Below are 55,861 nucleotides of genomic sequence, written 5' to 3' on the forward strand. Positions count from 1 at the left end.
CGGCGGCCGCGAGGCCTATCCCTGGCTGCAGCGGATCCTGGTCGTGGACGTGCCGGTCGCGACGCAACAGGCGCGGGTCATGCAGCGCGACCGCATCGACGCCGAGCTGGCCCAGCGCATGATCGCCGCCCAGGCCACGCGCGAGGCGCGCCTGGCGATCGCCGACGACGTGATCGTCAACGACGGCCCGCTGGACGCGCTACAGGCCCAGGTCGAAGCCCTGGACCGGCGCTACCGCGCCCTCGCCGCAGACGCCTGAGCAGGAGGCGGGCTCAGCCCGCCGGCCACAGCGAACGGATCGCGGCGATGCCCTGGGCGCCATGGCGCCGCGCCTGGATCAGATCGTCCGGCGCCAGGCCGCCGATGGCATAGATCGGCAGAGACACCGACTCGCGCAGGCGCGCGAACGACTCCCAGCCCATGCCCAGTCGGCCCGGATGGCTGGGGGTCTCGTGTATCGAACCGAGCACGGCGAAGTCGCAGCCCAGGGCCTGGGCCGCGCGCAGTTCGTCGGCATCGTGGCAGGACGCCGCCAACGGCAAGCCGTCGGCGAGCGGCCGACGGTCGAATTCGCGCAACTGCGCCGCACGCAGATGCAGGCCGGCGCCGAGCGCGGCCGCCAACGCGGCGTCGCCGCCGATCAGCGCCTCGGCCTTGGCCGCGCGGCAACGCTGCACCGCCGCGCCCGCCAGGCGCTGCCAGCGCGCGCCATCGAGCCCGGGCGCGCGCAAGTGCACGCGCTTGACTCCGCCCGCCAGGGCGCGGCTCAGCGCGTCCAGCCAGGCGCCGTCGTCGTCGCCGGGGGTCGGCGTGACCAGATAGGCCGGCGCCTGCTGCAAGGCCGCCACCACCGGCCGATCGGCCGGCGGCATCGGATAACTGGCCAGCTTGTGCGGCGGCGCCCAGACCAGGGCCTGGCCCTCGCGGCCGCGCGCCGCACCGCGCCAGGCGCGGATCTCGCGCACGTCCAGCACCAGTCGCTTGTCGGGATAGGCCTGCGGCACCCGGATCAGCTCGGCGCCGGGTTCGACCTCGATGCCGAGCTCTTCATGCAGCTCGCGGACCAGGGCCGCCTCCGGCGTCTCGCCGGCCTCGCGCTTGCCGCCCGGAAACTCCCATAACCCGGCCAGGTCCCGGCCCTCGGTGCGGCGGGTCAGCAACACCCGCCCGCGCGCGTCGCGGATCACTCCGGCGACGACGTCCACCACGCGGGACTCGGGACTGGGGATTCGGGACTCGGAAATATCGGAAACCGCCCTTGTTGCGGCTGAATCGGAACTCGCGGCCGAATCGGCTGTACGAATCCCGAATCCCGGATCCCGAGTCCCGCTACTTTCAGGCCAACTGCCCATGGCAGTGCTTGTACTTCTTGCCGCTGCCGCAGGGGCAGGGATCGTTGCGGCCGACGTTGGCGAAGGCTTCCTCGGACACCTGCGCGGCCTCTTCGTCGGCGCCGAAGCCGCCGGCGGAGGCGTGCTGGAACTGCATCTGCCGCGCCTGCGCCTCGGCCTGGGCGCGCTCGGCAGCCTCCAGCTCGGCGATTTCCTGCTCGCTCTGGATCCGCACGCGGGCCAGGATGGTCACCACTTCGCGCTTGACCTTGTCGAGCATCTCCGAGAACAGCTCGAAGGCTTCCTTCTTGTACTCCTGCTTGGGCTGCTTCTGCGCGTAGCCGCGCAGGTGGATGCCCTGGCGCAGGTAGTCCATGCGCGCCAGATGCTCCTTCCAGTTCTGATCGAGCACGTTGAGCATGATGTGCTTCTCGAGCATGCGCATGGTCTCGCTGCCGAGCTGCTGCTCGCGCGCGGAGAAATGCGCGGCCACCGCGTCCTGGACCTGCTGGGCGACGGTCTCGGCGTCCAGTTCCTCGGCCTTGCGCGCGGTCTCGACCAACGGCACCTGCACGTTGAGCTCCTGCGCCAGCGACGCTTCCAGGCCCGGCAGGTCCCACTGGTCGTCGACCGAGTTGGCCGGGACGTGGCGCTGGACCAGGTCGGCGACCACATCAAAGCGGATGCCGTCGACGTTGTCCTGCACGCTGTCGGCTTCCAGCAGCTCGTCGCGCTGGCCGTAGATGACCTTGCGCTGGTCGTTGTTGACGTCGTCGAAGTCGAGCAGGTTCTTGCGGATGTCGAAGTTATGCGCTTCGACCTTGCGCTGCGCGTTGGCGATCTGCTTGGTCACCAGCGGGCTTTCGATGATGTCGTCTTCCTTCAGGCCCATCCGCGCCATCACCTTCTGCACCCAGTCGGCGGCGAAGATGCGCATCAGGTTGTCTTCCAGCGACAGGTAGAAGCGCGACGAGCCCGGGTCGCCCTGGCGGCCGGCGCGGCCGCGCAGCTGGTTGTCGATGCGGCGCGACTCGTGGCGTTCGGTGCCGATGATGTGCAGGCCGCCGGCGGCCTTGACCTGATCGTGGCGCTCCTGCCAGGCGGCCTTGAGCCGCTGGTGGCTGACTTCGTCGACGGCCTGGCCGCCGTTCTGCGCGGCCAGGTCGGCCAGTTCGGCTTCCAGCGAACCGCCGAGCACGATGTCGGTGCCGCGGCCGGCCATGTTGGTGGCGATGGTGATCGCGCCCGGACGGCCGGCCTGGGCGATGATGTTGGCTTCGCGTTCGTGCTGCTTGGCGTTGAGCACTTCGTGCTTCACGCCGGCTTCGGTCAGCTGCTGGCTCAGCATCTCGGAGACCTCGATCGAGGTCGTACCGACCAGGACCGGCTGGCCGCGCTCGTGCGCCGCCTTGATCTCGTTGAGCACCGCCCTGTACTTGCCGTTGCGGTTGAGGAACACCTGGTCGGAGTGATCCTTGCGCTGCGCCGGCCGGTTGGTCGGAATCACGATCACTTCCAGGCCGTAGATGCTCTGGAATTCGTAGGCTTCGGTGTCCGCCGTACCGGTCATGCCGGCCAGCTTCTTGTACATGCGGAACAGGTTCTGGAAGGTGATCGAGGCCAGCGTCTGGTTCTCGCGCTGGACCGGCACGCCTTCCTTCGCTTCCACCGCCTGGTGCAGGCCGTCCGACCAGCGTCGGCCCGGCAGGGTGCGGCCGGTGAATTCGTCGACGATCACCACTTCGCCGTCGCGAACGATGTAGTCGACGTCGCGCTGGTAGATCGCGTGCGCGCGCAACGCGGCGTTGAGGTGATGGACCACGCTGATGTTCTGGCCGGCGTACAGCGAGTCTTCGTCGCCGATGATGCCGGCCTTGCGCAGCAGCTCTTCGGCGTGCTCCTGGCCGGCTTCGGACAGGTGCACCTGCTTGCCCTTCTCGTCCACCCAGTAATCGCCCTCGCCGTCCTCGGCGGTCTGCCGGGTCAGGGTCGGAACGATGCGGTTGACTTTGATGTACAGCTCCGGCGACTCGTCGGCCGGACCGGAAATGATCAGCGGCGTGCGCGCCTCGTCGATCAGGATCGAGTCGACTTCGTCGACGATCGCGTAATGCAGGCCGCGCTGGAAGCGGTCGTCCTTCGACAGCGCCATGTTGTCGCGCAGGTAGTCGAAGCCGAACTCGTTGTTGGTGCCGTAGGTGATGTCGCTTGCGTAAGCGGCGTGCTTGTCGCTGTGCGGCATGCCCGGATAGACCACGCCCACGCTCAGGCCGAGCCAGTTGTACAGCTTGCCCATCCACGCCGAGTCGCGCCGCGCCAGGTAGTCGTTGACCGTGACCACGTGGGTGCCCTTGCCTTCCAGGGCGTTGAGGTAGACCGGCAGCGTGCCGACCAGGGTCTTGCCCTCGCCGGTGCGCATTTCCGCGATCTTGCCCAGGTGCAGGACCATGCCGCCGATCAGCTGCACGTCGTAGTGGCGCATGCCGAGCACGCGCTTGGACGCCTCGCGGCAGACCGCGAACGCTTCCGGCAGCAGCTTGTCCAGCGCTTCGCCTTCGGCGATGCGCTTTTGGAATTCCGGCGTCTTGGCCTGCAGCTGGGCGTCGGAGAGCTTTTCCATCTCCGCTTCGAGCGCATTGATCTTGACGACGGAGCGTTGCAGTTGGCGCAGCAGGCGGTCGTTGCGGCTGCCGAAAACGCGGGTAAGCAAGCTGTTGAGCATGAACGGGTCCGTGTAAAGCGAACGGGGTTGCGCAGGCGGGACGATCTAAGAGCGCGCCGCCGGCGGCAAGTTCCCCAGGAATCCAGGACGACCGGCCCTCCCGACCGTCTCGGTGTCGCCGAAACGCGATCGGGGGCGCCGTGCGCCCCCGATCGGATCGAGCCTGGTCTTTGGCCACACCCATTCTAGCGTGGGGGGCGACCTGAACGGTATCAAGGGGGTTGGATGCCGCTGAATCGCGGAACTTTGCCGAATGCCGCGGTTCGCGACGGGAATCGCTGAATTGGGGGCCGGGGTGTGTCGGCCGATCGCCTGCAGCCGGCCCCGCTGGTCGAGGGCGCGGGCGTGACGCTTTGCGCGAGCTCGGAGTCGAGGCTTGGGGCGGCGGCTTTCGCCGGGGCGGTCGCGCGTCGGGCCCGCCGCAGCGCGGCGGGCGCTCGCCCTTGCTTTACTGCTTGATCTTCAGGCTCGCCTGAAGCGGGGACTGCTGGCTGAGGAACTGCTTCGGGTTCACCACCCGGCCGTTCTCCCACACCTCGAAGTGCACGTGGGCGCCGGTCGAGCGGCCGCTGGAGCCGGCCTTGGCCACTTCCTGGCCGGCGCGGACCAGCTCGCCGACCTTGAGCAGCAGGCGCGAGTTGTGCGCGTAGCGGGTCGTGTAGCCGTTGCCGTGGTCGATCTCGACCACGTTGCCGTAGCCCGAACGCACGCCGGAATAGCTGATCACGCCGTCGGCCACGGCCAGCACCGGGTCGCCGACGTCGGCTTCGAAGTCGATGCCCTTGTGGAACGCGGCGCCGCCGTTGAACGGATCGGCGCGGCCGCCGAAGCCGGAGGTGATGTAGCTGTTGGCGATCGGCGCGCGCGACGGCACGGCGTTCATGTCCAGCTGCCGGTTGAACAGCAGCGATTCCAGCACCGACAGTTGCTCGCCGGAGGCCTTGAACTGCTGCTGCAGCAGGTCCATGCCGGCGTCGAGCTCGGGCTTGGCCATGTCGCGCACCGGGCCGGCGCCGCCGACGCCGACCGGCTTTTCGAAGTCGAATTCGCCGTCCTGCAGCTGACCGATGCGGGTCAGGCGCTCGCCGAGAGCGTTGAGGCGGTTGGCCTCGGCCTGCAGTTCGCCCATGCGCGCGGCCAGGGCGTTGATCTCGCGTTGCGCGTCGCGGCGGGTGGCCGCGATTTCCGCCTGCTGCTGCGACAATTGCGCGCGTAGCATGCGGTTGTCGGCGATGCCGGCGCCGGCGCCGATGCTCAGGCCGGTGCCGAGCAGCAGGGCCATGGCGAGCGCCGGTCGGCGGGCGCCGAGGCGGCCGGCGTGCTGGAACCAATCGCCCAGCCGGGCTCGCGTGTTGTTTACGATGGATTGATAGGTCATGTGTCCGATGTCTGATTCCAAGCCCAAGCGGCCGGCCCGCGGTCCGTCGAACGCGCGCATCGCACTGGATGCGTTGCTCGAGGATCCGGCCGGCAACCCGATCCGCCGAGCTTTGTGGCTCGACGAAGTGGACCGTCGGTTACGCCCCTACCTGCCGCCTTCGCTCGCCGCGCACGCGCGGCTGGCCAACATCGAACGCGGCAGGCTCGTATACGTCGTCGATGCCCCGGTGTGGCGCGCCAAACTGCGGCTCGCGGCTCCGGAACTGCTCGACGCAGCCCGATCCATCGGACTGGAAGCGGCCGAATTCGTCGTCAAGACGACGATCCCGCCGCCGGCGGCAGCGCCGGTGCGGAAGGCCAAACCCATGTCGGCCACGACGCAGAAAGCGTTGCAGGCCGCGCTGGCGTCGCTGAAGAAGCCCGATCCGTCGGGTTCCAGCGACGCCGGCTGACATTCGGACGGGCCGCGTACCGACGCGGCCGGCGGGGGGTCCAAATGCCGGGTCGGGGCATCCTACTGACCCCAACCCGCAGGAATGTTAAAGGGAAGGAAGCATTCCGGAAAAGTTTCGTTAGAAAATCGTTAAGCCGTCACGTGCCGTTCACGACTGTGATCAGGTTAACGTTCCTGACTTTCCCGGCCCGCGATCGGCTCGCGGGTGCGACGCGCGTCGCAGCCCCGGACGGGGCGGACGGCTGCAGCGGCTCAGGCGAAGGCCGGTTCGGGCGAGCCGTAGGCGACCGGAGTGGGCTCCGAGCCGGTGTAGCTGACCAGCTCCCAGGCCGAGCGTTCGGCCAGCAGGGCCCGGACCAGCTTGTTGTTGAGGGCATGACCGGACTTGTAGCCCTCGTAGGCGCCGATCACGGCATGGCCGGCCAGGTACAGGTCGCCGACCGCGTCGAGGATCTTGTGGCGCACGAACTCGTCGGCGTAGCGCAGGCCGTCGTCATTGAGCACGCGGAACTCGTCCAGGACGATGGCGTTGTCCATCGAGCCGCCCAGGCCGAGGTTGCGCTCGCGCATGTACTCCAGGTCGCGCATGAAGCCGAAGGTGCGGGCGCGGCTAACTTCGCGGATGTAGTTCTCGGTCGAGAACTCGACTTCGGCCCGCGACTGCGAGGCCGGGATCGCCGGATGGTCGAACACCACGGTGAAACCGAGACGGAAGCCCTCGTACGGCTCGAAACGGGCGACCTTGTCGCCGTCGCGGACCTCGACCTTGTGCTTGATGCGGATGAAACGCTTGGGCGCGTCCTGCTCGGCGATGCCGGCGGACTGCAGCAGGAACACGAAGGGGCCGGCCGAGCCGTCCATGATCGGCACTTCCGGCGCCGACAGCTCGACGTAGCAGTTGTCGATGCCCAGCCCGGCCATCGCCGACAGCAAATGCTCGACCGTCATGACCTTGCCGGCGCCGTAGGTCAGGCCGGTGCACAGCGTGGTCTCGGTGACCAGGTCGGCGCGTGCCGGCATCTCGACCGCCGGGTCGAGATCGACGCGCCGAAACACGATGCCGGTGTCCACCGGGGCCGGACGCAGGGTGAGAAACACCTTCTCGCCGCTGTGCAGGCCCACGCCGGTGGCGCGGATCACGTTCTTCAAAGTGCGTTGGCGCAGCATGGTCGTGGGGACTTCCGCGATGGAGGGCGGCCGGCGCCCGGCGGGGCGCGACGGCCCGAAGGGGGCGACGGACCAAATGGGGGCGTCACGAAACCGCGCAAGATTAGCACGCGGGTCCCTGAACCTGAACGGAAAAGACACACTGTCCTGCCCTTGTCAACAGCGGCGGACAAAGTGGCCGGTCGACCTGCCCTCGCGGACGGGCCGACCGGCCCAAACGCCCCGGGCGCCTGAGCGCCGGGGCAAGGTGCCCTGCGGGCCGGGGACGAGTCCGGCCCGGGTGTGAGGCAGAAGTGAGCGCAGAGAAGTGAGGAGTGAGCGGAACCGCGCTTGCTCGCTACTCGCTCCTCCCCGCTATCTCCTGGCCCTTAGTCCGCCTGCCGGCGCAGGAACGCCGGGATGTCCAGGTAGCTGTTGTCGCTGCCGAAGTCGGCCACCGCCGGACCGGTCGGCTCCTGGCGGGCGCTGCCGCGCAGGCTGCCGCCGAAGCTCGGCATCGGCGCATGGCCGACATCGTCCATGCCGAACTCGGCCTGGCCGGTGGTGGCGTTGCGCACCAGTTGGATCGGCGCGCGCTGCGCTTCGCGTTCGTAAGCGTGGCCATGGCCGCGCACCGACTGCTTGGCGGCGACGCGGTTGAGGCCGGTGGCCACCACGGTGACCTTGACCTCGTCCTGCATGTCCGGGTCGAGCACGGTGCCGATGACCACGGTCGCGTCTTCGGAAGCGAAGTTCTCGATCGTGCGGCCGACTTCGTCGAACTCGGCCATGGTGAAGTCCGGGCCGGCGGTGATGTTGACCAGGATGCCGTTGGCGCCGGCCAGGTTGACGTCGTCCAGCAGCGGATTCTGGATCGCCGCTTCGGCCGCGGCCTGGGCGCGATCGTCGCCGCGCGCGGCGCCGGTGCCCATCATCGCCAGGCCCATCTCGCTCATCACCGTGCGCACGTCGGCGAAGTCGACGTTGATCAGGCCGGGGCGCACGATCAGGTCGGCGATGCCCTGGACCGCGCCGAGCAGCACGTCGTTGGCGGCGCGGAAGGCCTGGATCATGGTCGCGTTGCGGCCGAGCACGGTGATCAGCTTCTCGTTCGGGATCGTGATCAGCGAGTCGCAGTGGTGCGACAGCTCCTCGATGCCCTTGAGCGCCACCTGCATGCGGCGGCGGCCCTCGAACGGGAACGGCTTGGTGACCACGGCGACGGTCAGGATGCCCATCTCCTTGGCCAGTTGCGCGACCACCGGCGCCGCGCCGGTGCCGGTGCCGCCGCCCATGCCGGCGGTGATGAACACCATGTCGGCGCCGGTCAGCGCGTCCATGATGCGCTCGCGGTCTTCCAGCGCGGCCTGACGGCCGACTTCCGGATTGGCGCCCGCGCCCAGGCCCTTGGTGACGTTGCTGCCGAGCTGCAGCTGCAGCTTGGCGCCGCAGTTCTTGATCGCCTGCGCGTCGGTGTTGGCGGTGATGAATTCCACGCCATCGACGTTGCCGCTGACCATGTGCGCCACGGCGTTGCCGCCGCCGCCGCCCACGCCGACAACCTTGATGACCGCGTTCGGGGCCATTTTTTCAACCAGTTCGAAATGTGCCATGTCCTCGTCCTCTTGTGGGCCGGGGTTCGGGACTCGGGACTCGGGACTCGCAGAGCCCGGTTCCGCACCTTCACCGCCGACGTTTTGTTTTTCTAATGTGAACAACTCGCTCGACCTGCTGCTGCGCTACCGCCTTCCTTGCCGCCCTGTTCCGCTCTTCGCTTCTGCGAATTCCGAGTCCCGAGTCCCAAGTCCCGAGTCCCGTCCGCGGCGCTCAAAACTCGCCGCGATACCAGTTCTTGATCCGGTTGAAGAAACTGCCGGCGCGGCCGGTGGAGATCACCGGACGACGCGGGTTCTCGATCTGGCTGCCCATCAGCAGCAGGCCGACGCCGGTGGCGTGGACCGGGTTGCCGACCACCTCGCCCAGGCCGGTGACGTGCTGGGGAATGCCCACCCGCACCGGCATCTGCAGCATCTCCTCGGCCAGCTCGACCACGCCTTCCATCTTGGCCGCGCCGCCGGTCAGGACCATGCCGGCGCGGACGTGATGCTCGAAGCCCGAGCGGCGCAGCTCGGCCTGGATCATTTCGAAGATTTCCTCGTAGCGCGCCTGCACCGCCTGCGCCAGCGAATGGCGCGGCATGCGCCGCGGCGGCCGGTCGCCGACGCTGGGCACCTGGATCGACTCCTCGGCGGTGGCCATCTGCGCCAGCGCGCAGGCGTAGCGCACCTTGATCTGCTCCGCTTCCGGGGTCGGCGTGCGCAGCATGTGGGCGATGTCCTCGGTGACCTTGTCGCCGGCGATCGGCAGGCTGGCGCTGTGGGCGATCGCGCCCTGCACGAACACCGCGATGTCGGTGGTGCCGGCGCCGATGTCGACCAGGACCACGCCGAGCTCGCGCTCGTCGCTGGTCAGCACCGCGTTGCTCGAGGCCAACACGCCCAGGATCAGATCGTCGACCTGCAGGCCGCAGCGCTGCACGCACTTGCTGATGTTGGCCGCGGCCGACTGCGCGCACACCACCAGGTGCGCGTGCACCTCCAGGCGCACGCCGGTCATGCCGACCGGGTTGCGGATGCCTTCCTGCGAATCGTCCAGCACGTAGTCGCGCGGGATCGCGTGCAGGATCTTCTGGTCGGCCGGGATGGCCACGGCCTTGGCCGCTTCCAGCACACGGTCCAGGTCGCCGTAGGTGACCTCGCCGTCGCGGATCGGGGCGATGCCCTGCGAATTGCGGCACTGGATGTGGTTGCCCGAAATCGAGGCGTAGACCGAGCGGATCTCGCAGCCGGCCATCAGCTCGGCTTCCTCGATCGCGCGCTGGATCGACTGTACGGTCGACTCGATGTCGACCACCACGCCGCGCTTGAGTCCTCGCGATTCGTGCGAACCGATGCCGATGACTTCGATCGGGTTGCCCGGCCGGCCGTCGGAAGGCGAATACTCGCCCACCAGCGCCACCACCTTGGAGGTGCCGATGTCGAGGCCCACGATCAGCGACTTGTCGCCTTTGCGATTCATGACTGTCCTTGCTGCTGTTGCGGTGCCGCCCCGGTCGCCTGCACCGGCGCCCAAGACAGCGAAAAACCATTGGTGTAGCGAAGATCGGCGCGCGCCAGCACCTGCGCGCGCTGGGTCAGCAGCTGCGGCAGCAGGCGCACGAAACGGCTCAGCCGCGCCCGCGCCTCGCTGCGCCCGACCACGACCTGGGCGCCGTTGCCCAGGGCCAGGGTCCAGCTGCCGCGCTGGTCGACCTCGACCCGGCGCACGTCCATCCCGACCGGCGCGAACAGTTCGCGCGATTCGTTGTACAACGCGACCACGTCGGCGACCCGCGCCTCGGGGCCGTCGAACTGCGGCAGGCCGTCGGGCACCTGGATGCCGGCGACCGGGAACAGGCGGCCGTGCTCGGACAGCAACCGGTCCTCGCCCCAGCGCGCGAACGGCTTGTGCTCGACCACGCGCACCTCCAGCACGTCCGGCCAGCGCTTGCGCACCTCGGCGCGCTCGACCCACGGCAGCCTGGCCACCGCGTCCTGCGCCGCCGGCAAATCGACCGCGAAGAAGCCGCGCTGCGCGTACGGCAGCAGGGTCTTGCGCAGTTGCGTCGCGTCCACCCGCTCGAACTCGCCGGTCACGCGCAGGCGCTTGAGCGGCCACTGGTCCGCGCCGATCCAGCCGTTGAGCACGGCGACGACCGGCAGCGCGACCAGGGCCAGCGCGAGCAACCAACCGACCAGGCGAAGCATGGCGTTCACGCCGCGGCACCTCCTCGCACCGTCGCTTCCAGCACGCGCCAGCACAGCTCGTCGTACTCGATTCCGACCTGGCGCGCCGCCTTGGGCACCAGCGAATGGCTGGTCATGCCCGGCGCGGTGTTGACCTCGATCAGGTACAGCTGGCCGCTGTCGCGGTCGCGCATCACGTCGACCCGGCCCCAGCCCTTGCAGCCGGCGGCGACGAAGGCTTCCATCGCCAGGCGGCGGATCTCGTCCTCGGCCGCGCCGTCCAGGCCCGGGCACAGGTATTGGGTGTCGTCGGCGATGTACTTGGCGTGGTAGTCGTACCACTCGCCCTTGGGCACGATCCGGATCGACGGCAGGGCGGTGTACGCCTCGCCGTTGACCAGCACGGCCACGGTCAGCTCGTCGCCGATCACCATCTGCTCCATCAGCATCTCGCCGGGGTAGCGCGCGGCCAGCGCGACCGCCTCGTCGATGTCGGCGTCCTTCAGCACCCGCGACACGCCGACGCTGGAACCCTCGCAAGACGGCTTGATGATCACCGGCAGGCCGATCTCGCGCGCCGCCGCATGGACGTCGTCGCCCTTGGCGATGCGCTTGTAGCGCGGGGTCGGCAGGCCGGCGCCCATCCACACCTGCTTGGTGCGGATCTTGTCCATCGCCAGCGCCGAGCCGAGCACGTCGGAGCCGGTGTAGGGCACGCCGAAGGCTTCCAGCACGCCTTGCAGCACGCCGTCTTCGCCGCCGCCCTTGTTGCCGTGCAGGATGTTGAACACCCGGTCGACGCCGCCGCCGCGGATCGCATCGATTAGCGCCGGAATGCCGTCGACCGCGAACGCGTCGACCCCGCGCGAGCGCAGCGCCTCGAGCACGCCGCGGCCGGAATCCAGCGACACTTCGCGCTCGGCGCTGGTGCCGCCCATGAGCACGGCGACGCGGCCGAACACGGCCGGGTCGGTCACGCGCAGCGGTGCGAACTGCAGACTCACTTCGATTCTCCCTGGAAACCATTGGACGCCAGCTGCTGCGCGGCGGCGCCGATGTCGCCGGCGCCCATCAGCAGCAACAGGTCGCCGTCGTTCAGAACGTCCGGCAGCACGCCGGCCAGATCCGCGGCGCCGCCGACCACCACCGGGTCGATGCGGCCGCGGGCGCGGATCGCGCGCGCCAGCGACTTGGCGTCGGCGCCGGCGATCGGCGCTTCGCCGGCCGGGTAGACCTCGGTCAGGACCAACGCGTCGACCGAGGACAGCACCGCGGCGAAATCGTCGAACAGGTCGCGGGTGCGGCTGTAGCGGTGCGGCTGGAACGCCACCACCAGGCGCTTGTCCGGCCAGCCGCCGCGTGCCGCGGCGAACACCGCCTCCAACTCCTTGGGGTGATGGCCGTAGTCGTCGACCAGTTGCACGGTCGCGCCCTTCTCGGTCTTGAGCTGGGCCAGCAGGTTGAAGCGGCGGCCGATGCCGGCAAACTTCTCCAGCGCGCGCGCGATCGCGTCGCTGGCGACGCCGAGCTGCCAGGCCACCGAGGCCGCGGCCAGCGCGTTGAGCACGTTGTGCCGGCCCGGCAGGGCCAGGGTCACCGCGGTCCGGCTGGCGTCGGGCAGGCACAGGGTGAAGCGCATCGCCCCGCCCTGCTGGCTGACCTCCTCGGCGCGCACGTCGGCTTCCTCGCTGAAACCGTAGGTCATGACATGGCGCGGGGTTTCGGCGGCGAGCCGGGCGACGTTGGCGTCGTCGATGCACAGTACCGCCAGGCCGTAGAACGGCAGCCGGTGCAGGAATTCCTCGAACGCGGCCTGGACTTTGGCGAAATCGCCGCCGTAGTTCTCCAGATGGTCGGCGTCGATGTTGGTGACGATGGCGATCTGCGGATTCAGGCGCAGGAAGCTGCCGTCGCTCTCGTCGGCCTCGGCGACCAGCCACTGGCCGCCGCCGAGGCCGGCGTTGGCGCCGGCGGCGAGCAGCTTGCCGCCGATCACGAAGGTCGGGTCGATTCCGCCCTCGGCCAGCACGCTGGCGGTCAGCGAGGTGGTGGTGGTCTTGCCGTGGGTGCCGGCCACCGCGATGCCGCGGCGGAAGCGCATCAGCTCGGCCAGCATTTCCGCGCGCGGCACCACCGGAATCCGCTGGGCGCGGGCTTCCATCAGTTCCGGGTTGTCGCGCTTGATCGCGCTGGACACCACCACGCAGTCGGCGCCGAGCACGTTGGCCGCGGCATGGCCGCGGTGCACGGTCGCGCCCATCGCCGCCAGGCGCCGGGTCACCGCGTTGTCGGCCATGTCCGATCCGGACACCTGATAGCCCAGCGTGCACATGACTTCGGCGATGCCGCTCATGCCGGTGCCGCCGATGCCGACGAAATGCACGCGCGGAAACGCCTTGGCCAGGTCGCCGGTGTGCTGCAGGCGGCGGCGCAATGCAGTGCTCATGCTGCGCTCCTCGGCGGCACTCGGGACTCGGGATTCGGGATTCGGGACTCGCGAATGCGTGCAAACGACCGTGCTGTTGCCACTACTGCTCCTGTTTCGAACCAATACAACGAGCCTCGGCTTCCCGCCGAGTCCCGAGTTCCGAGTCCCGAGTCCCGCATCGCGGCGCTCATTGCGAGGCCTCCAACACCGCATCGGCCACCCGCTCCGCCGCATCGGGCTTGGCGATCGAGCGTGCGGCCTCGGCCATCTGCAGCAGCACGCCGCGTTCGGCCAGGATTTCGATGGTCGCCGACAGGCGCGCGCCGAGGTCGTCGCCGCCCTGCGGCAGCAACTGGGCGGCGCCGCGGTCGACCAGGTAACGCGCGTTCTTGGTCTGGTGGTCGTCGACCGCGAGCGGGAACGGCACCAGCACGCTGCCGACGCCGGCCGCGCACAGCTCGGCCAGGGTCAGCGCGCCGGAACGGCACACCACCAGGTCGGCCCAGGCATAGGCGGCGGCCATGTCGGCGATGAACGGTTCCAGCGAAGCGATCACCCCGGCCTTGGCGTAAGCCTCTTGCGCATCGGCGAGCAGCTTTTCGCCGCACTGGTGGCGCACTTCGCAGGGCACTCGTCCGCGCAGCCCGGCGATCGCTGCGGGCACCGCGCGGTTCAGCGCGCGCGCGCCCTGGCTGCCGCCGAGCACCAACAGGCGCAGCGGGCCGCTGCGCTGGGCCAGGCGCTGCGCCGGCGCGGCGATCGCCGCGATCTCGGCGCGCACCGGGTTGCCGACCACGGTCTCGCGGCCGCCGGCGAAAGTGTCCGGGAACCCGGTCAGCACTTGTCGGGCCAGGCGCGACAGCACCCGGTTGGTCATGCCCGGGGCGCGGTTCTGTTCGTGCACGATCAGCGGCAGGCCGGCCAGGCGCGCGGCCAGGCCGCCCGGACCGGCGGCGTAACCGCCGAAGCTGATCACCGCACGCGGCTGGCGCCGGCGCAGCACGCTGCGCGCGGCCAGCACCGAGGCGGCCAGCCGCGACGGCGCGCGCAGCAGCGTCGCCAGACCCTTGCCGCGCACCGCGCTGATCGCGATGGTGTCGATGTCGATGCCGTGCTGCGGCACCAGGCGGGTTTCCATGCCGCCGTCGGCGCCGAGCCAGGTGACCGCCACGCCGCGCGCGCGCAGCGCCTTGGCCACGGCCAGGCCGGGGAAGATATGGCCGCCGGTGCCGCCGGCGAGAATCATGACCGGACGCTCGTTCATGCCGACCTCCCGAGCGAGGGTTCGACCCGCTGCTGCAGGCGGCTGGTGCCGCGCGCGGCCGCGGCCGGCGCCGGGCTGGCGACCGCGGCGCCGTGGCCGGCCGGCGCCTGCGCCGCGTCGCCGCGCAGGCGCGCGACCTGGCGCTGGGCGCGGTCGAGTTCGTAGGACACGCGCAGCAGCACGCCGAGCGCGGCGCAGCTCATCAGCACGCTGGAACCGCCGGAAGAAATCATCGGCAAGGTCAGGCCCTTGGTCGGCAGCAGACCCAGGTTGACCCCGATCGAGACGAAGCTCTGCAGCCCCATCCACAGGGCGATGCCGAAGGCGACATAGCCGGAGAAGTGGCGGCGCATCTCCACGCACTTCAGGCCGATCCACAGCGCGCGGCCGGTCAGCAGGGCGTACAGGCCGACCACCGCGCACACGCCGACGAAGCCGAACTCCTCGGCGATCACCGCCATGATGAAGTCGGTATGCGCCTCGGGCAGGTAGGACAGCTTCTGCACCGACGCGCCCAGGCCGACCCCGGTCCACTCGCCGCGGCCGACCGCCATCAGCGCATTGGTCAGCTGGTAGCCGGTGCCGAACGGGTCGACCCAGGGATTGAGGAACGAGGTCAGGCGAGTCACCCGATAAGGCTCGGCGATGGCGACGATCGCCAGCAGCGGCAGGCCGACCAGCACCGGGCCGAACATCCGCGGCATGTTGACCCCGCCCAGCACCAGCATGCCGGCGGTGATCGCCAGCAACAGCGAGGACGAGCCGAAGTCCGGCTGCATCAGCAGCAGCGCGACCAGCACCGCGGCCACGCCGATCGGCTTGAGCATCGCGCCCCAGGTGGCCGAGATGTCTTCGCTGAAGCGCTTGAGGTAGCTGGCCAGCCAGACGATGTAGAGCAGCTTCACCGCTTCCACCGCCTGGAAGCCGACCGGGCCGACGTTGATCCAGCGCTTGGCGCCGTTGACCTGGCGGCCGATCACCGGCACGAACACCAGCAGCAGCAGCACCAGGCAGACCAGCAGCAGCCACTGGTTGTGGCGCTCGATGGTCTTCAGCTCGGTGCGCATCAGCCACACGCCGATCACCAGGCCGACGCCGAGGAACACCAGGTGGCGGTTGAGGAAGTACAGCGGCTCGACCTCGTGGGTCGAGGCCACGCCGAGCGAGGCCGAACCGACCATGATCACGCCGACGCAGGCCAGCACGACGGACACGGCCATCAGCCACGGGTCGTAGCGCCCGTGGATGGCGTCCAGTCGCGTTGCCTGGCGTGCGGCGTTTTCCATCAGCGCACCTTGAGCGTGGCCAGCCCGACCAGGACCAGCACCACCGAGATGATCCAGAAGCGCACGATCACCCGCGGCTCCGGCCAACCCTTGAGTTCGAAGTGGTGGTGGATCGGCGCCATCCGGAACACGCGCTTGCCGGTCAGCTTGAACGAGGCGACCTGGATCATCACCGACAGGGTCTCGATGACGAAGATGCCGCCCATGATCACCAGCACCAGCTCCTGGCGGACGATGATGGCGATGGTGCCGAGCACCGCGCCCAGCGCCAGCGCGCCGATGTCGCCCATGAACACCATCGCCGGGTAGGTGTTGAACCAGAGGAAGCCCAGGCCGGCGCCGGCGATCGCCGCGCAGATGATCACCAGCTCGCCCGCGCCCGGCACCGCCGGAATCTGCAGGTACTTGGAGAACTCGGCATGGCCGGAGGCGTAGGCGAAGATGCCCAGGGCGCAGGCGACCAGCACGGTCGGCATGATCGCCAGACCGTCCAGGCCGTCGGTCAGGTTGACCGCGTTGGAGAAGCCGACGATCCAGAAGTAGGCGATGGCGACGAAGCCGATGCCGGCCAGCGGCAGCGCCACCGACTTGAACAGCGGCACGTAGAAGGTGGTCGCCGCCGGCACGTCGGCGTACAGCCACAGGTACAGGCCGGCGGCCAGGCCGAACACCGACTGCAGCAGGTACTTCCAGCGCGACTTCAGGCCGTTGGGATCGCGCTTGACGATCTTGATCCAGTCGTCGTACCAGCCGATCGCGCCGAACGCCAGCATCACCAGCAGCACGATCCACACGTACTTGTTGCGCAGGTCGCCCCACAGCAGCACCGAGGCCATCACCGTGAACAGGATCAGCGCCCCGCCCATGGTCGGCGTGCCGGCCTTGGAGAAATGCGACTGCGGACCGTCCTTGCGGATCGGCTGGCCGCCCTTGAGCTGGCCGAGCTTGCGGATCACCGCCGGGCCCCACCACAGCGACAGCGCCAGCGCGGTCAGCGCGCTGAGGATGCCGCGGAAGGTCAGGTAGCCGAACAGGCCGAACAGGCTCTGGAGCTGCTCCAGCCATCGAGTCAATTCAAGCAACATGCGTCGTGCCCTCCCCTTGCTTGGGCTTCTGTGCGGACAGCAACGCCGTCACGATCTTGTCCATCGCACTGCTGTGCGAGCCTTTCACCAACACCCGCACGCCGTCGCCGAGCTCGGCGGCCAGCGCCGCGGCCAGCGCGTCATGGCTGTCGAACACCTGCGCGCCTTCGCCGAAAGCCTCGGCCGCGGCGGCCGGCAGCGGCCCCAGCGCGTACAACCGGCGCAGGCCGGCGGCCTTGGCGCGGCGGCCGATTTGCGCGTGCATGGCGATCTCTTCATGGCCGATCTCGCGCATCGCGCCGAGCACCAGCCAGTTCTGCCCGCCCATCTCGGCCAGGGTGTCGATCGCCGCGGCGGTCGAGCCCGGGTTGGCGTTGTAGCTGTCGTCGATCAGCACCGCGCCGTTGTCCAGGCGGTGGCTGATCAGGCGGCCGTCGACCGGCTCGGCGGCGTTGAGGCCTTCGGCGATCTGCGCCAGCGGCACGCCGGCGCCCAGCGCCAGCGATGCGGCGGCCAGGGCGTTGCGCACGTTGTGGCGGCCGACCAACTTCAGCGAGATCGGCGCCCGGCCGAGCGGGGTGACGAGCACGAAAGTGGAACCCTCGGTGCCGACCCGGACTTCGTGCGCGGTCACCTCGGCGCTGGCGTCCAGGCCGAAGCGGACGATCCGCCGGCCCGCCGCGCGCTGCTCGAAGTAAGGCGCGAACGCGTCGTCGGCGTTGACCACCGCGACGCCGCCGGCCGGCAGCGCGTCGTAGATCGCCGCCTTGGTGTCGGCGATGCCGAGCAGGCTGCCCATGCGCTCCAGGTGCGCCGGGGCGATGTTGTTGACCAGCGAGACCTGCGGCTGGGCGATGTCCACCAGGTAGGCGATGTCGCCCGGCTTGCCGGCGCCCATTTCGTAGACCGAGTAGCGCGCGTCTTCCGGCGCGTCCAGCACCGCCAGCGGCAGACCGATCTCGTTGTTGCGGTTGCCCGGGGTCGCGTAGGTGCGGCCGGCGCGCTCGAGGATCGCCTGGGTCAGGGCCTTGACGCTGGTCTTGCCGTTGCTGCCGGTGATCGCGACCACGGTGTTGCCGGCGCGCTGCGCCTGCACCGCGGCGGCGAACGCGGCCAGGGCGCGCTCGGTGTCGGCGACCAGCACCTGCGGCAGGGCGGCGCCGGTCTCGCGCGACACCAGCGCCGCGACCGCGGCGGTGCCGGCCAGCTTGGGCAGGTGATCGTGGCCGTCGAAACGCTCGCCCTTGAGCGCGACGAACAGCGCCGCGCCCGACGCCGGCAGGGCGCGGGTGTCGGTGGCGACGGCATCGATCGCGACGTCGGCGCCGATCAGGCGGCCGCCGGTCATGCGCGCGATCTCGCTCAGCGGCAGGCGCTTCATGCCCTGGCCTCCAGCGCCGCGTGAGCGACCAGGGTGTCGTCGAAAGGATGGCGCACGCCGTGGACTTCCTGATAAGGCTCGTGGCCCTTGCCGGCCACCAGCACGATGTCGTCGGGACCGGCCTGGCCGATCGCCTGTTCGATCGCGGCGCGGCGGTCGCGCTGCACGATCGCCCGCTGCGGGTCGCGCAGGCCGGCCACGATGTCGGCGACGATGGCGTCGCCGTCCTCGCCGCGCGGGTTGTCGTCGGTGATCACCACCAGGTCGGCGCCGTGCTCGGCGATCGCCGCCATTTGCGGGCGCTTGCCGCGGTCGCGTTCGCCGCCGCAGCCGAACACGCAGATCAGCCGCGCGTTGGCGTGCGCGCGCAGCGAGGCCAGGGCCTGCTCCAGCGCGTCCGGGGTGTGGGCGTAATCGATCACCACCAGCGGCAGGCGGCCGTCGCCGCCGAGCCGGTTCATGCGGCCGTGGATCGGCTGCAGCTGCGACAGGGTTTCGGCGATCCGCGCCGGCGCGTCGCCCAGCGCGTACAGCGCGCCGGCCACCGCGAGCAGATTGTCGACGTTGAAACGCCCCAGCAGCGGCGAGGCCACCGGGTGCGCACGGCCGTCGACCACCAGGTCGAAGCCGATGCCGCGGCTGTCGAAATTCAGGCGTTCGGCGCGCAGGCTGGCGCCGTCGCGCCCGCGCGAACTCAGGCCGAGCGCGCGCACGCCCTTGGGCAGCTGCGCGATCAGTTCGCGGCCGAACTCGTCGTCGAGGTTGATCGCCGCCGCCTTCAGCCCCGGCCAGGCGAACAGGCGCGCCTTGGCCGCGCCGTAGCTGGCCATGTCGCCGTGGTAGTCCAGATGGTCGCGGGTGAGATTGGTGAACACGCCGACGTCGAAATGCACGCCGGCCACCCGGCCCTGGTCGAGCGCGTGCGAGCTGACTTCCATCGCGATCGCCCGCGCGCCGGCCTCGTGCATCTGCGCCAGCAGCTCGTGCAATTGCAGCACCAGCGGGGTGGTGAAACCGGTCGGCACGATCCGCCCGTACAGGCCGGCGCCGAGGGTGCCGACGGTGCCGCAGGCGATGCCGCGCAGATGCCAGGCCTGGGCGATCAACTGCACGGTCGAGGTCTTGCCGTTGGTGCCGGTCACCCCGACCACGTCCATCGCCGCGGTGGCGCGACCGTGGAAGCGGTCGCCCATCTCGCCCAGGCGCGCGCGCAGGCCGGGCACGGCGATGGCGTCGGCCGGCGCCGGCAGCTCGGCGGGCGCCGGCGGCTCGAACAGGATCGCCGCCGCGCCGTTGGCGCGCGCCTGCTCGACGAAGCCGAGGCCGTGCGCGCCGAAACCGGCGATGGCGACGAAGGCATTGCCGGGGCGCACCGCGCGGCTGTCCATCACCAGACCGGTGATGCGCAGATCGCCGGGGAGGCCGGCGATGTCGGGCAATAGTTCGGCCAGCGGCAGGCTGCGGTTCATCGCGCGCCTCCCTGGGCCAGGCTGGCGGCCGCGATCGGCGGCGGCGCGGCGGCGGTCGTCGCCGCCGGCAGCACCGGCCCGGTCGACTTGCCGCCGTTGAGCTTGATCCGCTTGGCCTCGGCCGCGGCCTGCACCGCCAGCCAGGTTTCGATGTCGTCCGGGGCCACGTCCATCAGCCGCAGCGCGCCGTCCATGACGTTGCGGAACACCGGGCCGGAGACCGAACCGCCGTAGTAGCCGCGCTTGGTCGGATCCGGCTCGCTGACCACCACCACCATCGAGAAGCGCGGCTTCTCCACCGGCACCACGCCGGCGAACAACGACACGTACTTGCGCGAGTAGCCGCCGGTGGCGCTGAACTTGCGCGTGGTGCCGGTCTTGCCGGCGACGTGATAGCCCAGGATCGCCGCCTGCTTGGCGGTGCCCCCCGGCTCGGTCACGGTCTGCATCATGCGCATGATCTCGCCGGCCACGGCCGGCTCGAGCACCTGGCGCGGCTCGTTGCGCTGGCCTTTGACGAAGGTCGGCTGGATCAGCCGGCCGCCGTTGGCCATCGCCGCGTAGGCCATGGCGATCTGCAACGGCGTCGCCGACAGGCCGTAACCGTAGGACATGGTCGCCTTGGTGGTGCCGCTCCAGCGCGACGGCGGCGCCAGCAGGCCCGAGGACTCGCCCGGGAAGCCGCTGCCGGGCTTGCTGCCGTAGCCGAAGTTGTGGATGAACTTGTAGTAGTAGTCGTTCTGCAACGGCAGGGCGAGCTTGGCGGCGCCGATGTTGGAGCTCTTGGTGATCACCCCGGTCACGGTCAGCACGCCGTTGTTGTGGGTGTCGGTGATCCGGTAGCGGCCGTTCGGCATCCACCCCGGCGAGGTGTTGACCAGGGTGGTCGGCTTGACCGTGCCGGCGGCGAGCGCCGCGGCGACGGTGATCGGCTTCATCGTCGAACCCGGCTCGACCACGTCGGTGATCGCGCGGTTGCGGTGAGCGTCGCGGTTGCCCGCGCCCGGCAGGTTCGGGTTGTAGGTCGGCAAATTGGCCATCGCCAGCACTTCGCCGGTCTCGATGTCCAGCACCACCGCCGAGGCGCTGGACGCGCCGGTGTCGGTCAGCGCGCGGCGCAGTTCGCGATAGGTCAGGTACTGGATGCGCCGGTCCAGGGTCAGGGTGATGTCCTTGCCCGGTTCGGCCGAACGCACCAGGTCGACGTTCTCGACGATGCGGCCGGCGCCGTCGCGGATCACCCGCTTGGTGCCGGGCTTGCCGCGCAGTTCGTGATCGAACGCCAGCTCCAGGCCTTCCTGGCCCAGGTCGTCGATGTTGGTGTAGCCCAGCACATGCGCCATCGCCTCGCCCTGCGGGTAGAAGCGGCGGAATTCGCGCTGCGAGAACACGCCCGGAATCTTGTGGGCGAGGATCTTGCGCGCCTCGTCCGGATTGATCCGGCGCTTGAGGTACATGAATTCCTTGCCCGCGCGCTGGGTCAGCTTGCGGGTCAGCTCGTCCGGCGACACGCCCAGGGCCTTGGCCAGCTCCGGCAGACGCGCCGGGTTCTTGGCCAGTTCCTTGGGATTTCCCCAGATCGATTCGACCGGGGTCGACACCGCCAGCGGCTCGCCGTTGCGGTCGGTGATCATTCCGCGCGAGGTCGGGATCGGAATTTCGCGCAGCGAGCGCGCGTCGCCCTGCTGGCGATAGAAGTCGTTGCTGATCACCTGCAGGTCGAGCGCGCGCGCCACCAGCGCCACCGCGCACAGGCCGAGCGCGCCGCCGACCAGGATCAGCCGGTTGCGCAGGTTGAACTGGGCGCTGCGGCTGCGCGGCTTGGCGCCGCCGCGGCCGCGCTCTTCGCGCATCTGGGCGATGCGCTCGCGCAGCGATTCGGCCAGCCGCCGCACGCCGCCGCGGCCGGCGCGCTCGCCCAGCACCCGGTCGAGCGGGCCGCTGCGGCGGGAACGGTTGGAGTTGCGGCCGGTCATGGGCGGATCACCACGGTTTCGGCGCCCTCGGGAAACTTCATCCCGATGCGCTCGCGCGCGACCTGGTCGATGCGGTTGCTCTCGGCCCAGGTCGCCTGCTCCAGCTGCAAACGGCCGAACTCGATGTTGAGCTCGTCGCGCTCGCGCTGCAGTTTGTTGAGCTGAACGAACAGTTGGCGATGCTCGTGACGGGCGAACACCACCAACAGCGCCGAGACGACGTTGGCGACGATCAGCAGGGCCAGCAGCAGGCGCATCATCGGGCGCCTCCTGCGGGCGCACCCAGCTTCTCGGCCACCCGCAGCACCGCGCTGCGCGCGCGCGGGTTGGCGGCGAGCTCGGCCTCGTCGGCCTTCTGTGCGCCGTCGACGGCGAGCAGGGTCGGGGTGAAGGCGACCTCCACCGGCATCCGGCGGTTGGCCGGCGGGGCTTTGGAATGGCGGGCGATGAACTGCTTGACGATGCGGTCTTCCAGCGAATGGAAGCTGATCACCGCCAGCCGGCCGCCCGGCTTGAGCCGCGCCAGCGCGGCGTCGAGCCCGGCCTCCAGGTCGGCCAGCTCGCGGTTGATGAAGATCCGGATCGCCTGGAAGCTGCGCGTGGCCGGGTGGATCTTCTGCTCGCCGCGCGGCATCACCGAGGCGATCAGATCGGCCAGTTGGGCGGTGCGCAGCAGCGGCTGGGCGTCGCGGCGGGCGACGATGGTGCGGGCGATCTTGCGGCTCTGGCGTTCTTCGCCGTAGGTCCACAGCACGTCGGCGATCTCTTTCTCGGTCGCGCTCGCCAGCCATTGGGCCGCGCTCTGGCCGCTGTCCGGGTCCATGCGCATGTCCAGCGGGCCGTCCTTGCCGAAGCTGAAGCCACGCTCGGCGACGTCCAACTGCGGCGACGACACGCCCAGGTCCAGCAGCACGCCGTCCAGGCCGGCGGCGGTCGCGTCCCAGTGGCCCAGCTCGGCGAAACTGCCGCGGTAGATGGACACGCGCGCATCGCCGCCGAACTCGCGTTCGGCCACGGCGATCGCTTCCGGGTCCTTGTCCATCACCAGCAGCCGGCCTCCGGCGTCCAATTGGTCGAGCACGCCGCGGGCATGCCCGCCGCGGCCGAACGTACCGTCCAGATAGGCTCCGTTCCCGTGCACCCGCAGGCCGTCCAGCACCTGCCGATACATCACGGGAAGGTGGCCGGACCGCGCGTGCGTGCGTTCCATGCCACCCCCCGTCATAGCTGCAAATCGAGCAGCTCGTCGCTCAGATCGTCGTCGGTGATCGTCTGACGGATCTGGGCGTGATGCGCTTGCTCGCTCCATAGCTCGAATTTGTCGCCCATGCCCAGCAACACGGCCTTCTTGTCGATGCCGACCGCGGAACGGTGGCTCGGCGGCACGGTGATGCGGCCGTTGCCGTCGAGTTCGACGAACGCGGCCGCACCGACCAGCTTGAGCTGCATGTTGCGGTTGACCTTCTTGGCCTTGGGCAGCTTGTTGACCTGGTCGCGGACGCGTTCCCAGATCGACAGCGGATACAGATAGAGGGAACCGGCCTCGAACGGGTTGTAGGTGATGACCAGGCGATTGCCGCATTCGCGCGCGACAAGATCGCGGTAGGCGGTGGGCACCGCCAGCCGGCCCTTGTCGTCGATCGTGATGGCGGTTTCGCCTTGGAACATTGCGCACCTTTGCGGCTCCCGTCTCTACCGGACGGGTCACCTCAGTTCATCCGCCCGGCTGAGCGGCTGGCCTCGAAACCCCACAAAAACCCAGGATTTCCCTCGGATGCCCACATTAGCAGGGTGCACAGGGTTGTCAACAACTTTCCGGGACAAATTTCGCCTGTCGCATCAATGGCTTGCAGCGAACTTCAGAGTCTTATTCAAGAGTTATCCACTAACCTTTGTTTAGTCTCAGGTTTTGAGACTCTGAACGTCACAAAGTGACCCTCGCGCGATGTCCGTCACAGTTGTTAAGGCCTTGTTGCGCAGCAGCAATCCGGCTCGATAGACGCAAAAGGTCGAAGTTCGATCCCTGATCGGCGGCAGCTATCGGAACATCCGCGGGCGCACAGGCGGCCAGGAGCTGCCGCGCTGGGACACCCGGGCTGGGGGGGTCGCCCGCCGGCGGGCCGCAGTTCCCGCCCAGTCCGCCTGCCCTCACCCCGCCCCTCTCCCGCAGGCGAGAGAGGGGAGACAAGCCAGCTTCGGGACTCGGGACTCGGGACTCGGGACTCGGGACTCGGGACTCGGGACTCGAACAAGGCAACAAGCAGCGACACTCTTCCGCAACCGAGAGCCCCCTTTAGTAAAGGGGGCGCCCCGAAGGGGCGGGGATCTGGAGACACATAGCGGGGCCCGAAATTTGCAAAGCAAATTTTGGGGTTTGTAGGGCGAAGCCCGAAAAACGCTGCCCCGAAGGGGCGGGGATCTGGAGACACATAGCGGGGCCCGAAATTTGCAAGGCAAATTTTGGGGTTTATAGGGCGAAGCCCGAAAAACGCTGCCCCGAAGGGGCGGGGATCTGGAGACACATAGCGGGGCCCGAAATTTGCGCAGCAAATTTTGGGGCTTTTTCAGGCGCAGCCTGAAAAAGCGCGGAGCCGGCCGATAAGCCGGGTTCTGTCGTGGACAGTCATTCCTCTAGGCGCCGCGTCGCCGCGACGCTCAAGCAACCTACCCGGAGACACCGCGGGCCGCGGCATCGTCTCCCTATTTGGTTTTGCTCCCGGTGGGGTTTGCCGTGCCGGTCCGTTACCGGACTCGCGGTGCGCTCTTACCGCACCGTTTCACCCTTACCACGCACCCTTTCGGGCCGTTCGGCGGTCTGCTCTCTGTTGCACTTTCCGTCGGCTCGCGCCGCCCAGGCGTTACCTGGCACCGTGCCCTGTGGAGCCCGGACTTTCCTCGGCACCGGAACTTGCGTTCCGATGACGCGACTGCCTGGCCGACTCCGCGGGGGCATTGTCGCATGCCGGACCCGGATCGCGCGCCGATGCGCTTCATGTCCGCCTCAGCCGCAGGATTGCACGCGCATCGAGCCGCCCTCGCCCGCCCCGGCGTCAGTCCTCGTTGCGCCCATACAGCGCCTTGCGCGGCGCCCCGCTCAGCTCGGCGGCCAGCTTGGCCGCGGTCGACGGCGGCAGGTGCTCGCTGAGCTTGGCGTAGATGCGCCGGCCCTCGACCACTTTGGCGTCGGCATCGTCGCCGGCGCCTTCGACGATCAGCACGAACTCGCCCTTGCGCTGGTTGGGGTCGGCGGCCACTTTCTGCGCCAGTTCGCCCAGGGTCCCGTCGAGCACGGTCTCGAACAGCTTGGTCAGCTCGCGCGCGAGCACCGCCGGGCGCTGTTCGCCGAACGCGCCGGCCATGTCGGCCAGGGTTTCCTCGATCCGGTGCGCCGATTCGTAGAACAGCAGGGTCTGCGGCTCGGCCGCCAGGCGCGCCAGGCGCTCGCGCCGGGCCGAGGCCTTGGCCGGCAGGAAGCCCTCGAAACTGAACCGGTCCGAGGCCAGACCGGCCACGCTCAGGGCGGCGATCGCGGCGCAGGCGCCGGGCACCGGCGAGACCCGGATCCCGGCCGCGCGCGCGGCGCGGACCAGACGGAAGCCCGGATCGCTGACCAGCGGGGTGCCGGCATCGGAGACCAGGGCCAGCGAATCGCCGCCCTGCAGCCGCGCCACCAACTGCGCCGCCTGCTGGTCCTCGTTGTGCTGGTGCAGGGCCAGCAGCGGCCGCTCCAGGCCGAAGTGGGCCAGCAGTTGGCGGGTGTGGCGGGTGTCCTCGGCGCAGATCGCCGCGACCGAGCGCAGGGTGTCCAGCGCGCGCGGAGTCAGGTCGCCGAGGTTGCCGATCGGGGTGGCGACAATATGAAGGGTGCCGGAAGTGAGCATCGTACGGGTGCGGTGAGGCCGGGTAGAATCCTAACCGGTCCCACAGGAACGCCGCTGGACGGCGGAAGCAAGCCGATGAATCAGAGCAAGAACCGGCCCGCGATGACATGGATGTTCAGCCTGCTCGCCGCCACCGCCGTGCTCGGCGGCTGCGCCACGGTCGAAACTCGCCCCACCGCGGCGGTCAACGCCTCCAATCCGCTGGTCGCCCAGGCCGGGCACCTGGCGCGCAACAACGCCGACCTCAGCGGCGCCCAGCGCACCGAGAACGAGCGCCAGATCGAGCGCCTGCTGTCGCAGCTCGACAACGCCGCGCTGGCGCGCGAGGCCGAAGCGCTGCCGGTCGGCGACCCGCTGTACAACTTCGTCGGCCGCCAGCTGATGCAGCGCGGCCTGCCGCTGCCGCGGCCGTTCGACCAGACTTCGAACTGGCGCTACCAGGTCTCGGCCCAGCGCCCGCCGGCCGACAGCGACGGCTATCGTCCGCCGCTCAAGCTGGCCGTGCTGCTGCCGCTGTCGGGCTCGCTGGCCACCGCCGCCGCGCCGGTGCGCGACGGCCTGCTCGCCGGCTACTACGGCGAGACCCGGCGCCGCCCGGACATCGTCTTCTACGACACCAACGGCACCGCCGGCGGCACCCTCGCCGCCTACGACAAGGCCGCCGCCGAGGGCAACGACTTCGTGGTCGGCCCGCTCGGCCGCGACGAGGTCAGCGCGCTGTTCGGCAAGGATGCGCTGCCGGTGCCGGTGCTGGCGCTCAACCGCGGCAACGTCGCCCCGCCCAGCGGCATCGTCAGCTTTTCGCTCACCCCCGAGGACGAAGGCGTGGCCGCGGCCGACTACCTGCTCGAACGCAAGGCGCTGCGCGTGCTCGCGATCGGCGGCGGCGACGACAGCCAGCGCCGGGCGATCGCCGCGCTCAAGGAGCGCCTCGGCGCACGCGGCGCCCAGGTCACCGACACGATCGGCGAAGGCACCGCCGACCTGGCTCCGTTCGCGAGCAAGGAAGGCGGCATCGACGCGGTGTTCCTAGCGGTCAAGGGCAGCGCCGCGCGCGGCCTGATCCCCAAGCTCGCTCTCGCCGGCCTGGCCGACAAACCGCGCGTGGCGACCTCGCAGCTGCTGTCCGGCACCGGCAAGCCGGAGCAGGACCGCGTGCTCGACGGCATCGCCTTCCCGTCCGAATCCTGGACCAGCGGCGGTGTGCGCGGCCTGCCGCCGGCGCCGGGCGTCGCCGCCGGTCTGCCGACCGCGCGCGGTCCGGCCGCGCGCCTGTTCGCGTTCGGCTACGACGCCTGGTTGCTGTCGGCCTACCTGGAACGCCTGGCCGGCCGCTCCGACGCCTTCGTCGCCGGCGCCACCGGCGTGCTGCGGGTGGACGGTTTCGGCAGCGTGCTGCGCACCCCGGCCTGGTCGACCTTCAGCAGCGGCGTCGCGGTGCCGCTGGCGGATGCCTCGCGCCGCTGACCGCGACGCCCACCCCGCGGGCGCGCCGTCGCGGCGCGCCCGCGGCGCCGCGATCGAAGCCGCCGCGCGCCGCCACCTGCGCGACGCCGGGCTCGGCGAAGTGGCCGCGAACGCCAACTACCGCTGCGGCGAACTCGATGCGGTGATGCTCGACGGCGCGGTGCTGGTGTTCGTCGAAGTGCGCTATCGCCGCGACGACCGCTACGGCGGCGGCGCCGCCTCGATCGACGCGCGCAAGCGGCGCAAGCTGCTGCTGGCCGCGCAATCGTTCCTGCTCGCCCATCCTCACTACGCCGATCACGCCTGCCGTTTCGACGTGATCGAAGCGCAAGGCGACCCGGCCGCGCCGCAACTGCGCTGGCTGCGCGACGCGTTCCGCGCCGACGACGCCTGAAGCGCCCACCCATACCCGACCGAGACCGAGCCGTACGATGCCGACCGTGATGACCCATGCCGCCGTTCCGCTGGCCCTGGGCCTGGCCTTGGGCGCGCGCGCGATTCCGCCGCGGCTGCTGGTCGCCGGCGCGCTCGCGGCGATGCTGCCCGACGCCGACGTGGTCGCGTTCAAGTTCGGCATCGCCTACGCCGACGATTTCGGCCATCGCGGCGCCAGCCATTCCTTCGTCTTCGCCGCGCTGGTCGCCGCGCTCGGCGCGCTGGCGGCGCCGTGGCTGCGCGCCCCGCCGTGGCGCGCCGCGACCTGGCTGTTCCTGTGCACCGTCTCGCACCCGCTGCTCGACGCCTTGACCAACGGCGGCCTCGGCGTCGCCCTGTACTGGCCGTGGTCGGAACAGCGCCTGTTCGCGCCGTGGCGGCCGATCGAGGTCTCGCCGATCGGCGCGCGTTTCTTCAGCCTGCGCGGCCTGCAGGTACTGTGGTCGGAAGCGCGCTGGATCGTCCTGCCCGCGTTCGCCCTCGGCCTGTGCGGCGTCGCGCTGCGGCGCCTGACCGCGCCGCGCGTGCAAGCGACGCCATGATCGCCCTGCCCGACGCCCTGCAACGCGAACTGGCCGCGGCGTTCGGCGACGGCTGGCTGACCGACCCCGGCGAACGGCTGGCCTACGCCTACGACAATTCCCGCCTTCAATCCCTGCCCGATGCGGTCGCGCTGCCGCGCACGCGCGAGCAGGTGCAGGCGCTGGTGCGCGCCTGCCGCCGCCACCGCGTGCCGGTGATCGCGCGCGGCCGCGGCACCAACACCACCGGCGCCTCGGTGCCGGTGGCCGGCGGCGTGGTGGTGTCGTTCGAACGCATGGACCGGATCCTGGAGATCCGGCCGGGCGACCGCTGCGCGGTGGTCGAGCCGGGCGCGCTCAACGGCGACCTGCAAACCGCGCTGAAGCCGCACGGCCTGTTCTGGCCGCCGGACCCGACCAGCGCGGCGTTCAGCACGGTCGGCGGCAACCTGGCCTGCAACGCCGGCGGCCCGCGCGCGGTGAAGTACGGCGCCAGCCGCGACAACGTGCTGGCGCTGACCGCGGTCACCGGCGCCGGCGAGCTGATCGTCTGCGGCACCGCCACCACCAAGGGCAGCACCGGTTACGACCTGCATCGGCTATTGGTCGGCAGCGAAGGCACCCTGGCCCTGATCGTCGAAGCCAGCCTGCGCCTGACCCCGAGCGCGCCGGCGCGGGCGGCGTTGCGCGGGATCTATCGCGACGTGTCCAGCGCCGCGCGCGCGGTGGCGCGGCTGATGGCCCAGCCGGTCACGCCGTCGATGCTGGAATTCATGGACGCGCAATGCGTGCGCCTGGCGCGCGATGTCGGCGGCGCCGACCTGCCGCAGCAGGCCGGCGCGCTGCTGATGATCGAAGCCGACGGCGACGCGCACACCCTGCCGCATGCGCTGGAGGCGCTGCGGCGCGCGGCCGCCGGCGACGGCCTGCTGGCGCTCGACGACGCCGTCGACGAGGCCGCGCGGGAGAAGCTGTGGGCGGCGCGCAAGGCGCTGTCGCCGGCGCTGCGCACCTTGGCGCCGGGCAAGATCAACGAAGACGTGGTGGTGCCGGTGTCGCGCATCCCCGAGCTGGTCGACGGCGTGCAGGCGCTGGCGGGCGAGTTCGACCTGCCCATCGTCTGCTTCGGCCACGCCGGCAACGGCAACCTGCACGTCAACCTGCTCTACGACCCGGGCGACGCCGCGCAGAGCGAGCGCGCGCACGCGGCGATGGCGCGGGTGTTCGCGCTGGCGCTGGCGCTCGGCGGCACCTTGTCCGGCGAGCACGGCATCGGCCTGGCCAAGCGCGATTTCATGCCGCAGGCGGTGGGCGCTCAGACCCTGGCGCTGATGCGCCAGCTCAAGCAGGTGTTCGACCCCGACGGCATCCTCAACCCCGGCAAGCTGCTGCCGGACGCCTGAGCGTCGCGAGGCTTGCCGATTGAACGGCCGGCCGGCGTTGCCCCGCCCATGGCCGTCGCCGGCGCTCAGCCGGCGAAATGCTCGTAGCCGGCGCGTGCCGGCCGCCACGGCGTCCCGTCCGGCGCGAAGGCATGCACGCCCTGGCCGCTCTCGATCCGCCCGATCGCGCATCCGGGCACCCCGGCCTGGGCCAGCGCGCGTTCGATCGCCTCGCGCCGCTGCGGCGCAGCGGTGAAGCACAGCTCGTAATCGTCGCCGCCGGCCGCCTGCAGATGCCAGCGGGCGGGGCCGTCGGCAGCGGCGGCCAGGGCCGGCGACGCCGGCAGGGACGCCAGCTCGATCCGCGCCGCGACCTTGGAAGCCGCGCAGACGTGGCCGAGATCGGCGAGCAGGCCGTCGGAGACGTCGATGCCGGCCCGCGCCAGGCCGGCCAGCGCACGCCCGGCGGCGACCCGCGGCGTCGGCCGCGCCAGGCGCTCGTGCAGGCGCGCCGCATCGGTGGCCGGATCGCCGGCGCAGCGGCGCACGGCCTGTTCGCGGTAGGGCGCGATGCCGTCCAGGGCCAGCGCCGCGGCGGCGTCGCCGAGGGTGCCGGTGACCCAGATCTCGTCGCCGGCCTGGGCCGCATCGCGGCGCAAGGCCGCGCCCGGTTCGATCAGGCCGAGCACGGTCACGCACACCGACAGGGGCCCGCGGGTGGTGTCGCCGCCGACCAAAGCGACCCGATGCTGCGCCGCCAGGCCGAGGAAACCGTCGAGGAAGCCGTCGAGGAAATCGCGCTGTCCGGCCTGGCTGGGCAAGGACAACGACAAGGTGCACCAGGCCGGCTCGGCGCCCATCGCGGCCAGGTCGGACAGGTTCACCGCCAGCGATTTCCAGCCGATATCGGCGGCCGCGGCGGCCTCGCCGAAATGCACGCCGCGGTTGAGGGTGTCGGTGGCCACGACCAGTTGCCGGCCTGGCGGCGGCTGCAGCAGGGCGGCGTCGTCGCCGATCCCCAGCGCGACGTCGCCGCGCGTGCCGGCGCGCGCGCGGATGCGCGCGATCAGGTCGAATTCGGCCGCGCTCATCGCGCCGCCCGGCGCGGCGCGCGCCGACGCGCGGCCGCGCTGTGGCGCTGCGCAGCGGCGCAGCGCCGGCGCATCAGCGCTTCTTCGACGCAGCGAATTCCACCGCGCGCCAATCGGCCGCGGCGTGGTCGAGCACGCCGTTGACGTAGGTGTGGCCGTGCTCGGCGCCGAAACGCTTGACCGTTTCGATCGCCTCGTTGATCACCACCCGGTAGGGCACATCGAGGCGGTGGCGCAGTTCGTAGGCGGCGATCCGCAGCGCGGCGCGCTCGATCGGGTCGACCTGCTCGACTTCGCGGTCCAGGAACGGGGTCAGCGCCTTGTCCAGCTCGGCGCGGTGGCTGTCGACGCCGCGCACCAGGTCTTCGAAATAGGCCAGGTCGGCGACTTCGTGGGCCTGTTCGTGGGCGAACTGGGCGATGACGTCGTTGGCCTTGGCGCCCGACATCTGCCAGGCGTACACGGCCTGCAGCGCGCGGCGGCGCGCGCGCGAGCGCGCGACCGGATCGATTCCATCCTGACGACGGCGGTTCATGGCAGTTGTTCCAGCAAGTGACTCATCTCGAGGGCGGCCAGCGCCGCTTCCTCGCCCTTGTTGCCGTGGCTGCCGCCGGCGCGGGCCATGGCGTCCTCGTGCTTCTCGACCGCGAGCACGCCGTTGGCGATCGGCAGGCCGTAGTCCAGCGAGATGCGCATCAGCCCGTCCGAGCAGCCGTCGGCGACCTGTTCGTAGTGGCGGGTGTCGCCGCGCACCACGCAGCCCAGCGCGACCACCGCGGCGTGGCGGCCGGCCGCGGCCAGGCGCTTGGCCAGCACCGGAAGCTCCCAGGCGCCGGGCACCCGGATCACGTCGATCGCGTCCTCGGCGATGCCGTGTTCGGCGAAGGTCTTGCGGGCGCCGGCCACCAGGGTGTCGGTGATGCGCGGGTTCCAGCGGCTGGCGATGATGGCGTAGCGCGCGCCCGGGGGGCTGCGCAGGTCGCCTTCGTAATGGGGCATGGTGGGGGATCGACCGGACGAAAGGGGTAGTTTAACGGGTTGGCGGCCGGCTCAGGTCCGGCGCCCGCGCCGGGCTCAGCCGAGCCCGTGCGGATCGACGTACTCGACCACTTCCAGGCCGAAACCGGCCAAGCCGATCTGCCGCCGCGGGGTGCCGATCACGCGCAGCTTGCCCAGGCCCAGGTCGGCCAGGATCTGGCCGCCGGCGCCGTTGCGGCGCCATTCGGCCAGGGCGTGGCCGCGGGTCGGCGGCGCGGCCTCGTCGTGGCCGCCCTCGCCGGCCGGCTCGTGCGCGGCCTGGCCGCGCACCCGCGCCAGCAGCGCGTCGGCGTCGGCGTGGTCGGCCAGCACCACCAGCGCGCCGCGGCCCTCGCGGGCGATCGCGCCGAGCACCTCGCCGATCGCCGGGCCGAAGTCAGCGCGGCGCCAGTGCAGCGCATCGGCGAGCGGGTTCTGCAGATGCACCCGCACCAGGGTCGGCTGGACCGGGTCGGGCTCGCCGCGCAGCAGGGCGAAATGCAGGGCGTGGCTGAGCCGGTCGCGGTAGCTCAGCAACTGGAACGGGCCATGCTCGGTCTCGATCGTGCGCGCGTCGACCCGCTCGACCGTGTGCTCGGTGGCCAGGCGGTAGCGGATCAGCTCTTCGATCGAGCCCATCTTCAGGCCGTGCTCGGCGGCGAAGGCCTCCAGCTCCGGCCGGCGCGCCATGCTGCCGTCGGGGTTGAGCACTTCCACCAGCACCGCCGCCGGCTCCAGCCCGGCGAGCAGGGCCAGATCGGTGCCGGCCTCGGTGTGGCCGGCGCGGCTGAGCACGCCGCCGGGCTGCGACATCAGCGGGAAGATGTGGCCGGGCTGGGCCAGGTCGCTGGGCTTGGCGTCGGGGCGCACCGCGGTGCGCACGGTGTGGGCGCGGTCGTAGGCCGAGATGCCGGTGGTGACGCCTTCGGCGGCCTCGATGCTGACGGTGAAGTTGGTGTGGTGCGGCGAGGTGTTGTCGCGCACCATCGGCCCCAGGCCGAGCTGCAGGCAGCGCTCGCGCATCAACGACAGGCAGACCAGGCCGCGGGCGTGGGTGACCATGAAGTTGATGTCGGCCGGGCGCACCAGTTCGGCGGCCATGATCAGGTCGCCTTCGTTCTCGCGGTCCTCGTCGTCGACGATCACGACCATGCGGCCGGCGCGGATCTCTTCCAGCAATTCGGGAACGGTAGCGAAGCTCATGCGGTTTCCTCCGCGCGCGCGCCGAGCAGGCGCTCGACGTAACGCGCGACCAGATCGATTTCCAGATTGACCGCGTCGCCGACCGAGGTCGCGGCGAAGGCGGTGTGGGCGACGGTGTGCGGAATCAGCGCGACCTCGAAGCCTTCGGCGTCGACTTCGTTGACCGTCAGGCTGACCCCGTCGACGCAGATCGAGCCCTTCTTGGCGATGTAGCGCAGCAGCGACGCCGGCGCGCGGAAGCGCCAGCGCTGCGCGCGCGCGTCCTCGTGCACGCCCAGCACCGCGCCGACGCCGTCGACGTGGCCGCTGACCATGTGTCCGCCGAGGCGATCGGTCGGGCGCATCGCCCGCTCCAGGTTGAGCACGGCGCCGGGGCGCAGCGCGCCGAGCGTGGTCAGCGACAGGGTTTCGGTGGAGGCGTCGGCCTCGAACCAGTCGCCCTCGAACGCGATCACGGTCAGGCATACGCCGTTGACGGCGATGCTTTCGCCGAGCTTGGGAGAGGAGAAATCCAGCGAGCCGGTGGCGATGCGCAGGCGCACGTCGCCGCCGAGATCCTGCGTGGCGGCGAGCGCGCCGACGCCTTCGATGATGCCGGTGAACATCAGCCGGCCTTCGGGCGGTGGGCCGCCGGACGGGTGTTGCGGACGAACTGGGTCATGAAACGTTTCCCGCGTGATGTTGAGCGAAAAACGCCTCAAGGCTAGGAAGACAACGCGCGAGCCGCGGCGCAGCCGCAGCCTTGGGGGCGCCCTTCCTCGCGGGGGGCGTCGCGCGTAGCCGTCTTCTTTCATCCGGACTGTGACCGTCGGCTCCGGCATCGGACCGGATCTGCTGACCCACCCGGCCGGGACGTCCTGGGACGCGGGGCCGGGCAGCGCTCGCGGGCTCGCGCGTCGCCGCGCCTACCGCCGGTGGGGAGTTCCGCCCCGCCCTGAAGACGTTACCTGTGGGTGCCGGCGAACCGGCGCGCGCAGTTTAGCACCCGCCGCCGGGACGGCCCGGCGCCGGCGCCGCCGCGGGCGCGATGCAGCGTTCCGCGGCGCAGGCCCCCGACCGAACCGGCCGCCGGCTCGGCCTCAGCCCGGCTTGCGCCGCAAATGCAGGTGCAGCGGCCACTGGATCGTGCGCAGGTCTTCGGCCGCGCCCCAGGCCGCGCTCAGCGCCGTGCGGTGCAGCGCCACCGGGTCGTCGCCGGTGGCGGCGCGGCAGCGCTCGACAGCCGACAGACTGTGCAAATAGCCCAGCCAGCGGCCCAGGCTCCATTCGGCCTCCAGCCACAGCTCCGGCGCCGGCAAGGCGGCGAACGGCCAGACGTAGCCGGCATAGCGGTCGCGGACCTCGGCGTTTTCCGGCTGCCAGTACGGGTCGATCCGGGCGCGGAACGCCTCGACCGCCTCGACCATGCCTTCGGGGGCTAGGAAATCGCCGTAGGCCCAGACCGCCAGCACCCCGCCCGGCACCAGCACCCGCTCGCATTCGGCGAAAAAGCGCTCGCGCTCGAACCAATGCATCGCCTGCGCGACCGCGACCAGCTCGACGCTGGCGTCGTCCAGCGAACACCGCTCGGCCGGTTCGATCGCCAGCCCGACCTTGCCCTCGCCGCGCAACGCCGCTTCGCGCGCCCAATGGCGCTCGATCTGCGCCGCGCTGGGCTCGGTCGCATGCACCCGCTGGCAGCGCGCGGCCAGGCCGCGGGTGGCCTGGCCGCTGCCGCAACCCGGTTCCCACACCCGCACCGGCCCCGCCGGCAGATGCGCGCCGATCGCGTCGAACAAAGCGTCGGGATACTCCGGACGCGAGGCGGCGTAGCTGCGCGCCAGCGCGGAGAAGTGGTCCTTGAAGGCGTTCATGAGCTAAGGAACGAGTGGAGAGGAGTGAGGAGTGAGCGAAAGGCAGCTTCTGCTCACCCCTCACTCCTCCACGCTCACTTCTCGCCCTTGGGCCGCAACAGCACCCGCATGTCGCCGCCCAGTTGGCGCAGGTCGACCAGTTCCAGGCCGCGCTTATCCGCCATCGCCTCGATGCCCAGGCCGTCGAACAGCGGCCGGGCGTTTTCGCCGAGCAGCACCGGGGCCATGTAGAGCAGCACTTCGTCGACCCAGCCGCCGGCCAGGAAGGCGCCGGCCAGGGTCGCGCCGGCCTCGAGCTGGATCTCGTTGATGCCGCGCGCGGCCAGCAGCTTGAGCACGGCTTCCAGGTCGATCTTGCCTTCGCGCACCGGCACCGCCGCGTGTTCGGCGGCGAAGCCGCGCGGCAGCTTGGCGTCGGGCGCGTGCAGGTACAGGGTCGGCGCGTCGCCGCCGCGCACCCGGCCGCGAGCGATCGTGGCCAGGCCGGGGTCGAGCACCACCCGCAGCGGCGCCACGAACGCGGTGTCGTCGCCCAGGCGCACGGTCAGCTCGGGATCGTCGGCGAGCACGGTACCGGCGCCGGTGACGATCGCGCCGCTGCGCGCGCGCCAGCGCTGTACGTCCAGGCGCGAGGCCGGGCCGCTGATCCATTTCGACTCGCCGCTGGCCAACGCGCTGCGGCCGTCCAGGCTGGCCGCCAGCTTGACCCGCAGCCACGGCCGGCCGCGCTCGATCCGCGACAGGAAGCCGCGATTGAGCGCGCGCGCCTGCGCCTCCATCAGGCCGCTGGCGACCTCGACGCCGGCCGCCTGCAACTGGGCGAAACCGGCGCCGTCGACCTGCGGGAAGGGATCGCGCATCGCCGCGATCACCCGGCCCACGCCGGCCTCGATCAGGGCCTGGCTGCAGGGCCCGGTGCGGCCGGTATGGGCGCAGGGCTCCAGGGTCACGTAGGCGGTGGCGCCGCGCGCGCGTTCGCCGGCGGCGCGCAGCGCGAGCACTTCGGCGTGCGGTTCGCCGGCGCGTTCGTGCCAGCCTTCGCCGACGACCTCCTCGCCATGCGCCAGCACGCAGCCGACCATGGGATTGGGCTTGGTGGTGTAGGCGCCCTTTTCGGCCAGGCGCAACGCGCGGGCCATCAGGGCGTGGTCGATGGCGCTGAAGGAGGCGGTCATCGGCTCATTTTGGGCCCGATGCGCGCGAATAGCGACCCACGGCGGCGGAGCGGCCCATCGGGCCGTCGGGCGGGTCCGGCTGGAACAGACGCATTGCAGTCAGGCCCGCTGGCGCGGGCCGACTGGACCGGTCGGCTGGCACAGGCCGCTGCGACGCAGCGGCTTCGCGCTCAACGCTTGCGGTTGCGCTCGTGCGGCTCGTCGCCGAGCAGCGGCAACTGGCCGTCGCCCGGCGCATCGCGCTCGAGCCGGTCGAGTTCCTCGCGGAAATCGGCCACGTCCTCGAAGGCGCGGTAGACCGAGGCGAAACGCACGTAGCCGACGTGGTCGAGCTTGCGCAGCTCGTCCATGACGAAATCGCCGACCCGGCGCGAAGCCAGCTCGCGCTCGGCGGTCATGCGCAGCCGGTGCACCACCGCGCGCACCGCGGCTTCGACCTGCTCTTCCGAGACCGGCCGCTTGTGCAGGGCGCGGTCCATGCTCAGGCGCAGCTTGCGCGCGTCGAACGGTTCGCGGCGGCCGTCGCCCTTGATGATCATCGGCAGCTTGAGCTCGATGGTCTCCAGGGTCGAAAACCGCTCGCCGCATGCCTCGCAAACGCGCCGGCGCCGGATCGTGGCGCCGTCGTCGGACACCCGCGAGTCGATCACGCGGGTGTCCTGGTGCTGGCAGAAAGGACAGTGCATCAGCGTCGCCGCCTGCGGGACCCGGAACTCGGGACTCGGGATTCGGAGCAAAAGCACAGACAAGCCGGCCGGAGGACGACCGCGCCTGCCACGCCGGGACGCGGCGCTATGCCGAGCCCCGAGTCCCGAGTCCCGAGTCCCGTCGGATCAACCATAGACCGGGAACTGCGCGCACTGCTGGGTGACGTTCTCGCGCACGCCGGCGATGACCTGGGCGTCCTTGGGATTGTCGAGCACGTCGCAGATCCACTCGGCCAGGGCCACGCAGTCGGCTTCCTTGTAGCCGCGGGTGGTCACCGCCGGGGTGCCGATGCGCAGGCCCGAGGTCACGAACGGCTTCTGCGGGTCGTTCGGCACCGCGTTCTTGTTGACCGTGATGTGGGCCTGGCCGAGCGCGGCCTCGGCGTCCTTGCCGGTGATGCCCTTGCCGATCATGTCGACCAGCATCAGGTGGTTGTCGGTGCCGCCGGAGACGATCTTGTAGCCGCGGGCGATGATCGTCTTGGCCATCGCCTGGGCGTTCTTGACCACCTGTTCCTGGTAGGCCTTGAATTCCGGGTCCAGCGCTTCCTTGAACGCCACCGCCTTGGCCGCGATCACGTGCATCAGCGGGCCGCCCTGGATGCCCGGGAAGACGATGCTCTGCAGCTTCTTGGTCAGCTCCTCGTCGGCGCCCTGGGCCAGGATGATGCCGCCGCGCGGGCCGCGCAGGGTCTTGTGGGTGGTCGAGGTGACCACGTGGGCGTGCGGCAACGGGTTCGGGTAGACCTCGGCGGCGACCAGGCCGGCGACGTGGGCCATGTCGACGAACAGGTAGGCGCCGATCTTGTCGGCGATGGCGCGGAAGCGCGCCCAGTCGATCTTCCGCGAATAGGCGCTGAAGCCGGCCACGACCATCTTCGGCTTGTGTTCCAGGGCCAGCTTCTCGACTTCGTCGTAGTCGATCAGGCCCTGGGCGTCGACGCCGTACTGGACGGCGTTGAACAGCTTGCCGGAGGCGTTGACCTTGGCGCCGTGGGTGAGGTGGCCGCCGTGGGCCAGCGACATGCCCAGGATGGTGTCGCCCGGGTTGAGCAGGGCGAAGTACACCGCCTGGTTGGCCTGCGAACCCGAATGCGGCTGCACGTTCGCGTAGTCGGCGCCGAACAGCTGCTTGACCCGGTCGATCGCCAGTTGCTCGGCGATGTCGACGTATTCGCAACCGCCGTAGTAGCGCTTGCCCGGGTAGCCTTCGGCGTACTTGTTGGTCAGCACGCTGCCCTGGGCCTCCAGCACGCGCGGGCTGGCGTAGTTTTCCGAGGCGATCAGTTCGACATGGTCTTCCTGGCGGCGGGCCTCGGCGGCGATGGCCTGGGCGAGCTCGTCGTCGAATCCGGCAATACGGGTGTGGCTGGGGAACATTCGCGGCCTCGGAAAGAAGTACGGACGGGAGGGGGGAGGTACGCCGCGCCAGGCCGGGCCCGTGTCGCAGGGGGTGGGCTTGACGTAAGACTTGAAATGTTAGCCTAGGGGCGTATGGCGGCCAACCGCCAAAGCCGGGCTGCCGCGGCGCCCCGGCCCGGCGGACAATGCGCCGACCTCCCCTCCCCAGGCCCGCCGCTCCCCGGCCGGCCCGTTCGACCTTGGATGCCCCGACCGTGAAATGGGTCTTCGTCTTCGCGTTCCTCGCCAGCGCCGTGTACGTGCACTTCCGCGGCAAGGTCCGGCACCGGCTCGGCCGCCAGTTGCTCGACCATTCGACCTTCATGGCGCCGGTCAACGTGCTGATGTACGCCTGCTCGCGGGTGCCGACCACCGCCTTCCTGAACCCGGACCAGTATTTCCCCGAGCTGGAACCGCTGCGCGCGCGTTGGCGCGAGATCCGCGCCGAGGCCCTGCACCTGCGCGAGCTGCAGCAGATCAAGGCCGCCGACGGCTACAACGACGTCGGCTTCAACTCGTTCTTCCGCCGCGGCTGGAAGCGCTTCTACCTGAAGTGGTACGACGACGCCCACCCCTCGGCGGCCGAGCTGTGCCCGGTCACCACCCAGCTGCTGCGCGAGATCCCCGGGGTCAAGGCGGCGATGTTCACCGAGCTGCCGCCGGGCGGCGAACTGCGCCCGCACCGCGATCCCTATGCCGGCTCGCTGCGCCTGCACCTGGGCCTGGACACGCCCAACGACGACGCCTGCTTCATCGACGTCGACGGCCAGCGCTACAGCTGGCGCGACGGCGAATGGACCATGTTCGACGAGACCTATATCCACTGGGCCCAGAACGGCTCCGGCCAGAACCGGATCATCCTGTTCTGCGACATCGAACGGCCGATGCGCTGGGCCTGGGCGCGCGGCCTGAACCGCTTCATCGCCCAGCGCCTGATCGCCGCCGGCGCCTCGCCGAACCAGGAAGGCGACAAGACCGGCGCGATCAACAAGCTGTTCAAGTACTTCTACGCGGTGCGGTTGAAGACCAAGGCGCTGAAGGAGCGCAGCAAGGGCACCTACTACGCGATCAAGTACCTGGCGGTGCTGGCGGTGGTGGCCCTGATCGTGTGGTGGTGAGCCGCCGCGGCGCGCGGCGGCCTGGAAACGTCACAGCGACGCAGGGGTTAAGCCCGCTTAACCCCCTGCGTCCCTATCTCTCGCCGCGGCATGGCGTTGGCGGGGCATGGCGCGGAAGTCTTTGGCCTCATCGCGAACGCGGCGGGCGCCGGATGCCGCCTGCGCAGGCATGGCGGCCGGGCCAGAGCGGCGGGTCCGCCCGCCGGCCGCGTTCGTGCGGCCGCGCCGCGGCCCGGCGCCCGCAGATTCACCTTCCCGCAGCCCCCCGCGCTGGAACCCGCCCGCCGGCTGCGGGATAATCGGCTATTCGCAACGCCCCCCGCCCCGCCTCCCGGCCGTTCCGGCCCGGCTCGGCGCGCCCCTGCTTCGGAGTCTGCATGCAATACATCTACACCATGAACGGCGTCAGCAAGACCGTGCCGCCGAAGCGTCAGATCATCAAGGACATCTCGCTGTCGTTCTTCCCGGGCGCCAAGATCGGCCTGCTCGGCCTCAACGGCGCCGGCAAGTCCACCGTGCTCAAGATCATGGCCGGCGTCGACACCGACTTCACCGGCGAGGCGCGCCCGGCCAACGGCATCAAGGTCGGCTACCTGCCGCAGGAACCGCAGATCGATCCGGAAAAGACCGTGCGCGAAGCGGTCGAGGAAGGCGTGGGCGAAGTGCTCAACGCCCAGGCCGCGCTGGAAGCGGTCTACGCCGCCTACGCCGAGGACGGCGCCGACTTCGACGCCCTGGCCAAGGAACAGGAGCGGCTGGAAGCGATCCTCGCCGCCGGCGACGCCCACACCCTGGAAAACCAGCTCGAAGTCGCCGCCGACGCGCTGCGCCTGCCGCCGTGGGACGCCAAGATCGGCAACCTGTCCGGCGGCGAGAAGCGCCGCGTCGCCCTGTGCCGCCTGCTGCTGCAGAAGCCGGACATGCTGCTGCTCGACGAACCCACCAACCACCTGGACGCCGAATCGGTCGAATGGCTGGAGCAGTTCCTGGCCCGCTACACCGGCACCGTGGTCGCGGTCACCCACGACCGCTACTTCCTCGACAACGCCGCCGAGTGGATCCTCGAGCTCGACCGCGGCCGCGGCATTCCGTGGAAGGGCAACTACACCGAGTGGCTGGTGCAGAAGGACGAGCGCCTGAAGCAGGAAGAGAACCAGGAAAAGGCCCGCCAGAAGGCGATCCAGAAGGAACTGGAGTGGGCGCGGCAGAACGCCAAGGGCGGCCGCTCCAAGGGCAAGGCGCGCCTGGCCCGGATCGAGGAGCTGCAGGCGGTCGACTACCAGCGCCGCCAGGAAACCAACGAGATCTTCATCCCGCCGGGCGAGCGCCTGGGCAGCAAGGTGATGGAGTTCAAGAACGTGTCGAAGAAGTTCGGCGACCGCCTGCTGATCGACGACCTCAGCTTCGTCGTGCCGCCGGGCGCGATCGTCGGCATCATCGGCCCGAACGGCGCCGGCAAGTCGACCCTGTTCAAGATGATCATCGGCCAGGAGAAGCCCGACTCGGGCGAGATCGACATGGGGCCGACCGTCAAGCTGGCCTACGTCGACCAGAGCCGCGACAAGCTGGAAGGCAACCACAACGTCTTCCACGAAGTGTCCGGCGGCCTGGACATCCTCAACATCAACGGCATCGAGATCCAGTCGCGCGCCTACATCGGCCGCTTCAACTTCAAGGGCCAGGACCAGCAGAAAATGGTCGGCAGCCTGTCGGGCGGCGAACGCGGCCGCCTGCACCTGGCCAAGACCCTGCTGCAGGGCGGCAACGTGCTGCTGCTCGACGAACCGTCCAACGACCTGGACGTGGAAACCCTGCGCGCGCTGGAAGACGCCCTGCTCGAGTTCCCGGGCAACGCCTTCGTGATCTCGCACGACCGCTGGTTCCTCGACCGCATCGCGACCCACATCCTGGCCTTCGAAGGCGACTCGCACGTCGAGTTCTTCCAGGGCAACTACCGCGAGTACGAAGAGGACAAGAAGCGCCGCCTGGGCGAAGAAGGCGCCAAGCCGCATCGCCTGCGCTTCAAGGCGCTGAAGTAAGCCGCAGGCCGCCCGCGCGGGCGGCCGCAGCAGCAGCGAGGCGACGGGACCGGCGACGGTCCCGTCGCGCTATCCGCGGCCCGCTCGCGCCGAGGGCCGCGGCCGGATCGCCGGCGCGGCCGGGACTGCGAACTGCGCCGCAGCGCGGTTTTTCCCCGTCGCCGCCGGCGTTACCCTGCCACCAACACCGCCCGGGATTCCGCCATGACCGTACTGCACGCATTCGAGCTCGAAGGCCTGCGCCGCGCAGGCTCGCTGGTCGCCTCGATCCTGGCCGCCATGCGCGAAGCCGCGGTGCCCGGCGCGGTGTCGCGCGATCTCGACGCGATCGGCGCGGCGATGCTGCGCCAGGCCGGGGCGCGCTCGGCGCCGCAGCTGACCTACGACTTCCCCGGCGCGACCTGCATCAGCATCAACCAGGTCGCCGCGCACGGCATTCCCGACCTCAGCGTGTTGCGCGAGGGCGACCTGGTCAACATCGACGTCTCGGCCGAGCTGGACGGCTATTTCGCCGACACCGGCGGCAGCTTCGTGATCGGCCAGGCCAGCGCCGCGCAGCAGAAGCTGCTCGACGCCACCCGCGAGGCGCGCGACGCCGCGATCGCGCAGTTGCGCGCCGGCCAGCCGATCAACGGCATCGGCCGCACGGTCGAGTCGGTCGCGGCCCGGCGCGGCTTCAAGGTGATCCGCAACCTCGGCAGCCACGGCGTCGGCCGCGCCCTGCACGAGGCGCCGGGCAACATCCCGGGCTACTACGACCCGCGCGACACCCGCCGCCTGCACGAGGGCATGGTGATCACGGTCGAACCCTTCCTGGCCACCCACACCACCCGCACCGAAGAGGCCGAGGACGGCTGGTCGATGCTGTGCCGGCGCGGCTTCGCGGCGCAGTTCGAGCACACCGTGGTGGTGACCTCGGGCGAGCCGATCGTGGTGACTTGAGGGCGGAGACTCGGGACTCGGGACTCGGGACTCGGGGCGGGATTCGGAGTTTGGGATCGGCAACGCTCCGGCATCGGTTTTGGTTGTTTGAACTTGCATTCGTATGAGGACTAGATCGCGATGAATTTCATGCAGACGTTGCGCAACCGCTGGCAGCAGGCCGGCACCCTGGTCTGCGTGGGACTGGATCCGGAACCGGCCAGGTTTCCGGCGCGCTTCGCCGGCGATGCCGATGCGGTGTTCGCCTTCAACCGCGACATCGTCGACGCCACCGCCGAGTACGCCTGCGCGTTCAAGCCGCAGATCGCCCACTTCGCCGCGCTCGGCGCCGAAGCCACGCTGAGCCGGCTGATCGAACACATCCACGCCGCCCATCCTGGCATTCCGGTGATCCTGGACAGCAAGCGCGGCGACATCGGCAGCACCGCCCAGCATTACGCCGCCGAAGCCTTCGACCGCTACCGCGCCGACGCGGTCACCGCCAATCCCTATCTCGGCCGCGATTCGGTCCAGCCCTTCCTCGACCGCGCCGAGCGCGGCGTGGTGGTGCTGTGCCGCACCTCCAACCCGGGCGCCGGCGACCTGCAGGACCTGATCGTCGACGGACGCCCGCTGTACCAGCACGTCGCCGAGAAGGTCGCCCGCGACTGGAACGGCCACGGCAATTGCGCGCTGGTGGTCGGCGCGACCTGGCCGGCGCAGCTGCGCGAAGTGCGCGCCATCGTCGGCGACGTGCCGTTCCTGGTCCCCGGCGTCGGCGCCCAGGGCGGCGACGTCGAGGCGGTGGTCGGCAACGCCAAGACCGCCGACGGCAGCGGCCTGATGGTCAGCAGCTCGCGCGCGATCCTGTACGCCTCCTCGGGCGACGACTACGCCGCCGCGGCCGCGGCCGCGGCGCGCGAGTTGCGCGACCAGATCAACCGCTACCGCTGAGCGCTTCGACGCCGGCGAATTCGTGCAGCCGTCCGTCGCGGTGCACGTACAGGCGCGGCGACAGGTTGTAGGCCGAGGACTGGGCGATTTCGTCGGCCACGTCCTGCAGCGAGGCCAGGCTGTCGGCGTCCTCGCTGCCGCAGATCATCAGTTCGTCGCGCGCGGCGATCGCGAACACCGGCTCACCGCGGATCTCGATCCGGTCGCGCCAATGCTCGAACAGCAGCACCATGCTGGCGTCGTAGTTGCGGTCCAGGCGCGCGGCGTAGCGGCCGCCGCTACCCTGCAGTTCCAGCTCGGGCAGGAACCGGGTCAGGTTCTCCAGCGCCTGGCTGCGCAGCGCCTGCGCGTCCAGGCCGCGGCGCTCGGCCTCGGCCGGCGACAGGTAGCTCATCGAATCCGGCGAATCCTCGACGTAGGTCAGCACCAGGTCGCCGGCCAGCGGCTCGACGATGAACGGCATCGCGTTGCGCATCCCCATCGAGCGGGTCTGCTGCAGGGCGATCTCGTGCCAGCCGCGGGTCTTGAGCACCGGCAGGATGGTCGCGCGCGCCGCATCGCTGCCGCGGCCGATGCCCAACTGCAGTTCGCGCGCCGAGGCGATCTGCTCGGCGAACACCGCTTCCGGCCGGTCCGGCGCGTCCAGATAGCGCTGGTAGCTGTTGCCGAGGAAATGGGTGGTCTGGAAACCGTCCGGCAATCGCCAGTCGATCCTGGCGTCGGCCGCGCCGGCGCCGTGCGAGATCGCGACCTCGGCCTCGGGCCAGGCCGCGCGTATCGCCTGCGCATAGCGCTCGGCGAACACCACCAGATCCATCGGCTCGGCGTGTTGCGCCACGTCCTGCCTGCCGCCGAACAACTTGCTGAAGAACGACATGACCTACCCCCTGTGGGCCACCGTCCCGGGACTATACGGTGCATGTGACAGGCGCAATCGTCGCCGCAGCGGTTTTCCGACTGACGGCACACGTCTTCGGAGACGCTAGCCCGCGCGGCCGCAGCGCGCTGTGACGATGGCCCTCACGACCGCGCTCGCCGCCGGCGGTCGCGGCCGCGGCTCGCTGGGGCCGAGGCCCGGCCAGCGCTGCGGGAGGGTCCACGCGGGAGGGCCCGCGGCCGAAGCTCAGCGCAGCCAGGCGCGCAGGGCGGCGATCGGAAAGCGCAGCCAGATCGCCGCGAACACCCCGGCGCGCACCGCCGCGCCGCGCCGCGGCGCCTCGAACTTGCGGAAGTAGCGCCACAGCCCGCGATGCTTGTGCCACTCGACGAAGAACGGCCGCGAACGGCTCGACACGCCGCGCACGTGCACCACCCGCACCCCGTTGGCGACCGCCACCGCGGCGCCGGCCTGGCGCACGCGCCGGCACAGGTCCAGGTCCTCGGCGTGCAGGCGGTAGGCTTCGTCGAAACCGCCGATGCGTTCGAACAGGCGCCGCGGCATCAGCATCAGCGCGCCCGAGGTCGCCTCGACCGGTTGCAGCGCCACGCTGTCGTCCGCCGCGATCGCCATCTTCGGCGCCGCCCACGGACGCAGCAGGCCGGCCAGCATCGCGCCGAAATCCGGATCGCGCCGGCGCACCGCGGCGTCGCGCTCGCCGTCCTCGCCGACCAGGTCGGCGCTGACCAGCGCCTCGCCCACAGACACCGCCGCGACGCGCAGGCGCTGCAGGGTGTCCGGCTCGACCATGCAGTCGGGATTGACGAACGCCACCCAGCCGCAATCGCGGCCCGGCGGCGGCGGTTCCAGCTCGGCCACGCCCTGGTTGCAGCCGACCGAGAAGCCGGGGTTGTCGGGGTTGGCGATGAAGCGTACCCGCGGGTCCAGCGAGGCATGGCGCTGGACGATTTCCAGGGTGCCGTCGTCGGACTGGTTGTCGACCACCCGGATCGCGTCGACGCCGTGGGCGTTGCGCAGCCGGGTCAGGCACTCGTCGATGGTCGCGGCGCTGCGGTAGCTGACCACGACCGCGCCCAGTTCGACCCCGCTGTCGCCGGCGGGACGGACGGAGGGATCGGGTTCAGAGGAAAAAATCACGTTGCGGTTCCGGTGGGCCGACGCGCTCCAGGCGCTCGGCGAGTTGTTCGCGCAGCCCGCGCAGCGGGTCCTGCATGAGGAAATGCGCCAGCCGCGGGTGCCAGTCCGGCCAGCGTGCGGCCAGCGCTTCCATGTCGCCGTCGCAGGGACGGCCTTCGCCGCCGCGGGCGACGTAGGCGGTGTCGCACAATACGTTGCGCCAGCCCAATCCGGCCAGCCTCAGCGACAGATCGGTCAACGCCGCGTACCAGGAACCGTAGCTGGCCGCATCCAGGCCGCCGGCGCGCCGGCGCGCCTTGCCGCGCAACAGCACCGCATGGCCGACCGCCGCCGGCAGTTCCGGATGCGCCGCCGGCATCTGCGCCAGCGCGCGCGCCAGGCGGTCGGCGTCGTCGCCGTCGGGATGCGGCGCGATCTCGCCGATGCGCGGCCAGGCCGCGGCCTCGCCGGCGTTGCACCACGGCGTGGCGGTGGCGATCGCGCCGTCGGCGGCGAAGCAGGCGCACAGCCGCGACAGCCAGCCCGGCGCGGGCACCGCGTCGGCCGCCAGCACCGCCACGTCGGCCTCGCCGCAGGCGCCGAGCACTTCGTCCAGATGGGCGACCTCGCCGATGCTGCGCTGGCGCCGGCTGTAATCGGCGCGCAAGGCGGTGCGCGCCAGCCAGCGCTCGATGATCGCGTAACCGCGCGGCCCGGCCTGGGCGTCGTCGGCCAGCCAGACCCGCGCGCCGGGCGGCGTGCACAGGTCCAGCGCGGCCAGGCAGGCGTCGAGCGCGTCGTCGTCGACCCCGACCGGCACCACGACGATGGGCAGTTCTGTCATGCCGCGGTTCTATCACGAACCCGCGCCCTCCCGCAGCCGGGGCGGCCGCAAGGCCGCCGCCGGACCGCCCCGCTTACTTCTTCTTCGGCTGCAACGGCTCCATGGCGCGGAAGCGGCGGCTGTATTCGTCGGTCAGGTCGCGCGACTCCATCGGATTGCGGACCAGGGTCGGGGTCAACAGGATGATGGTTTCGCGCCGGGTGGTGGAGGTGTTCTGCCTGCCGAACAGGCCGCCGACCACCGGGATCCGGCTCAAGCCGGGCAGTCCGCGCGAGCCGCGATCGGTCTGGTCGGCGATCAGCCCGGCCAGCAGCACCGTCTCGCCGCTCTGCACCGCGGCCTCGGTCTTGAGCTTCTTGGTGTTGATGGTGACGTTGGCGCTGTTGGTGCTGAGCGGTTTGCCGGCCGAGCTGACCTCCTGGACGATGTCCAGGAACACCATGCCGTCGCGGCTGACCCGCGGCCGCACCTTGAGGATCACGCCGGTGTCCAGGTACTGGACCTGGCTGTAAGTGTTGTTGTTGCCGACCCCGGCGTTGACCGACACCGACTCGATCGGGATGCGCGTGCCGACGTTGAGGGTGGCCTCGGCGTTGTTGCGCACGAACACCGACGGGGTCTGCAGGATGTGCACGTCGGTGACCGAGTCGAGCGCGGACAGCACGGCGGCGGCGTTGTTCTTGATCAGCGACCAGGCCAGGCCGTCGCCGCTCTTGCCGCCGATGCTGCCGGCGATCGTGCTCCACTTCGGCGGCACCAGCGGATTGGTGCGGCGGTTGAGGTCGCCGAAACCGTTGTCGATGGTGGCGCGCTCCAGGAACCACTGCACGCCGTATTCCAGGCCGTTGTTGAGCTCGACCTCGGCGACCTGGGCCTCGATGTGGACCTGCATCGGCATGACGTCGAGCTTCTCGATCACGTCGCGGATCGACTTCCACGCCTGCGGACTGCTGCGCACCAGGATCGAATTGGTTTCCTCGACCGCGGCCACGCCGACCTTGGCGCCGTCGACCTCCAGGGTGACCGCGCCGTTGCCGGTCTGGCGCGAGCCCAGCGACATGCCGCTGCCGAGGCCGCCGCTGCTGCCGCCGCTGGAACCGCCGTCGCTGGAGCCCTTGCCGATGTCGGCGGTGGAGCCGCCGTCGCCGTCGCGCAGCTCGACCGACTCCAGGCCCGGCATCAGCGAGGGCGCGCCGTCGCCGTTGCCGCCACCGCCGCTGCGGCCGGCGCCGTAGACCTCGGCCAGCCGGTCGGCCAGGTCCTTGGCCTTGATGTACTTGAGTTCGCGGGTGTACAGCTGGACGTTGTCGCCGGCGCTGTCGATCCGGTCCAGCCAGTCCTTGATGTCGTCCAGGTAGTCGGCCTGCGGGGTGATCACCATCACCGCGTTGGCGCCTTCCAGCGGCATGAAGCGGAACATGCCCGAAACCGGCGACTTGCTCTGTTCGCCGAACACCTTCTCCAGGTCGGCCACCACCTTGGTCGCCTTGCCCGACTGCAGCGGGAACACGCCCACCGACATGCCCGACAGCCAGTCGACGTCGAACACCTCGACCGTGCGCAGGTAGTTCTCCAGCTCGGCGCGGGTGCCGCCGACGGTGATCACGTTGCGCGAGTTGTCGACGTTGACGATCGCGTTGGGGCGCGCGTACGGCTTGAGGATCTTCTCCATCTCGGTGGCGGAGATGAACTTCAGCGGCACGGTGCGCACTTCGAAGCCGCGCGCCGACGCCGGCGAGGCGGTGCTAGGGGCGACGTTGCCGGCCAGGGCCTGGTCGGACGGGACGATGTTGTAGCGGCCGCCGGTGTAGACCAGGCGCGCGTTGTTCCAGCTCAGCACCATCTCCAGCAGGTTCAGCGCTTCCGAGGCGCTGACCGGCTTGGGCGTGGCCAGGGTCACGGTGCCCTGCACGCCCGGGGCGATGACGTAGTTCTGCCCGAGCATGTCGCCGAGAATGGCCTTGGCCACTGCGTGCACCGACTCGCCTTCGAAATTGAAAGTGGCGCTGCCGCTGGTCGCGCCCAGCCCCGGCGGCGGCGAGGCCGCGGCGCGCCGGTTGATGACTTGGCCGGTGCCGCGGCGGATCTGCGCCTGCGGCCCCTCTTCGCTGGCCTGGCCGTCCAGCGGTTGCTGGACCACGCCGTCGCGGGTGACGCGCACGCCGCTGTCGGCGGGCTCGCCGGCCTGGTTGCCGCGCAGCGCGGCCGGATCGCCGTCGCGATGCACGCGCGGCGAGACCACGCTGGCGCACGAGGCCAGTTGCGTGGCGATGATCGCCGCGACCAGTGCTTGGCTTGCGTATTTCTGGGGACGTGGCTTCATGCGTTCACTCTACGGCGTATTGGCCGGGGGTTGAGCGGCTTGCTGCTGCCGCAGTTGCGCGCGTCGCGCCTCGATCCGCTTGCGGATCGCTTCCATCTGCGCTTGCTCGGTCAGCGGCGCGGAATTGTTGCCGTCGGTCTGCGTCGCCTCGGCCGGCTTGACCGGCTGCGGCGGCGGCACCTGCGACACGCTGCGATTGGGCGGCTGGGGCTGCGGTTGGGGTTGCGGTACCGGTTGCGGCGGTTGCGGCGGCGGCATCGGCCGTCCCGGCTGCGGCGCCGCGCCCGGCACGCTGCCCGGCGCGGGGCCGGCGACCTGGGTCGGCGGTTCGCCGCCCTGGCCGTTGAACACCCGCAGGTCCAGCTCGCGCCGGCCTTCGGGGCCTTCGAACACCGCCCGCCGCGGCTCCAGCGAGGTCAGGCGCCAGGCCGGATGCGATTCGGGCACTTCGCCCAGCTTGACCCGCACCGACTCGCTGCCGTCGGCCGGCTGCAGGAAGGCCATCGACAGCTGCGGGGTGATCAGCACGCTGGTCAGCAGGTAATCGAACGCCGCGGCCTGGTTCTCGCCCTCGCCCTTGCCCTGCATGAAGAACGGCTTCGGCCGGCGGTCGTCGACGAACAGCGGCCGCGCCGCGATCTCGCTGTACTTGGCCAGCGGGCCGAGGCTGTCGGGTGCGCTCTTGCCCAGTTGCGGCAACGGCTTGATCAGGGTCGGGTCTTCGTCCAGCTCGGCGACGCTGCGGCCCATGCCGGCCAAGGCCAGCACCCAGGACAGCAACGCCCAGCCGGCCACGGTGGCCAGCAGCCAGGTGCGCGGGCTGGCGTCGTCAAAGCGCATCGGCGTCCCCCGCGGCAGTGCTGGTGGTGGCGGCGTCGGCCGCGGCGCCCGGGTTCGGACGCAGGTAGCCGTACAGGTCGAAGCTCACGTCCAGGCCGCCGTCGTTGGCCGGGCCGGCGGTGCCGGGCACGAAGTAGCCGCGGGTGGACAGCAGGTTGAGGTTGCCGACGAACAGGCGCGGCGAACCGCTTTCCAGCGAGTGCAGCACCGCCGCGGTCTCCGGCGCGCCGCAGCGCAGGCGCACCTGCACCACCACCCGCGCATAGCGGTCGCGGCGCGGCTCGGCCAGCGGCGAACGGTTGACGATGCCGCAGCTGCGGTTGCCCGGGCTGGCTTCAAGCACCACGGTTTCCAGGCGCTTGACCAAGTTGGCGGTGGCCAGTTCGGCAGTGTCGTCGGGCAGGAAGCCGGGGCGATCGGCCTGGCGCTTGCGCACCTCGTCCAGGCGGTTGCGGATCTGCGGCGCCTGCCGCAGCTCCATGCGCTGGCGCAGCTCGCGCTGCTGCAGGTCGGCCAGCTCGTCGCCGGCCTCCATCATCGGCACCGTCCACCAGGGGTGGATCAGCACCGCATAGGCGAGCGCGAGCGTCGCCAGCAGCAGGCCCAGGGCTAGCCAGCGTTCGCGGTCCGCACCGAGGGATCGCCAGTTACGGGCCACGCGCGGCCTCCGGATTCTGTTTGGGCGGGCCGATCTCGGCGGTCAGGGTGAAGCGGTCGCGGTTGGTGGCCGGGTCCGGCTGCACCGCGCCGGTCAGCGCCGGCGAGCGCCACAGCGGCGTGCCCTGCAGTTTGCCGATCAGCGACGAAGCCTCGCCGCTGAGGCCGATCATCAGCAGGCTCTCGTCTTCGATCGCCAGCTTTTCCAGATAAGTACCGTCGGGCAGGCGGCGGCTGAGTTCGTCGATCACCTCGACCGTGCTCGGCCGCGCCTTGCGGGTGCGGTCGAGGAAGGCCTGGCCCTCGATCAGGTCGACCAGTTGCTGGCGTTGGATCGCCGCCTGGCGCGCGCCGGCGGCGTTGCGCGAAATGGTCTGCTTGAGGTCGGCGATCGCCTCGCGGCGGTTCTCCAGCACCTGCCACAGGGTCGCGGCCAGGGCCAGCACGGCGACCGCGGCCAGGGCCAGATTCCAGTAGCGGAACGGATCGCTGCGGGTGCTGCGCTGCGCCGGCGGCAGCAGGTTGACCCCGAGCGGCGCGCCGTCGGCGCCGGCGACCTCGATCCCCGACAGGGTCGAGGCCAGCGGGCCGATCGCCGCCAGCTGCGGGTCCAGGGCCTGGCGCGGCACCGCGACCAGTTCCGCATCGAGCTGGCCGTCGGCGTCGCGCCGCGCCAGCACGCGCGCGTCGTAGGCGACCGCGTCGGCAGTGAACGGGGTTTGCCGGTCGATTTCGAAACCGACCACGTCGCGCAGGCGTTCGGCCGCGGCAGCCGGCAGGTTCAAGCGTCGGCGCAGGCTGGCGGCCGGCGGCAACAACAGCCAGCGCGGCAGTTCGGCCACCCGTGGCGGCAGCAGCGGCGCCAGCGGATCGGAGGCCGTGGCCGCGCTCAGGTCGGCCAGGCTCGGCAGCACCGCCAGGTCGCGCACCTCGCCGGCCTGTTGCAGGCGCAAATGCACACTGTCGCCGTCGACCTGCAGCAGCAAGCGGCCGCGATCGACGCCGAGCGCCTGGCGGGTCCGCAGCGGCAGCCACGAGGCCAGCGTGCGCCCCCACCAGGAAAAAAAGCCGCCCGCTCCCGGCGCGAGCCGGGCGCTGAGACGTCGCAACCGGTCGTTGCCCGACCGGCCCTCGGCAACCTGCGCATTCATCGTGACGAAGCTCCCTCCTCCCAACGCAGCGCCGTGTAGGCCATCCCAGGCATGGAACCGCCCCCTGCCCGCACCACCGCTCGCAACACCGCCTCGCGGCCATCCGCTAGCCGGGCGCGGCTGTCGATACTATAGGTGCCGCTGCGTTCGCCGACGAGACCGGGAAGATCTCCGCCGCCGGCACCGCCCGGCAATTGTGATCCGGGCTGCGTTCTGCGCCGTTGCTCGACGATCTGCGCACCGTTCATGCCGATAGCATCGAGCACTTCTGCGGACGCGAACGCAGGTTCGGGCCGGGTGCGGCCGCTGTAAACCGTGACATGAGGCTCGATCTTCTCGTACAGCGCGGGCGTGAAGCCCAGTACCTGCTCGAGTTCGGCCACGCTTTCGAACTCCGCATCCTTGGCGCCGTAAGGACGGCCGGCCGACGCGTAGTCCGCGTCTTCGGCGCCGCCGGCCGGCTGGGTCAGGGTGTCGGCATCGCGCCAGTCCATGATCGCCGCGGCCAGGCGCGCGGCCTCGGCCTGCTCCAGCCCGCCGGCGCTCTGCATCAATCCGGCCAGCACGGTGGCATCGCCCTGGTTGAGGTCGACCTTGCCGTTCTCGTCGACGATGCCGATCTCCAGCTGCGCGTCGCCGAAGCGCCAACGATGCGGGCGTCCGTCGGGCTGCCACTGCAGCCTGGGGTCGTTCATCGCCACCCGGGTCATGGCGTATTCCAGTCCGGCCCGGGCCGCGTTCTGCGCCACCAGGCCGCGCACCATCACCCGCCCCTGCAGGTTCTCGGTGCGCGCGGTCAGGGCGAAGGCGCCGATCAGCGCGGTCAGCAGCGCGATCAGCCACAGCACCAGCAGCAGCGCAGCGCCGCGCGAACCTCGCGCGATTCCGCCGGCTGCCGTCCTGGTGGCTCGAAGCGCGCTCATCACAACTCCGGCACGAAGCCGCCGCTGGCGCTGGCCAGCGGCAAGGACACGATCAGCGGCGGCCAGGCGCGGCCGTCGCGATCGACCAGGTTTACCTCGACGAACAAGGGCAACTGTTCCGGCGTGGCCCAGCGTTCCTGCCATTCGCCCAGTTCGCCGCGTTGCGGGTCGATCGAGCGGTAGCGGAAGCGCGCCGACTTCAGTCCGTCGATCAGCAGCTCCGGCGGACGCGGCTGCGGGTCCTTGATGGTTTCGCCGGCCAGCACCATCGACAGCGACAGCAGCATGCGCGCCTGGTCGCCGTCGTTCTCGATCGCGAAATCGTGCAGATACGGACCGCCCTGGCCGAGGTAGTCGGGCAGGTCGGCGACGAAACGCAGCCGGTCGGGCTCGCCGACGAAGCGCTGCGGCACCGCGGTGGCCTGATCGAAGGCGAACGGGATCGGCCGGGTCGCGGCGATGCGCTTGCGCAGGAACCCGGCCACCGCGCGCTCGCGTTCGCTGCGCTGGGCCAGGGTTTCGCCGCGCGAGGCGGTCTTGGTCGCCGCCGACAGGGTGGCGAAGGCCAGGGTCAGGCCGGCCACCAGCAGCACCATCGCCAGCAGCACTTCGATCAGGGTGAAGCCGCGCGCGCGCTGCGCGGCCGTGCCCGCCCGCCGGCGCGACCGGCTCACGACGAGGCCGTCCATGGCGACGCCGCTCATGGCGAAATCTCGTTCGAAGCCGGCGCGCTGCGCAGGCTGCGCAGCAACAAGCGCCGCCCCGGGCCGCCGTCGCCCCACTCCACCGCCAACTGCACTTCCATCAAGCGCAGCGCATTGGGATCGATCGGCTGGGTCGAGGCCGGCGCCGGATCGCGCCACGGCTGGATCCCCAGCGTCCAGCGATAACGCCCCTGTTCGAAATCGCCGCTGCGCTGGCCGGGCTTGAGCGCCTGGCCGACGCCGACCTGGTCGATCAGCGATTGCGCGTACATCGCCGCACGCCCGGCATCGCTGGACCAGCGCACTTGGCGGGCGGCGCCGGACAGGGTGCCGAGCAACAGGGTCAGGGCCATGGCGAGCAGAGCGAAGGCGACGATCACTTCGAGCAAGGTATAGCCGCGCGATCGCGCGGGCCGCGACGCCGCGACGCGCATCCGCCGGCTCATCGCGGCGCCTCGCTGCGCTTGAGCTTGACCTCGCCGGTCAGCCAGGCGACGTCGACGTTCCACGCCGCCTGCTCGATCGACAAGCGCACCCGGCCGCCGGTGGAGGCGCCGTCGGCGAAAAACACGATCGCGCCTTCGCCGCGGCGCGGCTGCACTTCGCGCGCGCCGGTGAAAGCGATCCGCACCTTCTGCGGGATCTCGCCGCTGCGCCCGTTCGGCGCGCTCCAGGTGTGCGCGGACGGGTCCAGGGTGAATTTCTGCGGCCGCCCGGTGGCGATCGCCTGGCTGCGGGTGAAGCGCAACTGGGCGGCCACTTCCTTGGCCGCGCTGCGCAGCTGCATGCCGGCCACGCCGCCGGTAAGCGCGGCCACGGTCAGCACCCCGATCGCCGCGATCAGCGCGATCACCAGCAGCATTTCCAGCAGGGACATGCCGCGCGCGCGCCGCGGCGAGGCCGAGCGCGGCGAGCGGCGCTGAGCGAGCGCCGCGCTCCGCGCTGCGGCCCCGTTTCCGCGCCCTCCGGCGCAGGAAGGGCTATGCCGCAGGCGCGTCATCGGCGGTGGGCTCAGTTGTTCTTGATGTCGGCGTCGACGCTGCTGCCGCCGGCCTTGCCGTCCTTGCCGTAGCTGACCAGGTCGTAGGGACCGCTCTCGCCCGGCTGGCGGTACTCGATCGGGTGGCCCCACGGGTCCTTCAGCTCGGCGTCCTTGGCGTAGGGACCGAGCCAGCCGTTGGCGTCGGCCGGCTGCTTGACCAGTTCCTCCAGCGAGCCCGGCAGGCGGCCGGTGTCCATCTGGAACGAGTCGACCTTGCCGGCCAGGGTCTGGATCTGGCCCTTGGCCAGGTTGTAGTCGCCGCGGTCCTTGCCGCCGAGCACGCGGTTGCCGACGAAGGCGAGCACCGCGCCGATCAGCACGATCACGATGATGATCTCGATCAGGCTCATGCCGCGCTGGCGGGCCGGGGACGGGGAGCGGGTCATCGAACGGGGATTGCGCATTTCGATCGTCATCCGTAGGTGGTGGTAGCTGAATAAGACGCGGAGCCGGCCAGGGGTTCAAACGCGCCAGCGGCGGCCGCGGGGTCGAGCGCGCGCAGCGGCTCGCCCAGGAGTGTGTTCCGCGTGGATTTGCAAAGTTCGGCCGGCGCCGGCTCCGGTACAGCCGGCGTTCAACCAGGCGGCGGCGAATGGCGGCGGCGGCAGGCGCTCCATGCTCATCCGATCGCGTTGGTCAGGTCGTACAGCGGCAGCAGCACCGCCATGACCACGGTGGCGACGATGCCGGCCAGCAGCACGGTCACCACCGGCACCAGCGCCGCCAGCATCCGGTCCAGGGCCATGCCGGTGTCCTGCTCGAAGGTCTCGGCGGTCTTGATCAGCATCGCATCCAGCGCGCCGGATTCCTCGCCGACCTGGATCATCTGCACCGCCAGGCGCGGGAAGCGCTTGCCCTTGCCGAGCGCGGTCGACAGCGCGACGCCGTTCTTGACCTCTTCGCCGGCCGCATCGACGTCGGCGGCCAGCACCCGGTTGTCGAGCACGTTGCGGCCGATGCCGATCGCGGTCATCAGCGGCACGCCGTTGCGCACCAGGGTGCCGAGGGTGCGCGCCAGGCGCGCGGTCTCGATCTTGCCGATCAGCGGGCCGACGAACTTGCGCTGCAGCAGCCAGGCGTCGAGCGCCTCGCGGAAGGCCGGGTCGCGGCGCTTGCGGTCGAACCACCACAAGGCCAGCGCCGGGGCGACGATCAGCACGATCCACCAGTCGCGCACGAACAGGCCCAGCGCCAGCACCACCTGGGTGAACACCGGCAGCTCGGCGTCCAGGCTTTCGTACATCGCGCCGAACTGCGGCACCACGTAGCCGAGCAGGAACAGCAGGCTGGCGCCGACCATCAGCAGCAGGATCGCCGGATAGATCAACGCGTTGATCACCCGCCCCTGCAGCTGGCGGCTGCGTTCCAGGTAGTCGTCGAGCCGGGCCAGGGTTTCGTGCAGGTTGCCGCCGGCCTCGCCGGCCCGGACCATGTTGATGTACAGGCGCGAAAACGTGCCGTGCTGGCGCTCCAGCGCCACCGACAGCGAAGTGCCGCCGCGCACCGCGTCGCGGATGTCGGCGACCGTGCTCTTGGCCGCCTCGTCCTCGGGCAGGTCGAGCAGGATGGTCAGGGCGCGGTCCAGCGGCTGGCCGGCGCCGAGCAGGGTCGACAACTGCTGGGTGAACTGCACCAGCCGCGCGCCGGTGAACGGCTTGGGCTTGAACAGGCCCTTCCACGACGAAGCCGCGCCCGCCTCCGACGCCAGCTTGGCCTCGACCGGCAAATGCCCCTGCTCCTGCAGGCGCTGCACCACCTCGGTATTGCTCGCGGCCTCCATCTGGCCGTCGAGCAATTCGCCGCGCGCGTTGAGGGCTTTGTAGTGGTAGAGGGGCATCGGCGGGACTCGGGACTCGGGACTCGGGACTCGAAATCAGGATCGCGGCGACAGGCCGGAACACACAGACATCGGGCCCTTGCGAGTCCCGAGTCCCGAGTCCCAAGTCCCGCCGCGCCAGCGCTTACGCATCCTCGGTCACCCGCAACACTTCCTCGATCGTGGTCTGCCCGGCCAGCGCCTTGACGATGCCGTCCTCGTACATGGTGCGCATGCCGGCCTGGCGGGCGATCTGTTCGATTTCGCCCATGCCGGCGTGGCGCATCACCGCGCGGCGCAGTTCGTCGTTCATGACCAGGAATTCCATGATCGTGGTCCGGCCGAGGTAGCCCGACGGCGCCAGCGCGGAGCCGCGCGGGCGGTACAGGTAGATCTCGCCCTGCGGCTGGTAGCGGCGCAGGCCGAACTTGTCGATTTCCTCCGGCGAGGCCGGGTACCGCTCGGCATGGGTCGGCTCCAGCCGGCGTACCAGGCGCTGGGCCAGGATGCCGTTGATGGTCGAGGTCAGCAGGTAGTCCTCGACCCCCATGTCGAGCAGGCGGGTGATGCCGCCGGCGGCGTTGTTGGTGTGCAGCGTCGACAGCACGAGGTGGCCGGTGAGCGCCGACTGGATCGCGATCCGGCAGGTCTCCAGGTCGCGCATTTCGCCGATCA

At 70.6% G+C, this 55,861-nt stretch carries 52 protein-coding genes, 1 other RNA gene and 1 riboswitch (2 of these 54 cut by a window edge); of the genes, 10 read left to right on the plus strand and 43 right to left on the minus strand.

Annotated features, from left to right (window positions below; translation table 11 throughout):
- Nucleotides 1–259: the 3' end of a dephospho-CoA kinase gene (gene coaE, locus AC3A57_RS17755; protein WP_487580141.1), read on the plus strand. 356 nt of this gene lie to the left of the window's left edge; only the last 259 of its 615 coding nucleotides appear in the window; its start codon lies off the left edge, out of view; its stop codon occupies nt 257–259.
- Between the two features lie 13 nt (nt 260–272).
- On the opposite strand, the gene AC3A57_RS17760 is transcribed toward coaE, so the two are convergent.
- From AC3A57_RS17760 to AC3A57_RS17770, 3 genes are all read right to left on the minus strand, one after another.
- Nucleotides 273–1,229 (minus strand): Nudix family hydrolase, encoded by a 957-nt coding sequence (locus AC3A57_RS17760; RefSeq protein WP_487580302.1) that lies wholly within the window; start codon nt 1,227–1,229, stop codon nt 273–275.
- Nucleotides 1,230–1,335: 106 nt separating this feature from the next.
- Nucleotides 1,336–4,053, minus strand: coding sequence for a preprotein translocase subunit SecA (secA, locus tag AC3A57_RS17765; RefSeq protein WP_487580142.1), 2,718 nt, complete (start codon nt 4,051–4,053; stop codon nt 1,336–1,338).
- 448 nt (nt 4,054–4,501) lie between these two features.
- Nucleotides 4,502–5,431, minus strand: a complete 930-nt coding sequence (locus AC3A57_RS17770; RefSeq protein WP_487580143.1) for a peptidoglycan DD-metalloendopeptidase family protein — start codon at nt 5,429–5,431, stop codon at nt 4,502–4,504.
- A gap of 7 nt (nt 5,432–5,438) precedes the next feature.
- Here AC3A57_RS17770 and AC3A57_RS17775 point away from each other — a divergent pair, with 7 nt between their 5' ends.
- Nucleotides 5,439–5,885 (plus strand): DciA family protein, encoded by a 447-nt coding sequence (locus AC3A57_RS17775; protein ID WP_487580144.1) that lies wholly within the window; start codon nt 5,439–5,441, stop codon nt 5,883–5,885.
- A 254-nt stretch (nt 5,886–6,139) separates the two neighbouring features.
- On the opposite strand, the gene lpxC is transcribed toward AC3A57_RS17775, so the two are convergent.
- The 17 genes from lpxC to rsmI form a co-directional block, all read right to left on the minus strand.
- Nucleotides 6,140–7,054, minus strand: coding sequence for a UDP-3-O-acyl-N-acetylglucosamine deacetylase (gene lpxC, locus AC3A57_RS17780; protein ID WP_487580145.1), 915 nt, complete (start codon nt 7,052–7,054; stop codon nt 6,140–6,142).
- Between the two features lie 368 nt (nt 7,055–7,422).
- A complete protein-coding gene (ftsZ, locus tag AC3A57_RS17785) occupies nt 7,423–8,646 on the minus strand; it encodes a cell division protein FtsZ (protein WP_487580146.1) in 1,224 nt (407 codons plus the stop codon).
- A gap of 214 nt (nt 8,647–8,860) precedes the next feature.
- A complete protein-coding gene (gene ftsA / locus AC3A57_RS17790; RefSeq protein ID WP_487580147.1) occupies nt 8,861–10,111 on the minus strand; it encodes a cell division protein FtsA in 1,251 nt (416 codons plus the stop codon).
- Complete coding sequence (locus AC3A57_RS17795) at nt 10,108–10,848, minus strand: cell division protein FtsQ/DivIB (RefSeq protein WP_487580148.1); 741 nt, start codon at nt 10,846–10,848, stop codon at nt 10,108–10,110. The genes ftsA and AC3A57_RS17795 overlap by 4 nt, the downstream gene beginning before the upstream one ends.
- The gene (locus AC3A57_RS17800) at nt 10,845–11,822 is read right to left on the minus strand and encodes a D-alanine--D-alanine ligase (RefSeq protein ID WP_487580149.1); all 978 of its coding nucleotides are present in this window, start codon (nt 11,820–11,822) and stop codon (nt 10,845–10,847) included. The genes AC3A57_RS17795 and AC3A57_RS17800 overlap by 4 nt, the downstream gene beginning before the upstream one ends.
- Nucleotides 11,819–13,252, minus strand: coding sequence for a UDP-N-acetylmuramate--L-alanine ligase (gene murC, locus AC3A57_RS17805; protein WP_487580303.1), 1,434 nt, complete (start codon nt 13,250–13,252; stop codon nt 11,819–11,821). The genes AC3A57_RS17800 and murC overlap by 4 nt, the downstream gene beginning before the upstream one ends.
- A gap of 181 nt (nt 13,253–13,433) precedes the next feature.
- Nucleotides 13,434–14,510 (minus strand): undecaprenyldiphospho-muramoylpentapeptide beta-N-acetylglucosaminyltransferase, encoded by a 1,077-nt coding sequence (murG, locus tag AC3A57_RS17810; RefSeq protein WP_487580150.1) that lies wholly within the window; start codon nt 14,508–14,510, stop codon nt 13,434–13,436.
- Nucleotides 14,507–15,796: a putative lipid II flippase FtsW gene (gene ftsW / locus AC3A57_RS17815; protein ID WP_487580151.1), complete on the minus strand. Its 1,290-nt coding sequence runs from the start codon at nt 15,794–15,796 to the stop codon at nt 14,507–14,509. Before ftsW ends, murG begins: the two co-directional genes overlap by 4 nt.
- A complete protein-coding gene (gene mraY / locus AC3A57_RS17820) occupies nt 15,796–16,881 on the minus strand; it encodes a phospho-N-acetylmuramoyl-pentapeptide-transferase (RefSeq protein ID WP_487580152.1) in 1,086 nt (361 codons plus the stop codon). The genes ftsW and mraY overlap by 1 nt, the downstream gene beginning before the upstream one ends.
- Complete coding sequence (locus AC3A57_RS17825; RefSeq protein WP_487580153.1) at nt 16,871–18,262, minus strand: UDP-N-acetylmuramoyl-tripeptide--D-alanyl-D-alanine ligase; 1,392 nt, start codon at nt 18,260–18,262, stop codon at nt 16,871–16,873. The genes mraY and AC3A57_RS17825 overlap by 11 nt, the downstream gene beginning before the upstream one ends.
- On the minus strand, nt 18,259–19,731 hold the full coding sequence (locus tag AC3A57_RS17830) for a UDP-N-acetylmuramoyl-L-alanyl-D-glutamate--2,6-diaminopimelate ligase (protein WP_487580154.1): 1,473 nt from the start codon (nt 19,729–19,731) through the stop codon (nt 18,259–18,261). The genes AC3A57_RS17825 and AC3A57_RS17830 overlap by 4 nt, the downstream gene beginning before the upstream one ends.
- Nucleotides 19,728–21,584, minus strand: coding sequence for a peptidoglycan D,D-transpeptidase FtsI family protein (locus AC3A57_RS17835; RefSeq protein WP_487580304.1), 1,857 nt, complete (start codon nt 21,582–21,584; stop codon nt 19,728–19,730). Before AC3A57_RS17835 ends, AC3A57_RS17830 begins: the two co-directional genes overlap by 4 nt.
- Before the next feature lie 119 nt (nt 21,585–21,703).
- Nucleotides 21,704–21,967 (minus strand): cell division protein FtsL, encoded by a 264-nt coding sequence (gene ftsL / locus AC3A57_RS17840; RefSeq protein WP_031371593.1) that lies wholly within the window; start codon nt 21,965–21,967, stop codon nt 21,704–21,706.
- On the minus strand, nt 21,964–22,917 hold the full coding sequence (gene rsmH, locus AC3A57_RS17845; protein WP_487580155.1) for a 16S rRNA (cytosine(1402)-N(4))-methyltransferase RsmH: 954 nt from the start codon (nt 22,915–22,917) through the stop codon (nt 21,964–21,966). The genes ftsL and rsmH overlap by 4 nt, the downstream gene beginning before the upstream one ends.
- 11 nt (nt 22,918–22,928) lie before the next feature.
- A complete protein-coding gene (gene mraZ, locus AC3A57_RS17850; RefSeq protein WP_221669791.1) occupies nt 22,929–23,375 on the minus strand; it encodes a division/cell wall cluster transcriptional repressor MraZ in 447 nt (148 codons plus the stop codon).
- 915 nt (nt 23,376–24,290) lie between these two features.
- Nucleotides 24,291–24,650: RNase P RNA component class A (gene rnpB / locus AC3A57_RS17855), an RNA gene on the minus strand.
- Nucleotides 24,651–24,757: 107 nt separating this feature from the next.
- Nucleotides 24,758–25,588, minus strand: a complete 831-nt coding sequence (rsmI, locus tag AC3A57_RS17860) for a 16S rRNA (cytidine(1402)-2'-O)-methyltransferase (protein WP_221669792.1) — start codon at nt 25,586–25,588, stop codon at nt 24,758–24,760.
- 75 nt (nt 25,589–25,663) lie between these two features.
- Between rsmI and AC3A57_RS17865 the strand changes: the two genes are divergently transcribed.
- From AC3A57_RS17865 to AC3A57_RS17880, 4 genes are read left to right on the plus strand one after another with little or no spacing between them, the layout of a single operon-like run.
- Nucleotides 25,664–27,055: a penicillin-binding protein activator gene (locus AC3A57_RS17865; protein ID WP_487580156.1), complete on the plus strand. Its 1,392-nt coding sequence runs from the start codon at nt 25,664–25,666 to the stop codon at nt 27,053–27,055.
- A complete protein-coding gene (locus tag AC3A57_RS17870) occupies nt 27,039–27,449 on the plus strand; it encodes a YraN family protein (protein WP_487580157.1) in 411 nt (136 codons plus the stop codon). Before AC3A57_RS17865 ends, AC3A57_RS17870 begins: the two co-directional genes overlap by 17 nt.
- Before the next feature lie 37 nt (nt 27,450–27,486).
- On the plus strand, nt 27,487–28,032 hold the full coding sequence (locus AC3A57_RS17875) for a metal-dependent hydrolase (protein ID WP_487580158.1): 546 nt from the start codon (nt 27,487–27,489) through the stop codon (nt 28,030–28,032).
- A complete protein-coding gene (locus tag AC3A57_RS17880; RefSeq protein WP_487580159.1) occupies nt 28,029–29,414 on the plus strand; it encodes an FAD-binding oxidoreductase in 1,386 nt (461 codons plus the stop codon). The genes AC3A57_RS17875 and AC3A57_RS17880 overlap by 4 nt, the downstream gene beginning before the upstream one ends.
- 65 nt (nt 29,415–29,479) lie before the next feature.
- Here the strand turns inward: AC3A57_RS17880 and thiL are convergent, their stop codons facing one another.
- The 9 genes from thiL to glyA all read right to left on the minus strand — a co-directional run bounded on the left by thiL (nt 29,480) and on the right by glyA (nt 37,819).
- Nucleotides 29,480–30,484, minus strand: coding sequence for a thiamine-phosphate kinase (gene thiL, locus AC3A57_RS17885; protein ID WP_487580160.1), 1,005 nt, complete (start codon nt 30,482–30,484; stop codon nt 29,480–29,482).
- Between the two features lie 73 nt (nt 30,485–30,557).
- Nucleotides 30,558–31,019: a transcription antitermination factor NusB gene (gene nusB / locus AC3A57_RS17890; RefSeq protein ID WP_221669799.1), complete on the minus strand. Its 462-nt coding sequence runs from the start codon at nt 31,017–31,019 to the stop codon at nt 30,558–30,560.
- Nucleotides 31,016–31,483, minus strand: a complete 468-nt coding sequence (gene ribH / locus AC3A57_RS17895) for a 6,7-dimethyl-8-ribityllumazine synthase (protein WP_221669800.1) — start codon at nt 31,481–31,483, stop codon at nt 31,016–31,018. The genes nusB and ribH overlap by 4 nt, the downstream gene beginning before the upstream one ends.
- 75 nt (nt 31,484–31,558) lie before the next feature.
- Nucleotides 31,559–32,704 (minus strand): 3,4-dihydroxy-2-butanone-4-phosphate synthase, encoded by a 1,146-nt coding sequence (gene ribB, locus AC3A57_RS17900; RefSeq protein WP_487580161.1) that lies wholly within the window; start codon nt 32,702–32,704, stop codon nt 31,559–31,561.
- Nucleotides 32,701–33,309: a riboflavin synthase gene (locus tag AC3A57_RS17905; RefSeq protein ID WP_487580162.1), complete on the minus strand. Its 609-nt coding sequence runs from the start codon at nt 33,307–33,309 to the stop codon at nt 32,701–32,703. Before AC3A57_RS17905 ends, ribB begins: the two co-directional genes overlap by 4 nt.
- Nucleotides 33,310–33,482: 173 nt before the next feature.
- Nucleotides 33,483–33,650: riboswitch (FMN riboswitch) on the minus strand.
- 133 nt (nt 33,651–33,783) lie between these two features.
- A complete protein-coding gene (locus tag AC3A57_RS17910) occupies nt 33,784–34,557 on the minus strand; it encodes a class I SAM-dependent methyltransferase (protein WP_487580163.1) in 774 nt (257 codons plus the stop codon).
- 74 nt (nt 34,558–34,631) lie between these two features.
- Nucleotides 34,632–35,732 carry a bifunctional diaminohydroxyphosphoribosylaminopyrimidine deaminase/5-amino-6-(5-phosphoribosylamino)uracil reductase RibD gene (ribD, locus tag AC3A57_RS17915; RefSeq protein WP_487580164.1) on the minus strand — a complete coding sequence of 367 codons (1,101 nt, stop codon included), beginning with the start codon at nt 35,730–35,732 and terminating at the stop codon, nt 34,632–34,634.
- 170 nt (nt 35,733–35,902) lie between these two features.
- Nucleotides 35,903–36,418 (minus strand): transcriptional regulator NrdR, encoded by a 516-nt coding sequence (gene nrdR, locus AC3A57_RS17920; protein WP_221669805.1) that lies wholly within the window; start codon nt 36,416–36,418, stop codon nt 35,903–35,905.
- 147 nt (nt 36,419–36,565) lie between these two features.
- Nucleotides 36,566–37,819: a serine hydroxymethyltransferase gene (glyA, locus tag AC3A57_RS17925; protein WP_487580165.1), complete on the minus strand. Its 1,254-nt coding sequence runs from the start codon at nt 37,817–37,819 to the stop codon at nt 36,566–36,568.
- A gap of 236 nt (nt 37,820–38,055) precedes the next feature.
- Here glyA and lpxO point away from each other — a divergent pair, with 236 nt between their 5' ends.
- From lpxO to pyrF, 4 genes are all read left to right on the plus strand, one after another.
- Nucleotides 38,056–38,958, plus strand: coding sequence for a lipid A hydroxylase LpxO (gene lpxO / locus AC3A57_RS17930; RefSeq protein WP_487580166.1), 903 nt, complete (start codon nt 38,056–38,058; stop codon nt 38,956–38,958).
- A gap of 377 nt (nt 38,959–39,335) precedes the next feature.
- Entirely contained in the window at nt 39,336–40,997 is a 1,662-nt protein-coding gene (gene ettA / locus AC3A57_RS17935) for an energy-dependent translational throttle protein EttA (protein WP_487580167.1), read from the plus strand.
- A 204-nt stretch (nt 40,998–41,201) separates the two neighbouring features.
- On the plus strand, nt 41,202–41,939 hold the full coding sequence (map, locus tag AC3A57_RS17940; protein WP_487580168.1) for a type I methionyl aminopeptidase: 738 nt from the start codon (nt 41,202–41,204) through the stop codon (nt 41,937–41,939).
- 120 nt (nt 41,940–42,059) lie between these two features.
- Nucleotides 42,060–42,872 carry an orotidine-5'-phosphate decarboxylase gene (gene pyrF / locus AC3A57_RS17945; protein ID WP_487580169.1) on the plus strand — a complete coding sequence of 271 codons (813 nt, stop codon included), beginning with the start codon at nt 42,060–42,062 and terminating at the stop codon, nt 42,870–42,872.
- Here pyrF and AC3A57_RS17950 read toward each other — a convergent pair.
- The 14 genes from AC3A57_RS17950 to gspE all read right to left on the minus strand — a co-directional run.
- Entirely contained in the window at nt 42,856–43,749 is an 894-nt protein-coding gene (locus tag AC3A57_RS17950; RefSeq protein ID WP_487580170.1) for a hypothetical protein, read from the minus strand. The genes pyrF and AC3A57_RS17950 overlap by 17 nt on opposite strands.
- Before the next feature lie 246 nt (nt 43,750–43,995).
- A complete protein-coding gene (locus AC3A57_RS17955) occupies nt 43,996–44,907 on the minus strand; it encodes a glycosyltransferase (protein WP_487580171.1) in 912 nt (303 codons plus the stop codon).
- Complete coding sequence (locus AC3A57_RS17960) at nt 44,891–45,730, minus strand: glycosyltransferase (RefSeq protein ID WP_221669812.1); 840 nt, start codon at nt 45,728–45,730, stop codon at nt 44,891–44,893. The genes AC3A57_RS17955 and AC3A57_RS17960 overlap by 17 nt, the downstream gene beginning before the upstream one ends.
- Before the next feature lie 73 nt (nt 45,731–45,803).
- Nucleotides 45,804–48,053, minus strand: coding sequence for a type II secretion system secretin GspD (gene gspD, locus AC3A57_RS17965; protein ID WP_487580172.1), 2,250 nt, complete (start codon nt 48,051–48,053; stop codon nt 45,804–45,806).
- Between the two features lie 9 nt (nt 48,054–48,062).
- Complete coding sequence (locus AC3A57_RS17970) at nt 48,063–48,893, minus strand: general secretion pathway protein GspN (protein WP_221669814.1); 831 nt, start codon at nt 48,891–48,893, stop codon at nt 48,063–48,065.
- Nucleotides 48,883–49,551 carry a type II secretion system protein GspM gene (gspM, locus tag AC3A57_RS17975; RefSeq protein WP_487580173.1) on the minus strand — a complete coding sequence of 223 codons (669 nt, stop codon included), beginning with the start codon at nt 49,549–49,551 and terminating at the stop codon, nt 48,883–48,885. Before gspM ends, AC3A57_RS17970 begins: the two co-directional genes overlap by 11 nt.
- On the minus strand, nt 49,541–50,701 hold the full coding sequence (locus AC3A57_RS17980; RefSeq protein WP_221669815.1) for a PilN domain-containing protein: 1,161 nt from the start codon (nt 50,699–50,701) through the stop codon (nt 49,541–49,543). Before AC3A57_RS17980 ends, gspM begins: the two co-directional genes overlap by 11 nt.
- Nucleotides 50,698–51,624 carry a type II secretion system minor pseudopilin gene (locus tag AC3A57_RS17985; protein ID WP_487580174.1) on the minus strand — a complete coding sequence of 309 codons (927 nt, stop codon included), beginning with the start codon at nt 51,622–51,624 and terminating at the stop codon, nt 50,698–50,700. Before AC3A57_RS17985 ends, AC3A57_RS17980 begins: the two co-directional genes overlap by 4 nt.
- Nucleotides 51,624–52,313 carry a type II secretion system protein GspJ gene (locus AC3A57_RS17990; RefSeq protein WP_487580305.1) on the minus strand — a complete coding sequence of 230 codons (690 nt, stop codon included), beginning with the start codon at nt 52,311–52,313 and terminating at the stop codon, nt 51,624–51,626. Before AC3A57_RS17990 ends, AC3A57_RS17985 begins: the two co-directional genes overlap by 1 nt.
- 11 nt (nt 52,314–52,324) lie before the next feature.
- Nucleotides 52,325–52,762 (minus strand): type II secretion system protein XpsI, encoded by a 438-nt coding sequence (gene xpsI, locus AC3A57_RS17995; protein ID WP_487580175.1) that lies wholly within the window; start codon nt 52,760–52,762, stop codon nt 52,325–52,327.
- Between the two features lie 8 nt (nt 52,763–52,770).
- Entirely contained in the window at nt 52,771–53,205 is a 435-nt protein-coding gene (gene xpsH, locus AC3A57_RS18000; protein ID WP_487580176.1) for a type II secretion system protein XpsH, read from the minus strand.
- 134 nt (nt 53,206–53,339) lie between these two features.
- Nucleotides 53,340–53,774, minus strand: coding sequence for a type II secretion system major pseudopilin GspG (gspG, locus tag AC3A57_RS18005; protein ID WP_064748875.1), 435 nt, complete (start codon nt 53,772–53,774; stop codon nt 53,340–53,342).
- 215 nt (nt 53,775–53,989) lie between these two features.
- Nucleotides 53,990–55,207 carry a type II secretion system protein XpsF gene (xpsF, locus tag AC3A57_RS18010; RefSeq protein WP_487580177.1) on the minus strand — a complete coding sequence of 406 codons (1,218 nt, stop codon included), beginning with the start codon at nt 55,205–55,207 and terminating at the stop codon, nt 53,990–53,992.
- Between the two features lie 124 nt (nt 55,208–55,331).
- A protein-coding gene (gspE, locus tag AC3A57_RS18015) for a type II secretion system ATPase GspE (RefSeq protein WP_221673494.1) crosses the window boundary here: on the minus strand, nt 55,332–55,861 show its final stretch. 1,186 nt of this gene lie beyond the right edge of the window; the window shows 530 of its 1,716 coding nt (coding positions 1,187–1,716); the start codon falls outside the window, past its right edge; it ends in the stop codon at nt 55,332–55,334.

The sequence above is a fragment of the Lysobacter sp. Soil_C_15 genome (assembly GCF_057657315.1).

What these genes read in the sequence shown, in the direction of transcription:
- secA (WP_487580142.1), bottom strand. Translation starts at nt 4,053, where the DNA reads ATGCTCAACAGCTTGCTTACCCGCGTTTTCGGCAGCCGCAACGACCGC.
- AC3A57_RS17770 (WP_487580143.1), bottom strand. Translation starts at nt 5,431, where the DNA reads ATGACCTATCAATCCATCGTAAACAACACGCGAGCCCGGCTGGGCGAT.
- AC3A57_RS17775 (WP_487580144.1), top strand. Translation starts at nt 5,439, where the DNA reads ATGTCTGATTCCAAGCCCAAGCGGCCGGCCCGCGGTCCGTCGAACGCG.
- lpxC (WP_487580145.1), bottom strand. Translation starts at nt 7,054, where the DNA reads ATGCTGCGCCAACGCACTTTGAAGAACGTGATCCGCGCCACCGGCGTG.
- ftsZ (WP_487580146.1), bottom strand. Translation starts at nt 8,646, where the DNA reads ATGGCACATTTCGAACTGGTTGAAAAAATGGCCCCGAACGCGGTCATC.
- ftsA (WP_487580147.1), bottom strand. Translation starts at nt 10,111, where the DNA reads ATGAATCGCAAAGGCGACAAGTCGCTGATCGTGGGCCTCGACATCGGC.
- murG (WP_487580150.1), bottom strand. Translation starts at nt 14,510, where the DNA reads ATGAACGAGCGTCCGGTCATGATTCTCGCCGGCGGCACCGGCGGCCAT.
- ftsW (WP_487580151.1), bottom strand. Translation starts at nt 15,796, where the DNA reads ATGGAAAACGCCGCACGCCAGGCAACGCGACTGGACGCCATCCACGGG.
- mraY (WP_487580152.1), bottom strand. Translation starts at nt 16,881, where the DNA reads ATGTTGCTTGAATTGACTCGATGGCTGGAGCAGCTCCAGAGCCTGTTC.
- AC3A57_RS17825 (WP_487580153.1), bottom strand. Translation starts at nt 18,262, where the DNA reads ATGAAGCGCCTGCCGCTGAGCGAGATCGCGCGCATGACCGGCGGCCGC.
- AC3A57_RS17830 (WP_487580154.1), bottom strand. Translation starts at nt 19,731, where the DNA reads ATGAACCGCAGCCTGCCGCTGGCCGAACTATTGCCCGACATCGCCGGC.
- AC3A57_RS17835 (WP_487580304.1), bottom strand. Translation starts at nt 21,584, where the DNA reads ATGCGCGAAGAGCGCGGCCGCGGCGGCGCCAAGCCGCGCAGCCGCAGC.
- ftsL (WP_031371593.1), bottom strand. Translation starts at nt 21,967, where the DNA reads ATGATGCGCCTGCTGCTGGCCCTGCTGATCGTCGCCAACGTCGTCTCG.
- rsmH (WP_487580155.1), bottom strand. Translation starts at nt 22,917, where the DNA reads ATGGAACGCACGCACGCGCGGTCCGGCCACCTTCCCGTGATGTATCGG.
- mraZ (WP_221669791.1), bottom strand. Translation starts at nt 23,375, where the DNA reads ATGTTCCAAGGCGAAACCGCCATCACGATCGACGACAAGGGCCGGCTG.
- rsmI (WP_221669792.1), bottom strand. Translation starts at nt 25,588, where the DNA reads ATGCTCACTTCCGGCACCCTTCATATTGTCGCCACCCCGATCGGCAAC.
- AC3A57_RS17865 (WP_487580156.1), top strand. Translation starts at nt 25,664, where the DNA reads ATGAATCAGAGCAAGAACCGGCCCGCGATGACATGGATGTTCAGCCTG.
- AC3A57_RS17870 (WP_487580157.1), top strand. Translation starts at nt 27,039, where the DNA reads ATGCCTCGCGCCGCTGACCGCGACGCCCACCCCGCGGGCGCGCCGTCG.
- AC3A57_RS17875 (WP_487580158.1), top strand. Translation starts at nt 27,487, where the DNA reads ATGCCGACCGTGATGACCCATGCCGCCGTTCCGCTGGCCCTGGGCCTG.
- AC3A57_RS17880 (WP_487580159.1), top strand. Translation starts at nt 28,029, where the DNA reads ATGATCGCCCTGCCCGACGCCCTGCAACGCGAACTGGCCGCGGCGTTC.
- thiL (WP_487580160.1), bottom strand. Translation starts at nt 30,484, where the DNA reads ATGAGCGCGGCCGAATTCGACCTGATCGCGCGCATCCGCGCGCGCGCC.
- nusB (WP_221669799.1), bottom strand. Translation starts at nt 31,019, where the DNA reads ATGAACCGCCGTCGTCAGGATGGAATCGATCCGGTCGCGCGCTCGCGC.
- ribH (WP_221669800.1), bottom strand. Translation starts at nt 31,483, where the DNA reads ATGCCCCATTACGAAGGCGACCTGCGCAGCCCCCCGGGCGCGCGCTAC.
- ribB (WP_487580161.1), bottom strand. Translation starts at nt 32,704, where the DNA reads ATGAGCTTCGCTACCGTTCCCGAATTGCTGGAAGAGATCCGCGCCGGC.
- AC3A57_RS17905 (WP_487580162.1), bottom strand. Translation starts at nt 33,309, where the DNA reads ATGTTCACCGGCATCATCGAAGGCGTCGGCGCGCTCGCCGCCACGCAG.
- AC3A57_RS17910 (WP_487580163.1), bottom strand. Translation starts at nt 34,557, where the DNA reads ATGAACGCCTTCAAGGACCACTTCTCCGCGCTGGCGCGCAGCTACGCC.
- ribD (WP_487580164.1), bottom strand. Translation starts at nt 35,732, where the DNA reads ATGACCGCCTCCTTCAGCGCCATCGACCACGCCCTGATGGCCCGCGCG.
- nrdR (WP_221669805.1), bottom strand. Translation starts at nt 36,418, where the DNA reads ATGCACTGTCCTTTCTGCCAGCACCAGGACACCCGCGTGATCGACTCG.
- glyA (WP_487580165.1), bottom strand. Translation starts at nt 37,819, where the DNA reads ATGTTCCCCAGCCACACCCGTATTGCCGGATTCGACGACGAGCTCGCC.
- ettA (WP_487580167.1), top strand. Translation starts at nt 39,336, where the DNA reads ATGCAATACATCTACACCATGAACGGCGTCAGCAAGACCGTGCCGCCG.
- map (WP_487580168.1), top strand. Translation starts at nt 41,202, where the DNA reads ATGACCGTACTGCACGCATTCGAGCTCGAAGGCCTGCGCCGCGCAGGC.
- pyrF (WP_487580169.1), top strand. Translation starts at nt 42,060, where the DNA reads ATGAATTTCATGCAGACGTTGCGCAACCGCTGGCAGCAGGCCGGCACC.
- AC3A57_RS17950 (WP_487580170.1), bottom strand. Translation starts at nt 43,749, where the DNA reads ATGTCGTTCTTCAGCAAGTTGTTCGGCGGCAGGCAGGACGTGGCGCAA.
- AC3A57_RS17960 (WP_221669812.1), bottom strand. Translation starts at nt 45,730, where the DNA reads ATGACAGAACTGCCCATCGTCGTGGTGCCGGTCGGGGTCGACGACGAC.
- gspD (WP_487580172.1), bottom strand. Translation starts at nt 48,053, where the DNA reads ATGAAGCCACGTCCCCAGAAATACGCAAGCCAAGCACTGGTCGCGGCG.
- AC3A57_RS17970 (WP_221669814.1), bottom strand. Translation starts at nt 48,893, where the DNA reads ATGCGCTTTGACGACGCCAGCCCGCGCACCTGGCTGCTGGCCACCGTG.
- AC3A57_RS17980 (WP_221669815.1), bottom strand. Translation starts at nt 50,701, where the DNA reads ATGAATGCGCAGGTTGCCGAGGGCCGGTCGGGCAACGACCGGTTGCGA.
- AC3A57_RS17985 (WP_487580174.1), bottom strand. Translation starts at nt 51,624, where the DNA reads ATGAGCGCGCTTCGAGCCACCAGGACGGCAGCCGGCGGAATCGCGCGA.
- AC3A57_RS17990 (WP_487580305.1), bottom strand. Translation starts at nt 52,313, where the DNA reads ATGGACGGCCTCGTCGTGAGCCGGTCGCGCCGGCGGGCGGGCACGGCC.
- xpsI (WP_487580175.1), bottom strand. Translation starts at nt 52,762, where the DNA reads ATGCGCGTCGCGGCGTCGCGGCCCGCGCGATCGCGCGGCTATACCTTG.
- xpsH (WP_487580176.1), bottom strand. Translation starts at nt 53,205, where the DNA reads ATGTCCCTGCTGGAAATGCTGCTGGTGATCGCGCTGATCGCGGCGATC.
- gspG (WP_064748875.1), bottom strand. Translation starts at nt 53,774, where the DNA reads ATGCGCAATCCCCGTTCGATGACCCGCTCCCCGTCCCCGGCCCGCCAG.
- xpsF (WP_487580177.1), bottom strand. Translation starts at nt 55,207, where the DNA reads ATGCCCCTCTACCACTACAAAGCCCTCAACGCGCGCGGCGAATTGCTC.